The organism is Nostoc sp. (assembly GCF_036917675.1).
GTDB lineage: Bacteria > Cyanobacteriota > Cyanobacteriia > Cyanobacteriales > Nostocaceae > Nostoc.
In genome coordinates, this window is record NZ_JBALCT010000016.1 from 1 (window position 1) to 57671 (window position 57671).

At 41.0% G+C, this 57671-nt stretch carries 50 protein-coding genes and 2 pseudogenes; 24 read left to right on the forward strand and 28 right to left on the reverse strand.

Going from position 1 to position 57671, the window contains the following annotated elements:
- The 6 genes and pseudogenes from V7K31_RS05095 to V7K31_RS05120 all read left to right on the forward strand — a co-directional run.
- Positions 1-123 (forward strand): annotated as a pseudogene (locus V7K31_RS05095) (photosystem II D2 protein (photosystem q(a) protein)); the annotation flags it as partial.
- 785 nt (positions 124-908) lie between these two features.
- Positions 909-1190 carry a 4a-hydroxytetrahydrobiopterin dehydratase gene (locus V7K31_RS05100; RefSeq protein WP_335092967.1) on the forward strand — a complete coding sequence of 94 codons (282 nt, stop codon included), beginning with the start codon at positions 909-911 and terminating at the stop codon, positions 1188-1190.
- Between the two features lie 656 nt (positions 1191-1846).
- Positions 1847-3574 carry an iron uptake porin gene (locus V7K31_RS05105; protein WP_335092968.1) on the forward strand — a complete coding sequence of 576 codons (1728 nt, stop codon included), beginning with the start codon at positions 1847-1849 and terminating at the stop codon, positions 3572-3574.
- 444 nt (positions 3575-4018) lie between these two features.
- Positions 4019-4456 (forward strand): RrF2 family transcriptional regulator, encoded by a 438-nt coding sequence (locus V7K31_RS05110; RefSeq protein ID WP_335092969.1) that lies wholly within the window; start codon positions 4019-4021, stop codon positions 4454-4456.
- A gap of 84 nt (positions 4457-4540) precedes the next feature.
- Positions 4541-5503 carry a cysteine synthase A gene (cysK, locus tag V7K31_RS05115; RefSeq protein WP_335092970.1) on the forward strand — a complete coding sequence of 321 codons (963 nt, stop codon included), beginning with the start codon at positions 4541-4543 and terminating at the stop codon, positions 5501-5503.
- A 15-nt stretch (positions 5504-5518) separates the two neighbouring features.
- The gene (locus tag V7K31_RS05120; RefSeq protein WP_335092971.1) at positions 5519-6220 is read left to right on the forward strand and encodes a J domain-containing protein; all 702 of its coding nucleotides are present in this window, start codon (positions 5519-5521) and stop codon (positions 6218-6220) included.
- Position 6221: 1 nt separating this feature from the next.
- Here V7K31_RS05120 and V7K31_RS05125 read toward each other — a convergent pair whose 3' ends face one another.
- Together V7K31_RS05125 and V7K31_RS05130 are read right to left on the reverse strand one after the other, a co-directional pair.
- Entirely contained in the window at positions 6222-7049 is an 828-nt protein-coding gene (locus V7K31_RS05125) for a hypothetical protein (RefSeq protein WP_335092972.1), read from the reverse strand.
- 3 nt (positions 7050-7052) lie between these two features.
- Positions 7053-7454 (reverse strand): GTPase domain-containing protein, encoded by a 402-nt coding sequence (locus tag V7K31_RS05130; RefSeq protein ID WP_335092973.1) that lies wholly within the window; start codon positions 7452-7454, stop codon positions 7053-7055.
- A gap of 127 nt (positions 7455-7581) precedes the next feature.
- Here V7K31_RS05130 and V7K31_RS05135 point away from each other — a divergent pair, with 127 nt between their 5' ends.
- Positions 7582-8454, forward strand: coding sequence for a 6-carboxytetrahydropterin synthase (locus tag V7K31_RS05135; protein ID WP_335092974.1), 873 nt, complete (start codon positions 7582-7584; stop codon positions 8452-8454).
- 125 nt (positions 8455-8579) lie between these two features.
- Here V7K31_RS05135 and V7K31_RS05140 read toward each other — a convergent pair whose 3' ends face one another.
- From V7K31_RS05140 to V7K31_RS05155, 4 genes are all read right to left on the reverse strand, one after another.
- On the reverse strand, positions 8580-9137 hold the full coding sequence (locus V7K31_RS05140; RefSeq protein ID WP_335092975.1) for a Uma2 family endonuclease: 558 nt from the start codon (positions 9135-9137) through the stop codon (positions 8580-8582).
- 32 nt (positions 9138-9169) lie between these two features.
- Complete coding sequence (locus V7K31_RS05145; RefSeq protein WP_335092977.1) at positions 9170-10138, reverse strand: PrsW family intramembrane metalloprotease; 969 nt, start codon at positions 10136-10138, stop codon at positions 9170-9172.
- Positions 10131-11051 (reverse strand): class I SAM-dependent methyltransferase, encoded by a 921-nt coding sequence (locus tag V7K31_RS05150; protein ID WP_335092979.1) that lies wholly within the window; start codon positions 11049-11051, stop codon positions 10131-10133. The genes V7K31_RS05145 and V7K31_RS05150 overlap by 8 nt, the downstream gene beginning before the upstream one ends.
- Positions 11052-11223: 172 nt before the next feature.
- On the reverse strand, positions 11224-12912 hold the full coding sequence (locus V7K31_RS05155) for a DUF3352 domain-containing protein (RefSeq protein WP_335092980.1): 1689 nt from the start codon (positions 12910-12912) through the stop codon (positions 11224-11226).
- A 543-nt stretch (positions 12913-13455) separates the two neighbouring features.
- Between V7K31_RS05155 and V7K31_RS05160 the strand changes: the two genes are divergently transcribed.
- The 7 genes and pseudogenes from V7K31_RS05160 to V7K31_RS05190 all read left to right on the forward strand — a co-directional run bounded on the left by V7K31_RS05160 (position 13456) and on the right by V7K31_RS05190 (position 22255).
- Complete coding sequence (locus tag V7K31_RS05160; protein WP_335092981.1) at positions 13456-16158, forward strand: M1 family metallopeptidase; 2703 nt, start codon at positions 13456-13458, stop codon at positions 16156-16158.
- Positions 16159-16789: 631 nt separating this feature from the next.
- Complete coding sequence (locus V7K31_RS05165; protein ID WP_335092983.1) at positions 16790-18514, forward strand: ABC1 kinase family protein; 1725 nt, start codon at positions 16790-16792, stop codon at positions 18512-18514.
- A 29-nt stretch (positions 18515-18543) separates the two neighbouring features.
- Positions 18544-18918: a hypothetical protein gene (locus V7K31_RS05170; RefSeq protein ID WP_335092985.1), complete on the forward strand. Its 375-nt coding sequence runs from the start codon at positions 18544-18546 to the stop codon at positions 18916-18918.
- A 511-nt stretch (positions 18919-19429) separates the two neighbouring features.
- Complete coding sequence (locus V7K31_RS05175) at positions 19430-20398, forward strand: glycosyltransferase family 10 domain-containing protein (protein WP_335092986.1); 969 nt, start codon at positions 19430-19432, stop codon at positions 20396-20398.
- Between the two features lie 206 nt (positions 20399-20604).
- Entirely contained in the window at positions 20605-20796 is a 192-nt protein-coding gene (locus V7K31_RS05180) for a hypothetical protein (protein WP_335092987.1), read from the forward strand.
- Positions 20769-21014 (forward strand): annotated as a pseudogene (locus V7K31_RS05185) (hypothetical protein); the annotation flags it as partial. The gene V7K31_RS05180 and the pseudogene V7K31_RS05185, both read left to right, overlap by 28 nt.
- Positions 21015-21370: 356 nt before the next feature.
- On the forward strand, positions 21371-22255 hold the full coding sequence (locus V7K31_RS05190) for a hypothetical protein (protein WP_335092988.1): 885 nt from the start codon (positions 21371-21373) through the stop codon (positions 22253-22255).
- Between the two features lie 265 nt (positions 22256-22520).
- Here V7K31_RS05190 and V7K31_RS05195 read toward each other — a convergent pair whose 3' ends face one another.
- From V7K31_RS05195 to V7K31_RS05235, 9 genes are all read right to left on the reverse strand, one after another.
- Positions 22521-23561 carry an Npun_R2821/Npun_R2822 family protein gene (locus V7K31_RS05195; protein WP_335092989.1) on the reverse strand — a complete coding sequence of 347 codons (1041 nt, stop codon included), beginning with the start codon at positions 23559-23561 and terminating at the stop codon, positions 22521-22523.
- A 16-nt stretch (positions 23562-23577) separates the two neighbouring features.
- Positions 23578-24468: an Npun_R2821/Npun_R2822 family protein gene (locus tag V7K31_RS05200; protein ID WP_335092990.1), complete on the reverse strand. Its 891-nt coding sequence runs from the start codon at positions 24466-24468 to the stop codon at positions 23578-23580.
- A 3-nt stretch (positions 24469-24471) separates the two neighbouring features.
- The gene (locus V7K31_RS05205) at positions 24472-25452 is read right to left on the reverse strand and encodes an Npun_R2821/Npun_R2822 family protein (RefSeq protein ID WP_335092992.1); all 981 of its coding nucleotides are present in this window, start codon (positions 25450-25452) and stop codon (positions 24472-24474) included.
- Between the two features lie 3 nt (positions 25453-25455).
- Positions 25456-26415 (reverse strand): glycosyltransferase family 10 domain-containing protein, encoded by a 960-nt coding sequence (locus tag V7K31_RS05210; protein ID WP_335092993.1) that lies wholly within the window; start codon positions 26413-26415, stop codon positions 25456-25458.
- 45 nt (positions 26416-26460) lie between these two features.
- Entirely contained in the window at positions 26461-27675 is a 1215-nt protein-coding gene (locus tag V7K31_RS05215; protein WP_335092994.1) for a glycosyltransferase family 4 protein, read from the reverse strand.
- A 65-nt stretch (positions 27676-27740) separates the two neighbouring features.
- Positions 27741-29981 carry an ATP-binding cassette domain-containing protein gene (locus V7K31_RS05220; RefSeq protein ID WP_335092995.1) on the reverse strand — a complete coding sequence of 747 codons (2241 nt, stop codon included), beginning with the start codon at positions 29979-29981 and terminating at the stop codon, positions 27741-27743.
- Positions 29982-30152: 171 nt separating this feature from the next.
- Positions 30153-31310, reverse strand: coding sequence for a glycosyltransferase family 4 protein (locus V7K31_RS05225; protein WP_335092996.1), 1158 nt, complete (start codon positions 31308-31310; stop codon positions 30153-30155).
- A gap of 12 nt (positions 31311-31322) precedes the next feature.
- On the reverse strand, positions 31323-32366 hold the full coding sequence (locus V7K31_RS05230; RefSeq protein WP_335092997.1) for a glycosyltransferase family 2 protein: 1044 nt from the start codon (positions 32364-32366) through the stop codon (positions 31323-31325).
- A 75-nt stretch (positions 32367-32441) separates the two neighbouring features.
- On the reverse strand, positions 32442-33449 hold the full coding sequence (locus tag V7K31_RS05235; protein ID WP_335092998.1) for a hypothetical protein: 1008 nt from the start codon (positions 33447-33449) through the stop codon (positions 32442-32444).
- 758 nt (positions 33450-34207) lie between these two features.
- Here V7K31_RS05235 and gloB point away from each other — a divergent pair.
- From gloB to V7K31_RS05250, 3 genes are all read left to right on the forward strand, one after another.
- A complete protein-coding gene (gloB, locus tag V7K31_RS05240) occupies positions 34208-34981 on the forward strand; it encodes a hydroxyacylglutathione hydrolase (protein ID WP_335092999.1) in 774 nt (257 codons plus the stop codon).
- Between the two features lie 260 nt (positions 34982-35241).
- Complete coding sequence (gene rplI, locus V7K31_RS05245) at positions 35242-35700, forward strand: 50S ribosomal protein L9 (protein ID WP_335093000.1); 459 nt, start codon at positions 35242-35244, stop codon at positions 35698-35700.
- Positions 35701-35865: 165 nt separating this feature from the next.
- Complete coding sequence (locus V7K31_RS05250) at positions 35866-37821, forward strand: replicative DNA helicase (RefSeq protein WP_335093001.1); 1956 nt, start codon at positions 35866-35868, stop codon at positions 37819-37821.
- Positions 37822-38118: 297 nt separating this feature from the next.
- Here V7K31_RS05250 and V7K31_RS05255 read toward each other — a convergent pair whose 3' ends face one another.
- The 4 genes from V7K31_RS05255 to V7K31_RS05270 form a co-directional block, all read right to left on the reverse strand.
- Complete coding sequence (locus tag V7K31_RS05255; RefSeq protein WP_335093002.1) at positions 38119-38253, reverse strand: hypothetical protein; 135 nt, start codon at positions 38251-38253, stop codon at positions 38119-38121.
- A gap of 56 nt (positions 38254-38309) precedes the next feature.
- Positions 38310-39449, reverse strand: coding sequence for a DUF4276 family protein (locus V7K31_RS05260; RefSeq protein ID WP_335093003.1), 1140 nt, complete (start codon positions 39447-39449; stop codon positions 38310-38312).
- A 172-nt stretch (positions 39450-39621) separates the two neighbouring features.
- The gene (locus V7K31_RS05265) at positions 39622-40200 is read right to left on the reverse strand and encodes an NADPH-dependent FMN reductase (protein ID WP_335093004.1); all 579 of its coding nucleotides are present in this window, start codon (positions 40198-40200) and stop codon (positions 39622-39624) included.
- A 12-nt stretch (positions 40201-40212) separates the two neighbouring features.
- Positions 40213-41010 carry an SDR family NAD(P)-dependent oxidoreductase gene (locus tag V7K31_RS05270; RefSeq protein ID WP_335093006.1) on the reverse strand — a complete coding sequence of 266 codons (798 nt, stop codon included), beginning with the start codon at positions 41008-41010 and terminating at the stop codon, positions 40213-40215.
- A gap of 361 nt (positions 41011-41371) precedes the next feature.
- Here V7K31_RS05270 and V7K31_RS05275 point away from each other — a divergent pair, with 361 nt between their 5' ends.
- Positions 41372-42649, forward strand: a complete 1278-nt coding sequence (locus V7K31_RS05275) for an ATP-binding protein (protein ID WP_335093008.1) — start codon at positions 41372-41374, stop codon at positions 42647-42649.
- A 277-nt stretch (positions 42650-42926) separates the two neighbouring features.
- Here the strand turns inward: V7K31_RS05275 and V7K31_RS05280 are convergent, their stop codons facing one another.
- The 3 genes from V7K31_RS05280 to V7K31_RS05290 all read right to left on the reverse strand — a co-directional run bounded on the left by V7K31_RS05280 (position 42927) and on the right by V7K31_RS05290 (position 48551).
- The gene (locus tag V7K31_RS05280; RefSeq protein ID WP_335093009.1) at positions 42927-44246 is read right to left on the reverse strand and encodes a 2Fe-2S iron-sulfur cluster-binding protein; all 1320 of its coding nucleotides are present in this window, start codon (positions 44244-44246) and stop codon (positions 42927-42929) included.
- A 482-nt stretch (positions 44247-44728) separates the two neighbouring features.
- Positions 44729-46363 (reverse strand): alpha-D-glucose phosphate-specific phosphoglucomutase, encoded by a 1635-nt coding sequence (locus V7K31_RS05285; protein WP_335093010.1) that lies wholly within the window; start codon positions 46361-46363, stop codon positions 44729-44731.
- 103 nt (positions 46364-46466) lie between these two features.
- Complete coding sequence (locus V7K31_RS05290; protein WP_335093011.1) at positions 46467-48551, reverse strand: tetratricopeptide repeat protein; 2085 nt, start codon at positions 48549-48551, stop codon at positions 46467-46469.
- A 497-nt stretch (positions 48552-49048) separates the two neighbouring features.
- Between V7K31_RS05290 and V7K31_RS05295 the strand changes: the two genes are divergently transcribed.
- Complete coding sequence (locus tag V7K31_RS05295) at positions 49049-49306, forward strand: hypothetical protein (protein WP_335093012.1); 258 nt, start codon at positions 49049-49051, stop codon at positions 49304-49306.
- An 8-nt stretch (positions 49307-49314) separates the two neighbouring features.
- Here the strand turns inward: V7K31_RS05295 and V7K31_RS05300 are convergent, their stop codons facing one another.
- From V7K31_RS05300 to V7K31_RS05315, 4 genes are all read right to left on the reverse strand, one after another.
- Positions 49315-51213, reverse strand: coding sequence for an aspartate kinase (locus tag V7K31_RS05300; protein WP_335093013.1), 1899 nt, complete (start codon positions 51211-51213; stop codon positions 49315-49317).
- Between the two features lie 120 nt (positions 51214-51333).
- Entirely contained in the window at positions 51334-51903 is a 570-nt protein-coding gene (locus V7K31_RS05305) for a Uma2 family endonuclease (protein WP_335093014.1), read from the reverse strand.
- A gap of 82 nt (positions 51904-51985) precedes the next feature.
- On the reverse strand, positions 51986-52150 hold the full coding sequence (locus V7K31_RS05310) for a type II toxin-antitoxin system HicA family toxin (protein ID WP_335093441.1): 165 nt from the start codon (positions 52148-52150) through the stop codon (positions 51986-51988).
- 26 nt (positions 52151-52176) lie between these two features.
- Positions 52177-52470 carry a type II toxin-antitoxin system HicB family antitoxin gene (locus V7K31_RS05315; RefSeq protein ID WP_335093015.1) on the reverse strand — a complete coding sequence of 98 codons (294 nt, stop codon included), beginning with the start codon at positions 52468-52470 and terminating at the stop codon, positions 52177-52179.
- 150 nt (positions 52471-52620) lie between these two features.
- Between V7K31_RS05315 and V7K31_RS05320 the strand changes: the two genes are divergently transcribed.
- The 5 genes from V7K31_RS05320 (at position 52621) to V7K31_RS05340 (ending at position 54180) form a co-directional block, all read left to right on the forward strand.
- The gene (locus V7K31_RS05320) at positions 52621-52950 is read left to right on the forward strand and encodes a DUF433 domain-containing protein (protein WP_335093016.1); all 330 of its coding nucleotides are present in this window, start codon (positions 52621-52623) and stop codon (positions 52948-52950) included.
- A complete protein-coding gene (locus V7K31_RS05325; RefSeq protein WP_335093017.1) occupies positions 52950-53309 on the forward strand; it encodes a DUF5615 family PIN-like protein in 360 nt (119 codons plus the stop codon). The genes V7K31_RS05320 and V7K31_RS05325 overlap by 1 nt, the downstream gene beginning before the upstream one ends.
- 47 nt (positions 53310-53356) lie before the next feature.
- Positions 53357-53548 carry a hypothetical protein gene (locus tag V7K31_RS05330; RefSeq protein WP_335093019.1) on the forward strand — a complete coding sequence of 64 codons (192 nt, stop codon included), beginning with the start codon at positions 53357-53359 and terminating at the stop codon, positions 53546-53548.
- A 123-nt stretch (positions 53549-53671) separates the two neighbouring features.
- Complete coding sequence (locus V7K31_RS05335) at positions 53672-53971, forward strand: type II toxin-antitoxin system HicB family antitoxin (RefSeq protein ID WP_335093020.1); 300 nt, start codon at positions 53672-53674, stop codon at positions 53969-53971.
- A gap of 74 nt (positions 53972-54045) precedes the next feature.
- A complete protein-coding gene (locus tag V7K31_RS05340; protein ID WP_269141653.1) occupies positions 54046-54180 on the forward strand; it encodes a hypothetical protein in 135 nt (44 codons plus the stop codon).
- Positions 54181-54561: 381 nt separating this feature from the next.
- Here the strand turns inward: V7K31_RS05340 and V7K31_RS05345 are convergent, their stop codons facing one another.
- Together V7K31_RS05345 and V7K31_RS05350 are read right to left on the reverse strand one after the other, a co-directional pair.
- Entirely contained in the window at positions 54562-57009 is a 2448-nt protein-coding gene (locus tag V7K31_RS05345) for a tetratricopeptide repeat protein (protein ID WP_335093021.1), read from the reverse strand.
- Positions 57010-57077: 68 nt separating this feature from the next.
- Positions 57078-57458 carry a hypothetical protein gene (locus V7K31_RS05350; RefSeq protein ID WP_335093023.1) on the reverse strand — a complete coding sequence of 127 codons (381 nt, stop codon included), beginning with the start codon at positions 57456-57458 and terminating at the stop codon, positions 57078-57080.
- Positions 57459-57671: the final 213 nt, after the last annotated feature.

Consider the following 57671-nt stretch of genomic DNA (forward strand, 5'->3'; position numbering starts at 1 on the left):
ACCTTCTATACCAAAAACATTTTGCTGAATGAGGGTATCCGCGCTTGGATGGCTCCTCAAGATCAACCCCACGAACAATTTGTATTCCCTGAGGAAGTTCTACCTCGCGGTAACGCTCTCTAACATTAAAATCCGACCATAACCCATGACCGGAATTAAGGTTGTGGTTCTGGAAAATTGACACCACCCAGATAAAATAATCTCCTTGTAATCAGCCAAGAAAGCGTCAATATTCCCCTTTCTCCAGTAATCTCCCATCTTTTTTAAAGTGGGGGATTTTTTTCTGTATATGGTTAATATCTCTAAATTTATGTGTTATATTAGGTGAAGGTTATAAACCCAGAGTAAATACTCTGCCCTTTTAAAACTAAGACCGTTTAGGCAATAAGGAGGTGATGCCCATGATAGAAAGTAGTAAAACCATGGGTCATCAGGTTGCAGTTAGCCGGCTGTGTGCCGGGGCTGTTCTCTAAAGTTAGCCTTAGTCATCTTGAGAGACTAAGTTAGCTCAAGTAGCTAGGCAAGCTCGGAGTTCCTTCCGGCAGTCTGGTTGCAACCTGAAGACCCGCTAGACCGCGCTGGTTGAGATCAACTGATCTTAACCAGCGCGGATAGTTTTTTGTGGGTGACTTTTGTTTTATCAGGGTTTGCTGTTAAAAACTTAAATGGCAATGCCAACGCATTTAAGTTTTCTTAAAAAGAAAAATATTTTGCATCAAACCTTGGAGTCTGACCAGATGTGAGCAATAGCGTCTATCTACCAAGTCTGATTTAAATATACACATATACATTAAACCTTAGTTTCTCCTCTCATATTTTCTGTGTGGAAAATAAAAGGGGTTTGTCTTTGTCAGATGCAAGATGTAACAAATCAAATATTTTAGATAAGTATATAGGAATTTTTTGATATGGCACAACTACTCAGTGAGGCAGAAATTCAAGAACAAGCAAAGGTTCTGTCAGGTTGGACTGTTGAAGACTCGAAGTTGCAAATTACCCGCACATTCAAGGATTTTATCCAAGCAATTAAGTTTGTCAATCAGCTGGTGGAGCCGGCTGAGTCAGCAGGACATCATCCAGATATAGAGATTTCCTACAACAAAGTGAAGATTACACTGACAACACATGATGCAGGCGGGTTGACACAGACAGACTTTGATGTAGCGCAGGTGATTTCCCAAATCAACTAAGTGATTTCTTCTGACATCTTGCACCAGGCGACTGAAAATGACCGCGACACATATAAAACTCCCTATCCTTCTCCTGATGTAGATGTCGCCCATAGCTTGCTTAAGAATAGAGGTAAGGGTTTTCCTTTGGAGTGTGCGGGTTTCAAAAAGCTTGATTCCTGATCTTATGTTTATTCAAACAATACCAGGGGGACTACCCTGCGAGAAGGCTTTGCCTACGTTTGTATATAGCCGACGAGTGTCTTCTAACTGGTGTGGGATTTATACTAGTCCTAAGTGCAAGAAGTGATTTTTCCTGACAAGCTGCTAAATGTCTAAAGCTTTGAGTAATTTAGCCTCCGTAGGGAGCGAATGCCCTAAACGCTACTTCCTGCTTAGATATTGATACAAGTATGTGTGACAGTTACTAAGGCGATCGCTGTGATCTTGCCATCTAGATCAAATGTTTTATAATGTTATGATATAAAGATATGTTTTTGCATAAGTTAATCACATAAGTTTTTAACCCTAAGTTAATCGTTTATTAGCTTTGCAAAAACTAAAATTGTAGTAGTGACGACTATGCCTCATCCACAGGCTTCAATGAGATGTCGCATTTTTGAGATTTAGGTGCAACGAAGCCAATTATCTAAACAAGGTGTGAGGAGTAAAGGAAAATGTCTAATCTCTTATGGAAATCCTTAGTGGTTAGCCCAGCAGTTTTGGGAGCAGCATTGTTAGTTTCGACAACAGCAATTGCGGCTCCAAGTACAACCACTCATGTATCAGCAGCAAAACAACCGGGTGTAACGGAAGTTGCCCAACAGCCAGAAATATTGGCTCAAACAACGATAGATCAAGTTAACCACTACAGCAACGAAGGCAACCAAAATAACTCTCAGTCTCAAGTAACATCGGTTTCCCAATTTTCCGACGTCCAACCCACCGACTGGGCATTCCAAGCATTGCAGTCCTTAGTTGAGCGCTATGGTTGTATTGCAGGTTATCCGAATGCCACTTATCGCGGTAATCGGGCTTTAACTCGGTATGAATTTGCGGCTGGTTTGAATGCCTGTTTAGATCGGGTTAACGAATTGATTGCCACAGCAACAGCTGACTTGGTGACTAAACAAGATTTAGCTACCTTACAACGGTTACAAGAAGAATTTTCCGCAGAATTGGCAACTCTACGCGGTCGTGTAGATTCCTTAGAAGCGCGGACTGCTGAATTGGAAGCTAATCAGTTCTCCACTACCACAAAATTAGTCGGTGAAGCCGTTTTTGCCGTTAGTGATGGGTTTGGAGGTAAGACTGGTGACAACAACAATACTGTCTTCCAAGATCGGGTACGTTTAGACTTGCAAACCAGCTTTACGGGTAGAGACGTTTTACATACTCGTCTTGCAGCAGGTAATTCAACACCCTTTACACAATTTGATAACGCTGGTAATCAGATCGCTAGTGCTGAAGGCACACAAACGTTTCAAGTTGGTGCTGGCGATGGTAACAACAGTGTCAAGATAGACCGCTTGACCTATGAAGTTCCCATAGGCCCAGCCCATGTTTACCTCGCAGCTAGTGGTGGACGACACAGCCATTATGCTTCCGTCAACAACCCTTACTTTTTTGACCAAACCGACGGCGGTAACGGCGCTTTGTCTACCTTGGCTTCTGAAAGTCCCATCTATCGGATTGGTGGAGGTGCAGGTATAGCGCTCAATCTACCTCTTGGTAAAGGTGGTGGCATCCTGGGAAATAGTTCAATCACTGCGGGTTACTTAGCATCGCAAGCTAATAATCCTGGTATTGGTCAAGGTCTGACCAACGGCGACTATGCAGCTCTTGGACAGTTGAACTTTAGTGTTGGCGATCGCATAGCTTTAGCTGCTACCTACGTTCACGGATATAGTGGCGCAGGTGGTTTATTGTTCAACTCAGGTTCCACCTCAGATGGAACTTTTGGAAATGATGTTGCAGTAGGTACTGGACAAGCTAATATTCTGAGTACCACAAATGCATCTTCAAGTAATTCCTATGGTGTGGAGGCTGCGTTTAGACCCAGCGACAAGCTGTCAATTAGTGGCTTTGCCTCTTACCACCAGGTCACCGGCTTTGGTGCAAATGATGATTTTGACGCCTGGAGCTATGGTATTGGAGTAGCCTTACCTGATTTCGGTAAAAAGGGTAACGTTTTAGGTATTTTTGCTGGTGCAGAACCCTATTCCTTTAACCGACCAGGTTTTGTTGGGAATGATGTACCTTATCACTTTGAAGGCTTCTACAAGTATCGTGTCTCGGATAATATCTCAATTACCCCTGGTGTAATCTGGTTGACCTCTCCTGGTCAAAACAGCAATAACGACGATGCAATTATCGGTACGCTCAGAACAACTTTTACCTTCTAGAGTGTTGACTATCCACTGAGAATTTTGAACTCTATTGCTCCCCGCCATCAGGCGGGGCTTTTTGTTTTCAGTAGCAACAACTAATAAACCCCAGAATGTAACCGGAGTATACTAGAAAAGTTAGGAGTTGTGAGTTAGAAGTTATGAGTTATGGCGGGTTTTAGATGAATATAGCAGTACCCTGCCAGAAGCCGCTACGCGTCTATGGATGCAACACATGCTAGGGCAGACCAAGAGTAATATCCTAACGCTGCCGATTTTGAATTTTGGATTTTAGATTGAAGGAAAAAGTGTTCGACTGATTTGTACTGAGCCTTGCGTTACCCTGAGCTTGTCGTAGGGTCGAAGTAGTGTCTTTGCCCTGAGGCTGCCGAAGGGTCACGCCGAAGTCTAAAATCCAAATTGAATGACTCACAACTCCTAACCCCTAACTTATTGCTGCTTATGGAACTATCGTGTAAATCGGAATACGCAATTCTGGCCTTATTAGAAATGGCCGCTCATTACGAAAGTGGCGAACCTCTGCAAATTCGACAAATTGCAGCACAACAAAACATACCCGATCGCTATCTGGAACAGCTACTAGCAACCTTGAGGCGTGGGGGTATAGTCAAGAGTCAGCGCGGATCAAAAGGTGGCTATCTGTTAACGCGAGAACCCCGAAAAATCATCCTTTTTGAGATTTTGGAATGTTTAGAAGGGTTAGAGGTGCGAACTTGTGAAGAAAACGTTAATTCCAAAACGGTAGACAGTTCGGTTATAGATGAAGTTTGGCAAGAAGCAAGTCGCGCGGCAAATTCAGTGTTGCAAAAATATACGCTCCAGGATCTTTGTGAAAAACGAGATTCCCGGCAGCAGTTGGATATCATGTACTACATTTAGTCAAGAGTCATTTGTCATTGGTCATTGGTCATTTATTGATGACAAATGACCAATGACTAATAACTAATAACTAAGGACTAAATTATGCGAATAGCTCGTAACATTACAGAACTGGTTGGTCGTACACCCCTAGTCCAGTTGAACCGCATTCCCCAAACAGAAGGATGTGTTGCTGAAATTGTGGTGAAACTGGAAAGTATGAACCCATCGGCATCAGTCAAAGATCGCATTGGGGTGAGTATGATTAACGGCGCCGAAGAGGAAGGGCTGATTACTCCTCTTAAGACAGTATTGGTAGAACCGACTTCTGGAAACACAGGAATTGCCCTAGCAATGGCAGCAGCAGCTAAGGGTTATCGGTTAATTTTAACCATGCCAGAGACAATGAGTGGGGAGCGTCGGGCAATGTTGCGGGCTTATGGAGCAGAACTGGAACTAACGCCAGGAATGGAAGGCATGAGTGGGGCAATTCGGCGAGCGCAACAAATCGTTAATACGACACCAAATAGCTATATGTTGCAGCAGTTTCGCAATCCAGCCAATGCAAGAGTGCATCGGGAAACTACTGCCCTTGAAATCTGGGAAGATACCGATGGACAAGTAGATATAATTGTCGCAGGGGTGGGTACAGGTGGTACGATCACTGGTGTCGCAGAAGTGATTAAAGCCCGCAAGCCTAGTTCTAAGGCGATCGCTGTTGAACCAGCCAATAGCCCAGTTTTATCTGGTGGACGTCCCGGCCCACACAAAATCCAAGGAATTGGCGCTGGGTTTATTCCCCAAGTTCTCAAAATAAAATTGATTGATGAAGTGATTACTGTCACCGATGAAGAAGCGATCGCCTACAGTCGGCGTTTGGCAAAAGAAGAAGGGCTACTATCTGGCATTTCCAGTGGAGCAGCTTTATGTGCAGCAATTCGCGTTGCTCAACGTCAAGAAAATAAAGGGCGTTTAATTGTGGTGATTCAGCCAAGTTTTGGTGAGAGGTATTTGAGTACGCCGTTGTTCCAAGACCTGGAGGCAAGGTTAGCCGCTAGCGTCAGTTAACGATACATTGAATTAATGGTCAATTCTAAGCACGTTTCTAACCACTACGAAACTCTCAAAGTTAGTCCAAGTGCAAGCCAAGCAGAGATTAAGCAAGCTTATCGCCGCTTGGTTAAGTTGTTTCATCCTGACAGTAATCAGGAAACAGCCGATCACGAGCAGATTATCCGCATCAATGCAGCTTATGAGGTTTTAGGCGACAACCAAAATCGCCGCAATTATGACCAGCAACTGCAAGATGACTCTCAAAAATTAAATAGCGATCGCCAACAGCGTACAGCATCAGCGCAAAAGCATTATCAGACAAGACGAAAAACCGGACGGGATGTTGACGAGCAAGTTGAAGAATGGCTGCGCCAAGTTTACCAACCAGTAAATCGTTTGCTTTGTAACATTCTGTATTCTCTAGAAGAACAAATGGAGCAATTAGCGGCTGATCCCTTTGATGATGAGTTGTTAGATGAATTTCAGGAATATTTAAAAACCTGTAAAGATGACCTCAAGCAGGCACAAATTACTTTTCGCTCCCTGCCAAATCCCCCTAGTCTAGCAAGAACGGCGGCTCACCTCTACTACAGCCTCGATCAAGCAGCAGATGGACTTGAAGAGTTGGCTTATTTTCCTTTGAACTACGATGAGCGTTATTTACACACAGGTCAAGAACTATTCCGCATAGCTACGGGATTACATTGTGAGGCACAAGCGTCTGTAAATTAATTTAAGAGGCTGCATTCTTTGTCTCTGGTAAAGGGAGAAAATATGCGATCGCAGCATCCCCTAAACCTTTTGTAGCGATCGCACCAGCACCAGCTGCCACTAAGCTACCGAAACCAGGTACAAATTTTAAGGCAATATCAGCAATACCGATCATGCCAAGATTTGCTCCAAGACCTACTCCCACATTTATAAAAAAGTCTTTGACAGTTTGATCAGAAAACTCTCGTCCACTGAGCCAGCCAATATACATAACCATAAAAGTTTGGATAGTACCGACTAATGGTATTGCTGCACCTGGAATTGGATTGACAGAAACAAAACCACATAAAACAGTACAAGCTGTAACAACTGTTCTAGCAGTATGGAGTTGAAACTTTTTAATATGCGCCATTCGTGCCAATGAGCCGCGTATCTCGCTTGGCGTATACTGGATCATTTTTTCCACTAATTCAGTAATATTCCATCGACGGTCTTGATCGGGTAGAATCAAACCGTTCCTCCCATCTTCGTATTCAGCGTCTGCAACAGTAGGAACAACTTGTTTTACATGACCGCGTAATCCTTCTCTTTCTCTCAAAAAAGCAAAAAAACTTTGAACTTGTTCCTGAATATTGCGATTTTTCCGTTCATTGTCAGTTGGTAAAGAAACTGTTGAAGGTGCTAATTTATCACACTGTGTCAAAACTCCAATCACAGGTAAATCGCGCTGATACAGCTTCTTGATTTCTCCCACGATTAATTCACACCCATCGAGGTCTTTGTCACTAGCAGCATGAACATCCTCTGCCTTACACAAAACGAGAATGACATCTGGACAATCTTTTTTCACAGCTTACATGATACTTTCATAAGGCGTTTTGGCTGAATCATATTGTCTTGGTGCTTGAGACTCCTGTAAACCTCTTGTGTCTAGGATGTGGAGTAAATCACTACCATCATGGTAGTAATTCTTCCATTCAGCCATACCTGTTTCTGGTGTTGTATCACTGACTTCTGCAACCTTTAAACCACAAATGGCATTAATTAGGGATGATTTACCGCATCTAGTACGACCAATTACCATGACTCGTGGTGGACGTAGCCCTTGAATAACAGAACGTAAATCATTCAATTTTCCCTCAAATTCCTCTTTGAGTGGGAAAAATCCTGGAAGTGAGTTTATAATCTTGAGGAGTTCTGTTGCCAGAAATTCATTACGACTCAGCACTTCATTATTCTCTTGAAAAGTAGTCATATTTCAAACTCCAAGTTTGACCGTCATTAGTTTTATGGTTATTATTCCCTAAGCACTGGCAAAGAAATAGTTTATGCTGGAAACAGAAAAAGATTAAGAAATTTTAAATTCTGCTCTTAGTGTACTCATGCAATGTATTGTTAATCGCCGCGGCCAGTTTTCGGCAAGTCATCGCTATTGGTTGCCAGAACTGAGTGAAGCCGAGAATATTGATAAATTTGGTGCTTGCTCTAAATTTCCGGGACACGGGCATAACTATGTTTTATTTATCTCCCTAGCCGGGGAATTGGATGAATATGGCATGGTGCTGAACTTGTCTGATGTGAAACACGTAATCAAAGGGGAAGTTACCAGTCAATTGGACTTCTCTTATCTCAACGATGTGTGGGCAGAATTTCAACAAACTCTGCCTACCACTGAGAATATTGCACGCATTATTTGGCAGCGACTAGCACCACACTTGCCTTTAGTCCGTGTGCAGTTGTTTGAACATCCTGAACTTTGGGCAGATTATATGGGAAACGCAATGGAAGCCTACCTCACCATCAGTACTCACTTTAGCGCTGCCCATCGGCTAGCTCATCCTAACCTCACTAACGAAGAAAACACTGAGATTTATGGTAAGTGCGCTCGTCCACACGGTCACGGACACAACTACCATCTAGAAGTTACCGTGAAAGGGGAAATTGATCCACGCACTGGCATGATTATTGATTTAGGTGTCCTGAATCAAGTGATAGAAGATTATGTGATAGAGCCATTCGATCACACCTTTTTAAACAAGGATATTCCCTACTTTACCGAAGTTGTGCCGACTGCTGAAAATATCGCACTTTACATTAGTAATTTAGTGCGATCGCCTATTCAGGAATTGGGAGCTAAACTTTACAAAGTAAAATTGATTGAAAGTCCTAATAACTCCTGCGAAATCTACTGCACAGAGTCAGAATCAGATTCAGTCACCGCATCCGCGAATCAGCCATTATTAGCACGGGTTTAGCTATAGGGAATACAGACTGGGGATTGGGGGAGCAAGAATTTTAGATTTTAGATTTTGGATTTTAGATTGAAATTTAATCCAAAATTTAAAATCCCAAATCCAAAATTGAATTGCCCAATGCCCAGCTAGAAAAGTTTACTAACTAAACAGTTAAAACCAGGTAGTAAAGGACTTGTCAACTCATCTTGACTAAATAAAGTAACTGCTAACTTTAATGCAGCTTGTTCACGACGATAAACTTCAACTTTCTTCTGTATAGAATCACAAATCCAATATTCCTGAACCCCTTGCACCGAGTACAGCTTTAGCTTTGTTTCCTTGTCGCGTTTCTCGTTTTTTTCGCCAGGTGACAGAACTTCTACTACTAACTCCGGTGCGCCCGTGAGGTGTCCAGCTTCATCTAGCAAGTGTTTTAAGCGTTCATGACTTGCCCACACCACATCGGGGATCACATTGTCAGAATCTGAGAAAAAAATTCCAGGTGCGATCGCAGCTTGACCTAAACCAGTTTCATCTGACCAATTTTTAAGAACTGTAACAATATTGGCGCAGCTTGTTTGATGATCCCAGTTAGGTGCTTTGGTCACAAATAGTTCTCCATCAATAATCTCATAGCGATTCCTGCGATCGCAAGCAAATAGTTCTAGGTCAGCAGTCGTCCAACGCACTGGAGTTGTTTGCATAGAAACCCCCTAGCATTTTCTTAAATCATATTTTAAAAATACCGACGACGGGCGGAATGTCGCAAATAGCGATAAATGCCCCAAGCTACAACTCCAAAAAAGAGATTTAGCAAAAAGCGACTAAATATAAACCACAAAATATCACTGTCAAGAAGCTTCGATGGACTCAAAGGACTAAGAATTCTGACTAAGAGAAATAGCCCAAAAATAGCATTTCCACCCAGCACAAGGGCAAATAGCACTAAACTCCTCTGCCAGTAACGGCGCTGGAGTGTACGGTCTGAGATCAGGGTAATGGCGGGTTTACCTTGCACTTTTCGCAGTAATTGTTCCAGTCGCCAAAACATCCACAATAGAAACGGAAATAAACCATAACTCAAGAAACGTAGGGGTAATGAGTAACCCCAAGCACTAGATAGGACATTAACTAGGGCATGACAGATTACAGAATTTAGCCAAGCCAAAAAAATTAACTTCCTGTCTCGATTTAACCGAGTATGGGAGGAAATATAAATTCCCAAGGCATATCCCCAAGGTGCAGAGAATATAGCATGGACTGGCGTGCCAAGAGTACGTTCAAAAATTGATGCTGTACCGTGGAAAAGGTAAATCGAGTTCTCTTCGGCAGTGAATCCAAGGGCAACGGCTATGGTGAAGAGGAAAACGGTAGAGGTAAGTAATCGATACCTGCGTTGCAGATAGTAGGTTGGGACAACAACCGCAGCCAACTTACAGCCTTCTTCGATTGGGCTTACTTCCACAAGCTGTCGCAAGGCTATACCAGGAAGCCAACCTTTGATCTGCTGCCAGTCTACAAAAGAATTGGCTACAGTTTCAAAAATCCATTCGAGGCTAAGGGCTAAGATCCCAGATATTGCCCCGATGATAAAGAACATTAGTAACTTTAACACAGGTGGGGCAAATGGTACTCGACAGTAGTAGTAGGCTAGCAGCAGCAATGGTGGTATTGCTGCCCACAGCAGTAGAGAGAAATCAACCACTCACCTGAGCAATCACTGTGCGGTGACGGTGGCTATTGTTAGTGATAGTGGGAGTTTGGAAACCTGCCTCAACAACAGCTTGCTCAATGTCCAAAGCAAAATATTCATCTAAATACGGTTCAGTACTTTTGAGCAACGTCAAAATGTAGGGTGGCATTTTCTGGTAAACTTCAGATTTGGGATTCATGTCCATGATTGTTAAGTAGCCACCGGGACGCAGCACGCGCCGCATTTCAGCAAAAATCTGTCGGGTTGCTGATTGGGGCAATTCATGGCACATCAGAAAAATGGAGACTAAATCAAAAGAGGCATCTGGTAGTCCAGTAGATTCAGCTTGGGCATGAAGCCAATTAATTTTAGCTTGACGTTGTTGGGCGCGGTAATTGGCAACAGCTAAGAAGTAGGGAGATAAGTCCAAGCCTGTGATTTGGGCATGGGGATAAATTTCTTGCATAGCAAAGGTACTCAAACCTACAGCACACGCTAAATCTAGTATGTCTTGCGGTTGATTGGGGATTTGCGCTTTAAGGATATCGTGGTAACTTTGGCGCAGTTTAGCATCTCCTTGCGCTCCAGCATCCTGCCAAATTCCGGCGTGGACGGTACGAGCAGCAACTTCCAATTCAAAAGCCGCTTTCCAACTGAGGTCTCCGCCTTCGTAGGCATGGAATGGTCGCAGGTAGTATTCTGGGTAGGAAAGCTGAGGATTTTCTACTTGAGCTAGATCAGCCTTCCAATCAAGCGCCTGTAGTGTTTCGACTTCTTGCGTCCAAGGCACACCAATTCTCTCGGCACGTTTAATCATCATTTGTCTAGCTTGATGTTTGGCTAGGTTAGCTAAAGGCTTGATTGCCAATATGCCATTCACCAAGCGGGAAGCGAAGCCAAGATTAGTGTTTACAGCAGCCGTCATAAATTAATTCGCATTGAATAGCCTTTTCTACTTATGACATAGTTGCTGGAGGCCAGTCTAGATGCAAATTGAAAAACATTCTGGAGAGTGGGGGATGAGGGGGATGAGGAAGCAGGGAGAGCAGGAGACAGAAGAATTAATAACCAATGCCCAATACCCAATGCCCAATGTCCTATTTCGCACTATTCGGCTTGAGAGCTAACAACATCTCCAATTCACTGGTAGATTTATCGGGGCTAGTGGCGGTAACACCAAAACCACGAATGGAACCCAGGATAGTAATGGTATCGGCGTTAGACGAGATCAAACTATTAATCAAGGGCATAGTTTTAGTTTTGTCCATATCCAGGTAGAAATAACCGCCGTTGGGCTTTTGCAAAGAACCAGTAACGGCTTTGAAGGTGTCGCTATTGGCGAGAGATTGATTTTTGCGATCGCTAACTGCGTCCGCAATTGGGCCACCAAGAGCTACAAATAAAGTGTCTTGATCCAGCCAACCATGCGCCACTAAAGCTCCTTGTTGGGGGATTTGCCATTCAGTTACGTCTTTACCACCAATATTTCTGTTGGCGATGTTGATTTTTTGGGTTTTGGCGAGGGTATCCAATTTTATCAAGGTGGCTTCGGCAGTTTTGCGATCGCTAGTATCAAATACTAAAGCACCTCCAAAACCAAAGCTCGCTAACACCCCTTGATTTGATGGAATCGCACCAAAGGCAAATTCCCCATTCATCCAGCCAAAAATGTCCTTATCCAGGTCAATATTGACAAATTTAAGTTGCGATCGCGCTTGTTCCAAAGCTTGCTTCATTTGGGGATAATCTTTGGACTGTTCTACTAGCGTTTCCCAGCCACGGCTGATGCCACTTCCACTAATCAGAGCAAAGGTATCAATCGGAAATTGCCCGACTATGCTCCCAGGAGTTGATTGATACTGAAATTTATTTAGTTGTGGATCTAAATTCGCGATCGCTTTTACCCGCACTCCCGCATCATCAACACCAACACCCGCCACCACAGATTTTATCTGCTTGAGTTGCGTCAGGGCTTGTGGAGGTAACTGCTTTGCCTGCGGACTTGCAGCTGCTAATTGCTGTACCGTGCCTGGATAATCTGGTACATAAATTTGGGCGAGGCTGTTTTTGACATTCACTCCTTTGCTGAGAATGCTACCGGCACCTTCTTTACTGGCAAAAGAAGACTGTCCCTTAAACGTGTCAATTGCTTTTTCTACAGCTTGCTTTTCGGGGGCTAATACCAAGTGACTATTATTTAAAACTACGCTATATGTCGGCTTGCCATTTTGTGTAGTTTCGATAATTTTTTGACCTTGATAATCAGATTCCTGGAATTTCACCCCTTTTTCTGACTTCAATTTATTAGCAAAATTCAAGGCACTGAGTTTGTCCTTGATTCCCACTACTATCAGGATATTCGGTTTCTGTTGTAAATTTGTTGGTACATTAGATGCCCCAGACGGCACGTTTAACTGTACCGGTTTCACAGGATTTGGTGGCAGTACAGCAATCATCACACTACCAGCCCAAGGCTTTATGTCTTTTTCATAAGAAACGTTACCTTCACTGAACATTTGCTTATTGAAATCTTCCAGATTTTTTGCCACTAACTTTTGTGCTTCTGGAGTGCCAAACTGCTGTAACTTTGCCCAAGCTTCGGGGTCAGTAGTAATATAAGCTGCCATCAATGCTGTTGAAGGTACTACTTTAGCACTGCCTAGAGCATCTGAGCTACCACCTGATGGGGATTTAAAATACGTATAAGCCCCTATACTTCCTGCTACAACTACAACTACAGCAGCACCAACAGCAGGAATGAAAAACTTTGATTTAGTTTCAGCCATTTTGTTATCCTCTTTTGCTCAGATTGTCGCCGAGATTTATCCAAGTGTCATTGTAGAGTTTTCGGATTTATTAATAATTTCCGCTCATTGATCGGTATTTACTGATAAAATTAGTAATCTATTAAGTTAGCGGTCTAAAATTACTCTCAAAAATACTTCCAAGGGATAATGACCGAATCTGCAAATGATCTGCTGTTCATCTCAAACAAAATAGCCTGTTTAGCAACAGCAAGCTATCCTAAGTTATAAGAATAATTAGGAGTATTTGTACTTAATGAGAATCTATCGAGGTGTCAGAGACACTTGACCCGATGACAAAAAAGTGCAAAAAATCAGGGAAAGTAAATGCGGGAGAGGATATGGAAAAAAGTCCAAGGTTCGGCAGCCAACCTTCGGAGATTCGGGTGAGATTAATATCCCAAAAGGGAGTTTTCACCTGCATAATGCCCTGTTGATTTGGGAAATACATTTAGACACCGCTATTTTGCTTAACTACATCCAGCCAAGCCAGACTTTTCAGAATTACAAGGTCAGTAAGGATCAATGTCGAAGTCTTATTTTGATACAGATAATAACGGACACAAGCCTTTTGAGTTACCGGGGGCAAGACCACACTACAACCCCGATCGCCCCGGACAGGTAGAGCATATTTTTCTCAATCTCAGCTTGGATATCCCTAAGCAAAGCTATCAGGGCAGTTGTAGCATTCGCCTCTTGCCAATCCGTAATGGCATTGACCGTTTGACTTTGGATGCTGTCAACCTGAATATCGAGTCTGTGCAGGTGGACGAAGTGCCACAAAATTTTGACTACGACGGGGAACAGCTTTCTATCCAACTTTCGGAAGCAACCCAGATTGGTAAACGCTTGCTGATTGCGATCGCCTACTCGGTGACAAAACCGCAACGCGGTATTTATTTTATTCAACCAGACAAGCACTACCCAAACAAGCCCACCCAAGTTTGGACTCAGGGCGAAGACGAAGACTCTCGCTTTTGGTTCCCCTGCTTTGACTATCCAGGACAACTGTCTACTTCGGAAATTCGCGTGCGTGTTCCTAACCCTCTGGTGGCGATTTCCAACGGGGAATTGATCGACACTACAGAAGATGGTGATTACAAAATCTACCATTGGTCACAGCAACAAGTTCATCCTACATACTTGATGACTTTGGCAGTAGGTGATTTTGCTGAAATTCGGGACGAGTGGCAGGGGAAACCTGTTACCTACTACGTAGAAAAGGGACGGGAGGAAGATGCTAAACGCAGTATGGGCAAAACTCCCCGGATGATCGAATTTTTGAGCCAAAAGTATGGCTATCCTTATGCTTTCCCGAAATACGCCCAGGTTTGCGTCGATGACTTCATCTTTGGCGGGATGGAAAACACCTCCACAACCCTGTTAACAGATAGGTGCTTGCTGGATGAACGCGCCGCTTTAGATAACCGCAATACTGAAAGTTTAGTCGTCCACGAACTCGCGCACCAGTGGTTTGGTGATTTGGTGGTGATTAAGCATTGGTCTCATGCTTGGATTAAGGAAGGGATGGCTTCCTATTCTGAGGTGATGTGGACAGAACAGGAATATAGTCCAGAAGAAGCAGCTTACTATCGTTTATTGCAAGCTAGTCGTTACTTCAGTGAAGATAGCAGCCGCTACCGCCGCCCAATGGTAACACATATTTACCGGGAAGCTATTGAACTTTACGATCGCCACATCTACGAAAAAGGGTCTTGTGTTTATCACATGATTCGAGGTCAATTGGGAGATGAATTGTTTTGGCAAGCAATTCAAACATTTATTCAAGATAATGCCCACAAAACCGTAGAAACAGTAGACTTACTCAGGGCGATTGAAAAGGCTACCGGACGTAATCTTTTGTTCCTCTTTGACCAATACGTTTATCGTGGTGGTCATCCCGATTTTAAACTGGCTTACTCTTGGGATGGGGATGCTAATTTGGCAAAAATTACGGTAACTCAAACCCAAGCTGCTGAAGATAAAAATGGCAGTAAGGATTTGTTTGATCTAAAAATACCTATTGGTTTTGGCTATACCCAACAGGAAGAAGTGAAAAGTGAAGAGTTAGGAGTAGAGACGCGATTAATCGCGTCTGTACAGGAGTTAGGAGTTAAAAATAATTCTCAAATCATCACTTCTAATTCCCAACTAAAAACTTTTTTAGTGAGGGTGAATGAACGTGAACAAAGCTTCTACTTTCCCCTAGAAAATAAACCCCAATTTATCAGTTTTGATATGGGGAATAATTACCTGAAAACAGTAACTTTAGAGTATCCAATACCGGAGTTAAAAGCACAGTTAGAATTTGATCCCGACCCGATTTCGCGTATCTATGCAGCAACAGCTTTGGCGAAAAAAGGCGGGTTAGAAGCTACCATTGCACTGTCTGCGGCGCTCAAAAATGACCCATTCTGGGGTGTGCGTGTGGAAGTGGCAAAACAACTAGCCCAAATTAATTTAGACCAAACCTTTGATGGCTTAGTTCTTGGGTTAAAAGATAAAAATGCTTACGTGCGACGATCTGTAGTGGAAGCGCTTGGCCAAATCAAAACTGCTGAAAGCTATAAAATTGTCAAAGGGCTGTTGCAAAAGGGCGATCCCAGCTACTATGTGGAAGCAACAGCCTCTCGTGCGATCGGGGCAATGTCTGCAACGGGCTTTGCCTACGCATCTACAAACTTAGAAGAAAAACCTAAGGAAGACAAGGTATTAAAGCTGCTAAAATCCGTTTTAGAAAAAAAGGCGGGTTGGAATGAAGTTGTACGGAGTGGTGCGATCGCCGGTTTAGCTGAATTTAAAACCTCGGAAGCTGCTTTAAATGTGCTAATCGAATACACCAAACTTGGTGTACCACAACCCCTACGTTTAGCAACAATTCGCGCTTTAGGAAAGATTTCTGTAGGTCAAAGTCCGGTTAATTTGGAACGTATTTTAGAAAAATTAACAGAACTAGCCAAAGAAACCTTCTTTTTAACGCAAGTGGCGGTAGCAGCAGCGTTAGGACAAATGGAAATACCTAGAGCAGTCGGGGTTTTGCGATCGCTAGCTGAACAAACAGCCGATGGGCGTGTACGTCGCTATGCTGAAGAAGAAATTTCCAAAGTGCAAAAGAATATTGGTTCAGAAAAAACTCTGCGTCAATTGCGTGAAGATTTCGACCAACTCAAACAACAAAACCAGGAATTGAGAAGCCGTTTAGAAAACTTGGAGGCTAAATCTAAATAGCACCAAATAAGTGAGCGTGAATAACTAAAGGTTTATAGTAAGGGCTGAAGCCCTTACTATCAGGGAATTTAAGTAATTTTACACTGCGTAACATAGTTTGGTTTATTGTTACCTACTTATTTATGTGATAATTGGTAATTGCTAATTGTGGCAAAACTACTACCAATTACCAAAGTTGTACTTAACGCTGTAATTTTTATTATAAATTTGCATAATATAATCAATCAAAAAGCTTCTAAATATACACTCTCTGGCAAAAGTTGATTTTTATTTGATAGTTATGTGGACACTACATATAGCTGACAGGAAACATGGTTACTAAGTAATCACATCCTCCTTAAATTTGCATATATAGGTAAATATTTATATTTTTATAAACAATGGTTAAGAAAAGATAAAATCATCGGAAATTTGGATAAGTAGTTGTAGTTTTATAAAGTATAATTAAGAATAAAGATAAATAAATCTAGGCGGTAACATAGGCTAAAATCGCTTGGAACAGTATCCCCAAAGGGTAAAGTTCTAGTTGTTTTAGATCAAAGACTACTGCTATTCTGAACTTGCAACTAACTTGTAGGTCAGGAGACAAACAATCATTGTAAATTTTTCCGTTGAAGAGGCAAATAAAGGCGTGGGTCAGTATCAACCTGCTCAGCTACAACTCTATAATCCAGATGCGATCGCTCGCTACTATAGTTACCGTCCCTGGCTAGCCTGGGGGCGAGTTCTGAAAATTATCTCCTCTTTTGGCGGATTTATATTCAGGCTCAAGTGGGACGAATGGCAAGATCAAGTTGAGCAGAACAAGGGTAAACGAGCTATCCAGTTGCGAGAACTGCTCACCGGCCTCGGCCCGACATTTATTAAAGTTGGTCAAGCCCTCTCCACCAGACCTGACCTGATACGCAAAGATTTTTTAGAAGAACTGATCAAGTTACAAGACCAGTTACCACCCTTCGATAATGCGATCGCTTATAAAATTATCGAAACTGAACTAGACCGCCCAATTCATGAAAGTTTTAGCGAACTTTCACCTAACCCAGTAGCTGCTGCTAGCTTGGGTCAAGTATACCGGGGTCGTCTGGTCAGTGGCGAAGAAGTCGCAGTGAAAGTCCAACGCCCCAACTTACACCCGGTAATCACACGCGACCTATATCTGATGCGTTGGGGAGCAGGTTGGCTAGCTCCTTGGTTGCCTTTAAATCTCGGTAACAACCTAACTTTAATTGTGGACGAGTTTGGCACGAAGTTATTTGAGGAAATTGACTATATTAATGAAGGCCGCAACGCCGAAAAATTTGCTAGCAACTTCCGCAACGACCCGCAAGTAAAAGTTCCAGGCATTTACTGGCGTTACACCAATACCCACGTTTTAACCCTGGAATGGATTAATGGTTTCAAGCTGACAGATACTAAACGCATCCGCGAAGCAGGTTTAGATCCAGAAGCGATCATCGAAATTGGCGTTACTTCAGGATTGCAACAGCTTTTAGAATATGGTTTCTTCCATGCTGACCCCCATCCCGGCAATTTGTTTGCGATACCCGATGGTCGTATGGCTTACATTGACTTCGGCATGATGGATCAGTTGGAGGAAACCACCAAAGAAACGTTGGTGGATGCGCTAGTGCATTTGGTGAATAAAGACTACACCGACTTAGCCGAAGATTTTGTAAAATTGGGATTTCTGACTCCAGACACGGATATTTGCCCGATTATACCAGCATTAGAAGCGGTGCTAGGAAACGCCATAGGCAAAAACGTCGGGGATTTTAACTTTAAAACTATTACCGATGAGTTCTCGGAACTGATGTACGAATATCCTTTCCGAGTCCCGGCGAAGTTTGCTTTGATTATTCGTTCCCTGGTGACTCAGGAAGGTATTGCCCTTAGCCTCAACCCGAATTTCAAAATTGTCGAAGTCGGTTATCCCTATATAGCACAACGGTTGCTGACGGGGGAATCGCCGGAATTACGGCGGCGATTATTGAATGTGTTGTTTAAAAATGGTAAATTCCAATGGCAGCGATTAGAGAATTTGATTGCGATCGCTCGTACCGATAGCAACTTTGATGTATTGCCCACAGCACAGATGGGGTTCCAATATTTAATGTCGGAAGAAGGGAAGTTTCTGCGGCGACAAATGGTGCTTGCTCTCACCGAAGATGACCGCCTGCACACCGAAGATGTCCAACGCCTATGGAACCTAGTTAAAGATGACTTAAAACCGGATCGTTTATTAAATATAGCGATCGGCATTTTAACAGATTTATCCAGACAAGGCGCAGCTGCTATCCTCCCAAAAGCTACATCACTTAGCTCTTTTGCTGAGAACCACTCAACAAATAAAAAGTAAAAAATCTTTAATATAAATCAGGAGTTTTCATGTACTATTTTCCTGTGCAACCGCCTTATTTTCTGTTACTTGTTGGCTTTCTGGCAGCATTAACTTCTGGTTTGGCATTATCTGGTACTTTGAAAGTAATTGTGCAGAAATGGCCAAGCGAGCGCACAGAAAATACTAAACCGCGTTCCTCACTGAAAGAATTACTTGTGCCATTTATCGGCATAACTGGTGGTACTTGTCTATTTCTGTCTTCAGGCTTAGAAATATTTGGCTTTCCCTCCTCTTTAGCTTTAGGAGTCGGTCTACCAATTAGTCTGCTGACTTGTTTACTAGTTTGGTTGCAGCTGGGAAGTATGATGACCTTTATAGAACGCGAAGGTATGCAATCTTTAGATTTAGATTCTATGTCATAGATTTAAAACAATACGGTTAAATTCTGATTAACTGAACTGTATTGATATCTAGGACACTTTACTAATATACAAATCAACCTAAATGCTTACCATCTCTGGTGAGCATTTATACTTTTGGTATGAGTATTTGTCAAGGCTTTGTAGAGATGCCATTAATCACTTCTTCACATCTGTTAGGGCTTGGATGGGATTTAGTAATCGGATAAAAATAGGTATTATTACAGTAGTCAGTACCCGCATTATATATGTAAATATAGTGTTTGATTTAAATCGGAACAAGCTGCATAATTTTGCTGTCTCTAAACGTATTTTTGATGTTAGTTTCAGTCAAATTTTATTTAAAAAATAAAACCTGCACCACATCCGAAAAGTGCTGAAAATTGTACATCTATTTTTTTTGAAACTAAGTTGCAATCTGCTGTATAAATCTGAGGGGCTAACGAAAAACCCTGTAATTAATACGGAGTAAGAGTTTTAAGCGGGTTTACCATAAAATTTTCAGGAGTTAAAAGTGACAATTAAAATATTTAAAGTTCTACCAATGCGATATACTCCCTTTGTTTTAAAAGATGAATTAGAATTTCTTAAAAATAAAGGGATTGAAATGACAGAAGATATAGGTTTAGCCGACATCATATTAGCTTCTAATCTGCCTGTTCTCAGACCTTTAAGAAGAGCTTATAGAAAAAAGAAAAAGTATCTCGTTTGGACAAGTGAACCTAGATTTGATGTTACATTCAAAAAAATAGACCGAGGATTTTTCTTAATGGGCGATGCCCATATCATGAACATTTATACAGGTGACATATTTATAAATAATTTCACTCTTCCATTCTTTGATGATTTTTATAGAGAATATTGGAAAGAATCCTTAAAGCCACTAGATAAATTTAATTTTACTGGATTAGACAATCGCAAAATTGTCATAGTTGCAGGATATAGAAATAATCAGAAAACTACAAGTCTAAAAAGAGCAGATAAAGAGTTGGATCTATTGTATATTAGAACCCAGATAGCATTGGCAGGATATCACCTAGGAAAGGTAGATATTTATGGGCCAAGCTGGCCTGATAATATATCCTTAGAAAGTTCAAGAAAAGGAGACTATATATCCAGAAAAGTTGAGATTTTGAAACCATATAACTTTAATCTATGCTTTGAAAATACAAACTTTGATTATTACTGCACAGAAAAAATTTGGGATAGTATTCGGTGCTATTGTCTGCCAATTTATTTTGGGCAGGGAAATAAAATATATGAAGATTTTCCGAAAAATAGTTTTATAGATTATAGTGAGTTTCCCAGTCCAAAGGATCTCTTTGATTACGTCGATGCTATGACTGAGCAAGAATTCCTCACTCGCATGAATCTATGTATTAATACTTACAACACAGTTCATGAAAAGCTTAAATCTGTTAATAGATATGAAGAATTTCTTTTGAGTACTGTTCGTAGAATAAAACAAATAATGGCATCTTAAAAAGATATTTAACCGATTGATTATTGCAATTATAGTCAAGTAGCTATAGAGTTGAGTGGCGTTGTTGCGTGAATAGGGAAAAATGGTAAATTTTACTTATCCCCATTTCACACCTGCTTTGACTATTGAGCGGCTTATAGTCTGCCAAGACAACTTTGCTGGGTAGCACCTGTTCTTGATAAGCAACTGAAAAATCAGGGAGTAGCATGGTAAAAAAATACATTGTGGATTTAAATGAGAATGAAGTTTCTCAGTTACAAACACTAATTAAAAAAGGTAAGCACAAAGCAAGAACCATCACCCGCGCAAACATTCTCCTGATGGCTTCAGAGGGAGAAACAGATAAAGCGAATAGCCAAGCGAGCGAGCAGAAAATACTAAACCGCGTTCTTCACTGAAACAATTACTTGTGTTATTTATCGGCATAACTGGCGGTACTTGTCTATTTCTGTCTTCAGGCTTAGAGATATTTGGCTTTCCTTCCTCCTTGGCTTTAGGAGTCGGTCTATTAATTAGTCTGTTTACTTGTTTATTAGTTTGGTTGCAACTGGGAAGTATGATGACCTTTATAGAACGCGAAGGTATGCAATCTTTATATCTAGATTCTATTTCATAGATTTAAAACAATATGGTTAAGTTATTATTAACTGAACTCTATTGAGAATTTCCGATACTTCACTAATATATTAATCAACTTAAATGCTCACCAGCACAGTGAGCATTTATACTTTTATAGTAATAATTTATCAAGGCTTTGTAGAGATGCCATTAATCACCCCTTAACATTTTTTAGGGATTGCATGGGATTTGGCAATCAGATAAAAATTAGGTACTATTACAGTAGTCAGTACGCATATTATATATGTAAATATAGTGTTTGATTGAAATCCAAACAAGCTGCATAATTCTGCTGTTTCTAAACGTATTTTTGATGTTAGTTTCAGCCCAATTTTATTTCAAAAATAAAATCTTATGAACGAAGAAAAACTAGACGTTTGTTTTTGTAGTTTAGCTTTGGGTAAAAGATATCGCTCTCATGCTTTCCTATTAGCTCAAGATATTGAAAAACATTCACCAGGAATATACTTAATTCTGTTGACAGATAAGCCACAAGAATTTAAAAAATATCCTAATATCTTAGCATTTAAACATGAACAACAGAGCATTGGTTGTTACCACGATAAAAGGTTTGTAATTGCCAAAGCAATATCACTGTTTAATACTTGTATATTTGTCGATGCAGATATCAGAATATTAAATAAGTTACAACCAGACATGAAATGGCTTCCTGGGATAACAGCAAGAAGTTGTGCCAGTGTTGTAAAACACAATCAAGAATATATTAATTCGGTAAATGATGCTTACAAGGCAAATAGAGCTAGAGATTTGGACATTCTGAGCAAGCTAGCACAAAAGTTAGACCTGGATTTACAAGATACTAATATCCAGTTTGTGATGGAAATGTTATTTGTAGTAACAAGGCAGGATGGGCGTGAAATCGAATTTATCAAGCACTGGGAAACTATTGCACTTTACTGTGAGTTAAATGGTTTTTATGGTGCTGAGGGTTATGCAATAGGATTAGCTGCTGCTAAGGCTGGATTACCAGTTCGATGGGATGCTATGGACGGTATTGTTTATTTCAAGGATTGGGTAGAACGGCAGAAAATCAAAAAGGGACAAGCAAATCCAGATGAAACGCTGATATATTTTCAACAGCACGAAGCGATTGAGTACCGCCAAAATTCAATTTTCCAAAAGCTGGTGCGTAAACTAGATAAATTTATCGGCTATTACTATCGTTCCTTGTGTTTAAGACTGGCAAGTTTGAGTAATTTTAATTTTTATTACCGCTAATCACTAGATGTTTTGTTCAAAAATCAAATAGGATTGCTATATCAGCAAAAGCCATAAGCCCATGTATTATTTAATTCGTGAAGTTGCTAGTAAGATAAATCTAAATTTTATCAGCGTCATCACTTCATTTATGAGCATTTTAGCTGGGATAAATTGCTGTAAAGCTATGTTGAGATGATTCACACGGTAGCTAATTAGACTTATCCGCAAAACGTAAATGCTTACTCTTAATGGGTTTGACGGATTAAGATGGAATAGGCGATCGCTATCTTAGTTGAGTAGTTTTATCCTTAAAATTACGATACTTTAGCTTAATGTTGTTAATTCTTTGCTGAATGAAACTACTAGTAGACTTTTGGAGAAGCATTAACTTGCTTGGGCGCGTAAAGCGTTGAGGACGTTTTTCAGGTGATTTTAAATAGCGATAATATAAGAAAACATCGCGGTAAGGAATCTCAACATCCTCACCCCCACAAAGCCGCACAAAAGCTGAAGAAGATATACTCATATAGTGTAAATATGTCAGCTTCCGCCCTTGGTCGTAAAGGATATTATCTACCACATCAAATTGAGAACTCCAATGGTTGCCAGTTGCCTGTTCGCAGTCATGAAAAGCAAAGTTATAATAGGAAATTCCACTCCGCAATATCATGTAATTAAATAAAGATTGGTCAGGTCCTGCACAAGCCATGACATCAGCTTCACCAGCCTGTAATTTCTCGAGTAGGTTTGCTAATGTAGCTTGAGAAAAAATATATTTTTTAGTTGCAAACCAACCAGCACAAAATGTGTTGCGATTAAGTTTTTCTTGGTCAAAAATTTGTTGTATAAGTTCTGGTGATCCATCAAAAATATATTTCAATTCAGATTTATACTGAAAATCATTTGTTACCCAATCATATTTATCTAATTTTTCATATATATAGTCTATAGGTTTCATAAGGAGCGTATCTGCATCAAAATAAATAAATTTATCAAAGGGACCATCTAAACCACAAAGCTTGCGATGCATTGGTAGACGATAGAGTTCTGGAAATCCCCATTCGCGCCAACTTTTTTGCGCCCTTGAGTAATTTTGCCAGACCTCGGTTGCAAAGTTATCCCAGTAAGCTATGGATACAGAGTCCTCAAATAGCGTCACATTATCTCTAGATGCAATCTCTGCCTTTACTTTGTCTAGCTGCTCATTATATGGAATTATACAAATAGGAATTTCTCTACCTGCATTAGCTTCTATACTATTGAGTAACGCGACTAGTTGGTCATAGACAAGATCATTCGCTAAGATGTAAATGCCATCGCTCATGGGGATACTCCTAATATTAAGTACGGGCAGCAACAAAGGGAAATAAACGGCGAGTCAGTTTGGGGATGAAGGCGAATTTACCCTGATGGAGATAGCGATAGTGTTCCCACAATTGCCAATAGGGACAACCACTTTTCATCCGTGTACCAGCCCAGTGGAGATATTTTAGTCGTTGTCCTCGGTCATAGAGGGCGTATTCTTGTTGTTGGAAATTTTGCGAACCAGCCCAACTACCAGGACCTCCCCCAGGAATTTTGACGAGATTTCCACGTTTGGCAATTAGTTTGAGAACAAGATAATTCAGAATGGGTTGGTCTGTAACTCCTTCGGAAAAATCAAAATATTCTCGATGTGCTGCACACTCACGCAAAGCTTCATCCATTTGTTGTTCGGTAATAACTCCTTTTCTCGAAGCCCAAAAGCCGCTATTGAAAACGTCTTGAAGTTGGGGATCTGAAAAAATTTGCTGCTCTTTCACAAATGGGGAAAAGATATTTCGCAGTTTATCATTGGCGTGATGGTAATCACAACAGAAGAAATCAACTTCTGAAAGTTTGTCTAAATTGTCGGCGATTTTTTCAAAAACGACAATATCAGTATCAATATAAATAAACTCATCTAAAGGACCAAACCACGCTACCAGTTTACGCATTTTGTTGGGTAAAGCGAGGAAATCTCGATCAAAAATTTCTCCGATGCGTTTGGTAAATTTATCAATCAGCTCCAAATCTGGGAAAATTTGGACTTTGTGTAAGGTAGCAAGCTGTTCTGTTACCTTCTGATAATTTTCGTTAAAAGGTATGAGATAAATGGTTACTTCTGGGTCATAGTAACGAATGCTATTGAGTAAAGCGATCGCATTATCAATAACGCGGTCATTGGCAACTATATAAATGCCCTTACTCATAAATTATCCTTGGTTAATTAACTTAAGTTTTCGCAAAGCTCTTGTAAGTAAATTTGGTGTTGGAGCGTCATAATAATTCTTCGGAGGATTTTTAAAGACTGGACGCTTCTCTGGTTCATGTAAGTAACGATAATAGAGAAATAAATCTCGATAGGGAAACTCAATATTTTCTCCAGCACAGACTGCTTGATTGATATTAGGAGCAATCCCAATGTAATGAAGGTAAGTTAGTTGATTACCTTTGTCATAAAGAAGATGTTCTCGTTCCTCGAAATGCTTAGATGTGGCAGAACATCCTGTTGTTTGATTATCTGGCAGTTGGAGAGCAAAGTTATAAATAGAAAGATTAGACCTCATTACCATGTAATTGATCAGTGGTTGTTCGCCAGCACCGCTATACAAAATTTCTGCTTCCCCATTTTGTAAATGGGATATTAGCCAATCTCTTTGTTCTAAGTTAAATATTCCCCGTTTTGCGCCATAGAAGCCTGAGCAAAATATTTCGGAATCAATGCGTTTTTGCTCGAAAACTTCTAGTAATTTGGGAGAATTAGTATTATATATTTTACTAACATCCTTAAATTGGAAATCGTAGACAATAAAATCATAACTATCTAGCTTTTCAAACACTGTGGCTAGTGAGTTCATCACCAAAGTGTCTGCATCTAAATAGATAAACTTATCGAATGGCCCATCAAAAGCGCAAAAACGACGGTGAGCGCCATACAAACGGAATTTACTGCGATTCAATCGTTCTGGTGCTGCTGTCAGCATAAATTGATCCCAGAGGTTGATTGATTCTTGATTATCGTAAAGAAATACATTAGGGCGTTTAGCTATTTCATCAGCAATTCGCTGTGTCTGATCATCGAAAGGATAGATACAAACAGGAGTTTCTGAACCCAAGATAACATCAATACTGTTGAGCAAAGCCACCAGTTGATCGAAAACATAATCATTGCCAAGGGTACAAATACCATTCATAATTTATGAGTGTTGAGCAACAAAGTTTGACAACCAGTTAAGCAGGTTTAATTTGCGTAAAATGATTTGACGTGCTTCTGCGATCGCATCTTTAGCAGCATACCAAGCATCAGGTGTAGCTGTCACTTCTTGGATGTAAGCAATGCCTTTTTCATCTAAACTTGGCAATCTTAAAAAACTACCCGGTGGTAATAATTTATCAGCAGCTGGTCCACCATAATAAATTGGCAGACACCAGGCCAGCAAAGAATCCCACAATTTTTCACTCACATACCAACTATTTTCTGCATAGTTTTCAATTGCCAGATTGTAGTAGTATGGCGCCATTCCATGCCATTTGTGGCCAAGTTCTCCTTTTGTTGGCGACCATGCAGGTAAGTCTCGCCCATACAAATCAAACTTAGTGTCGCTGTCTTGCAATGATTTCAAAAAGTCTAAGCGCTGGCGATGATTAGCTGTCCGGTTAATTCCCGAAGTAATCCAACTACATGGAGCAATTTTTTGCGGTATTGGCATTTCATTTAAATCCTCAAATGATTTGGCATGATACCAAATAGCAGGCATATAATCGGGATTGGGCGCAAAGTCATCGGGGCCTGAAACATGGCCACAATACTTTTGAGCTTCCTGATAATTCCGCTTACTTATTTCTACAATCTCATTTAAAGGCGGTTCGCGGAGAAAATAAATAATCCGCTCTTTCGGTACACCAGATAATAGAGATTCTATATTTATTTCTGGTTCTTGTTGTCGTTTACGAACAATATCTAACCAAGATGGTTGTGGAGATGGTTGGGGAAAATCAAACTGATATAGCAACATAAAGTCTGGTTTTTCCGCTATTTTCAACATTTGGATGTTGTCCCAAACACCAAAAGAGTGCGGGGTTTGTTGCCATAACCAATCTCTGGTTTTAGCAAGACCTGAATAGCTGCTAATCATGCCAACAGTTTTAATAGTCATAAATCGTATTTATTCGTAGTTAGTTTTCTGTTAATTTTTGTACCGTTACCCCAGAATTGGTGGACGCTGATCTTCTTCTAGGTAGCTTAATATTTTGGTAATTCTATTCTCCCAAGAAAATTGCTGGGCAAAATCTATACTAGCTGCATAACCTTCTATTTTTCTGGGATAGACTTCTAAAGTATGTTGAATAGATTGGGCAAGTTTATGCGGGTTATCTGGTGTACACCAACTGGCAATTAAAGGTGATGTTTTGAATTCCATTAAAGGTGGAATTTCAGTTGCAACTATAGGAGTCCCAGCAGCCATGTACTGAAAAAACTTAACTGGATTCGTGAAATCTGCTGATTTTCCAGAGGAGTGAGGATGAATTAAAATATCAGCTGCTTGAAACAAGCTGACTAATCGTTCTCGTGGAAGTATCCAGCCTAAGAATTTAACGTTTTCTACATTTTTATCTCTAGCTAGTTGTTGGTATGCTTCTACTTGTGCTTCTGTACCTCCTGTGATGACAAACTGAATTTCTGGCAATTCTTTAGCAGAATCAATTAAGAGATCAACTCCTTTGAAAGGATACAAAGCGCCTGAATAGATAACTAAATGCTTATGTCGCTTTCTGAGCAATTCTTGACGCCATGTTTCGGCTTCTTGGGGCTGTCTGACTAAAAATGATTGATTGAATCCGTTATGTAGCCAAACGACTTTTTCCGGTGGCATTCCATATTCTATTAAGCTTTGCCGGATGGGTTCCGACTGAGTTATGGCTATTTTAAAATAGGGACTGTGGACAATTTCTGGCTCAAATTTTTGGTCTTGAAAGTAGTGACGTTCATAGATAGTAGGAATTTTATTTTGGACTGCGGCTTTGACAAAGTTCCAATCCCGCGTGTGGACAACTTTAGCATTAGGGCGGATATGAATCGGTAAATAATATTTGGTTACTACTGTACTGGAGTTAGTATATTTACCACCTATTTTATCAATAGGCCAAGGCATTGGCAATGGGACAATTTTGAGCTTTTCTTGAACATCGTAAAATTCTATAAATTCTCTGTCAGGTCTTTTGGGTTGATAAGGAGAAATTAACGATAGTAGATTAACAGAATGTTTTTTATCTGGATAGACTAAAACTGAGTAATAGCCTAAGTTAGCTGCTGCATTGGCACAAAGAACATCATGAATTTCGTGTGCTGTGTCCGGTTGGAGTGATGGCTCTCCGGTGTAAAAAATATATTGATTTTTTTTTGAATAATTTATCATTATTTTGGATGATAGGTTTTTCAAGATTCTGGTAAAAATACTTTTGTTAATTGTATTAACTACAATTAAACTCTATTCTCAAAAAGCTTTAATGTATCTAGTAGGTAAATAGCAGAGTGATAAGACTCTACAATTAATCGATTTTCTTTTTGGGGTTCAGATTCTAATTTATCGACTAGCAAATGTAGAGAAATAAGGAGGGGATAGAGACGTGCGTGAAACTCATTCGAGATATAACTAAAGTTTTGATACTGGTTATTTCCATTTTGATTTTGGTCTATATCTGACGAAAACTGCTGATTAATTTTCAGGTTAACCACATCGTCGAAGACATCAATAGCGTTGAGAACTTTTAAGGCTGAATTGTATGATTCCTCAATTAATTCCTGCCGCTCTTCGGAATTGTCTACTAGATCATCAACTAATAGTCCGAGGAAACCAATCATTGAGTTAAGTCTTGTCCGCAGTTCGTGAGAAATTTGGTTAAAGCTGAGATTAGTTCTGGTGGAAATTTCCGGCTGATCAGTAAATTGCATTGAGTAGAGGCGTGAGTAGTAACTACCTTTTTGTAAAAGTTCTTCATGGGTGCCGATTTCTACTACACTTCCTTGGTCTAAGACGGCGATTTGATCGGCTTTTTGGACTGTGGAAAGGCGGTGAGCGATTACTAGGGTGGTGCGATCGCGACTTAGGTTATCAAGTGCAGCTTGTACTAAGCGTTCGGAAACGGTATCTAAAGCGCTGGTGGCTTCATCTAAAATCAGAATTTCGGGATTTTGCAGCAGGGCGCGAGCGATCGCTAATCTTTGCCTTTGTCCACCAGATAGCATTACGCCGCGATCGCCAATCTGCGTATCAAATCCTTGGGGTAATTTGCTAATAAACTCATAGGCGTTTGCTCGCTTTGCGGCTGCGAGAATTTGATCATCACTAGCCTCTGGTCGTCCATAAGCAATATTGTTCCGCACCGAATCATTAAAGAGAAACGTATCTTGACTGACAATTCCCATCGCCTTCCGCACCGATTTCAAATCGAAATCTCGCAAATCTATTCCGTCTAGTGTAATACAGCCAGATGTGGGGTCATAAAATCTCGGTAAGAGGTCTGCCATTGTTGATTTACCAGCACCAGAACTACCCACTAAAGCCAGAGTAGTACCGCGTGGTAAATATAAATTTATGTCTTGAAGTACTATATTTTGATGATTAGGGTAGGAAAAACATAGATGCTTAAAATGCACTCCCTCTCTTAATTTTTCATAAGGAATCATACCGCTACTCATGAACGGCTTATTATCTTCTCGTAAAAAATCAGCGACAATATCGACGCTAGAAGCAGTATTGGCAAAGCTACTCCGAAGAGTATTTAACTGAGAAATAAACGGTAGCAGTCGCAATAGCAACAACAAATATGTAATCAAAACGGCTGAGACTGAACTAATCTGATCCGCAAATAAGCTGCGACCCAAAAAGACAATCACTATTAAGGCTATAATTCCCGTCACCTCGCTAACTGGTGTAATAGCCTCAGAATTAACCTGAGACTGAAAATCTGCTTTTTCTCGGTCACGAATTAGCTTTTGAATGTGTTTATATTCTCTCTCTTCATTTCCCGTTGCCTTTACTAGGCGAATTCCATTTAGCATTTCTAACACAGAAATCGAATAGGCTTTAGACATTTCCGAAAACTGGGCACCAAAATCTCTTGAGCGGTAAATAGCATACTGATTTACGAACGTCACCAAAGTTAGCAACATTGTAGTGGCAATGGTCAACTGCCAAGAAATTGACAGTAACAAAGCCACAAAAACTAAAATTGTAATTGCCAGTATGATTAACTTAATGACACCGCCTATAGCACTAGCAGCACGGCCAATTTCTCCCCCAAGGCTGTTGATTATATCACCAACTTTCATCTTGCTGTAATAATCTATGTCAATATCTAGTAATAACTTCAAGCCTGCTTCTCGCATATCTGATGTCAATGTCCGCGTTAAAGAACTCGACACCAAACTACCGATATAGCCAGCCAAATTTTTTAAAACAATTGTAAATATAATTGAGCCAGCCATCACCGCTAGGCGGTAACTTTCGGGAACCTTATCAAAGGGAGAGACAATAGCTTTAATAATTGGCGGCGCACCTGTTAAATCCACAGGTTGACCCACTATTTGAAGAATTACTGGCACAATCAGTGTCGTACCCACACCGTTAAATAAAGCGCTAGAAAATCCGAACAAGATTGTAAAAAATATCCTAGCTGGATAAGGTTTAGCAAATTTTACTAGCAGTTTGTTGTTAGACATTGGGCATTGAGATTATAAATTTATAATTTGATCGCGGCAATAAAAAATGTTATACATACAAATTCTATCAATCCAGAGCTATTTTTGCATGATAGATATACTATGCCTATTACGATATTTTAAATTGAGTTAAATCTAGATGAATCATAGATTTATAACTATGCACTATCCTCACAAGCGGGCAATTAACTCAGATAAGGTAGATGCCATAGCTTCTAAACTGTACTTTTCTAAACATCTTTCTCTAGCCTTTCTACCTCGCTCTTTTGCTTGTTCTACATCGGCAAATATCAGTTGAATTTGTGCAGCAATTTGTTGGGGACAACTAGGATCAACTAAATAACCAGTTTCTGCTAAAATTTCGGGAATATCTCCCACTCGTGTGGATAACACAGGTTTAGCCATTGCCATCCCATCTGTTAACTTCAGAGGGAATTGGGCACGAGCAATTACGCTATCTCGCTGGGGAACAACTACAACGTGAGCAGCTGCTACAACCTCAGGCATAACCTCTACAGGACATTTTGGCAACTTGATAATCCAGCGGCCCCATTTTTGAATCAGTTGCTCATCATAATCATCATAAGGATTGCCTCCGACAATTACTAATTTTAAATCTTGCTGATTCAACTGATCTAACGCTATTAAGACATCTTCAACTCCCTTATGAGGTCTTGGCGCACCAGGAAACATGAGAACTCGGTACTTTGTCAAACCATAACGCTCTCTGCTGACTTCTGGGTTATATTTCTCAGGGTCAAACATGGCGGTATCTTTGCCATTAGGCAAATATACACCCCCAAAGCGGTCTTGAAGAAACTGAGTATCTATCGTAATCCCATTGGCACGAGATACTAAACTTTCCATCCACTGGAGATAAAGTGGATGATCGGGAAATCTCAATGCACCATTTTTTTTTAAAATGTCCCTGGCAAATTGCTTAAGACTGGGGCGATACTTCCATTCAAAACCTCCATGCCAGCTAAGTTCCCAATCATCCATATCTAAAAGCAAAGGACGACGACTAGCTAATTTATGCAGTAGAGACACACCAAAACTTGTAGGTTTAGGTTTGACTGCATAAATAATGTCGCCATCTAGTTTTTGCCAAAGTTTTTCAGCTGAAGTAAAAAACTCAGGATAGTTTTTACCATCAATAGCAACTACTGGTATCCCTACTGGAGGAATAGCATATAATTCTTTACCAAATAAAAATCCGACAATCTCAACTTGATAGTCGATTTTTTTTAGAACTTGAGCTAGTAAAAACGCTCGAACTGAGCCTCCTCCAGACAAGTCACTCACAACTAACGAAACTTTTCCTTTCATATATTAGTTGCTTTACTCAGTATTGGCATAAGTGCTTTTTGGCTTTTTGAACAAGTTGATAAACTGGGAAAAAATCGAGATGATTTTTTGCGATCGCGGTCCTCTATATTTTTCATATAATACAAAACTAGGAATAATTAGCCGAGTTTGATAAATTAGCTTGACTAAATAGCTATGATTAACTTTAATTTTTTTATTTAATAAGTACAAAGGAGGGGAAAACATTTTAATTAGCCGAGCAAAATTATCTTGCTCTTTTTCTCTAATTGCTTCTTTAAGCAAAAAATCTATACCTACTTGGCACAAAGGGATTAATTCATGATGCTTACTACAGACTGTCTCGTATAACAAAATGTAATAACCTTTCATATAAGACCAGTTATTAGTTCTATTAGACTGATGTTTTGTATAATATGCTCCGATCATCGGTGTGTAGACAAAATTAATATTAGCAATTAAAAGGTCTATTGTAAAATCTCTATCTTGCAGAGCTTTTAGGCGCTCATCAAATATTTTTTTGTCCTGCACATCTCTACTCATCAATAGACATTGTTGAAGTAAGGGAAATGGAGAATCAGCTAGAAAATCAGGGATGAGTAATCGCTCAATCAATTGCTCTCTTGATAAATAGCCAACTAGATTTTCCTCACTGTTGATAATTTGTTGTTCTCTGTCTATAAATACCCGTTCATAATCTGTATAAAAAACAGTATTTTCTTGAACATCCAAGGCACTTAAATGAGCTAATTGAAACTTAATTTTATCTTCGTGAATCCAATCATCTCCATCTAGAAACTGAATCCACTTACCTTGTGCCTGTTTAAAGCCAAAATTCCGACTTGAGGATACTCCGCCATTTTCTTTATAGAAGTAGCTAACTCTTGAATCTAGACTGATCAATTGTTGAGCAACTTCTTGTGTATTATCAGTAGAGCCATCATTTACCATAATACATTCAATGTCAGTAAATGTTTGTAATAGTACGCTTTTAACTGAGCGTTCTAGGTAGCTAGCTTGATTAAAACAGGTAACAATGATTGAAACAAGTGGAGTCATTGATTAAACACTCTTCTTGTTGAAAAGGTATAGTTCAAAATTCACGCCGGAGAAAATTAAATAGTGGGAAATAAACTAAGTTGGTATTTGGATTGAGATGTTGGCACGCTGCAAGTAATATTTGAGGAGTGCTGTATAGATGCGATCCATTGATGGCAATGCATACTTTTTCTCAGGTTCAGCGTCATGTGAACCCCAGATTACTGGGAAAGGATTTGGTTCCCAGACAATGAGGTTTCTCTGTTCGTCATAGCTGTAATCAAAAGCCATAAAATCAAAACCTAATGCTTTGCGTGCCTGCTGCAAAAGATGATGATTGGGGTCTTCTCCACTTAAATAAACAATCTCCTCTGCTATTATTGATTCATTAGTTACGCGATTATCGTTGTCGCGTACTTCCCAAGATTTGGAAACCATTAAAGGGCCAGGGATACCTTCATCTCCCACAGCGAAGTAGCGATACTTACGATACAAACCATCTTCTTCCCTAACATCCAGAAATTCTACTGCAATGGGGGCAAGCATCTTTTCAAAAGGGATGTTTTCCAAGTCATCGAGATTTCGGACGAAAAAGATTTGGCAGCCATGCACCCAGTCTTCACGGATAAAGAAGGGAGTTGACAATCCTCCTTGTGTCTTTTTGAAAGTTTCTACATCAGTAATCGGCACTGTTTTAGCGGTGCGAATGCCCTCTACGCTACCAATCTTCTGTGCTGCCAATGATTTAATTGAATTTGAGAGGTTATCAATGGAATTAACAATGGGAATGTTGCGTTTTTTACATTCTGCTTCTATTGGCTGGGCATATTGATAAATATGCGGAAATCTTTCTTTAAGGGGATCTTGTAGCCAAGGTATAAATAGTGCATACCGATCCCAGTCATTTATCTCACAAGGGAGATAATGGAGTTCAAACAGATGTGCTGCCTCAGGTACATTTTGACTAACCCAATAAAGAAAGTAGTCATTGTATGTAGACTGGTGATCTGCCTGTCGCACAACAAGGATGCGCTGAGGATATCGGACGTTGTTCACGGCGTCCCGGATTGCTGAAATTACCTGTTGCCGAAATTCTTTGTACATAGAGGGTTTGTGACGTTAATATAGTCCTGGATGAAATTTTGATCAGATGTGGGATATTCGGCGCTAAAAATCTTAGTTGATTTTTGTTGAGAAAACTTGATCAGTGTTATTACTCAGCAATTAAGGTTTTATAGAGTAGGAAATGGTTTTAATATAGGCTATCTCTTACTTTTTAAGTTTTTTAGGGTAACGATGAATCAGCCTTCAATTTGCCATCAATTATGGTTAGGACTTACGCATCAAGTACGAAATGTAGGGGCAATTCATGAATTGCCCCTACGGTAAATCAAGGCTTTCACTGCCTGTTTGCGTAAGTCCTGATGGTAAAGAGTATATTTTTAGTTAACCCTAGATATCAAGTTTCAATAAAAGCCTAAATAAAGTTAACGCCATATTAGCTAGTTCGTCTACCGAAATTTCACATATAAATGATATTTTTTGATACTAAATATCTACTCATAAGAGAGGCAAAGGTATAGCGGTTCTCAGTTCAGTGAGGTACAAGAACCCCACCCCTAACCCCCTGGCTACGGTGTACACATAAGTCTTTGGTGACGGAATTTACGGTTTCTTATAGCCACTAAGAGACCTCACCCTGGTTTTACGTAGTAAAACCTGTCCCTCTCCTTATTAAGGAGAGGGATTAAAGATAGGACAGGGTGAGGTTTTGGTTTTGGGTAATCGGATAACTTGTGTGTACACCGTAGGCTCTTCGAGAGGAGGCTATGATGTACTTCATGTGATTAGGAAACGCTATAATGCAGGTAATCCGTCTTGAGGCACTCTCAGACAACTATATATTTTTGCTGTACGATCGCAGACAAAATATTGCTGCTGTTGTCGATCCAGCGGAGGCTCAACCAGTATTAAATAAACTGGCAGAATTGAAAGCTGAGTTGGTAGCAATTTTTAACACGCACCACCATAACGATCATGTGGGTGGTAATAAGCAGTTAATAGAAGAATTTCCCCAACTGATAGTTTACGGGGGAACCGAGGATCGTGGTAGAATTCCCGGACAGCAAGTATTTTTGCAAGAAGGCGATCGCGTCCAGTTTGCAGACGGCATAGCTGAAGTTATCTTCGTTCCCGGACATACCCGCGCTCACATCGTTTACTACTTTCCCCCCGAAAAAGTTGGTGAGACAGGCGATTTATTTTGCGGCGATACCTTATTTTCTGGCGGTTGCGGTCGCTTGTTTGAAGGAACACCGACCCAGATGGTTGATTCTTTAAGCAAATTGCGATCGCTACCCGATGAGACACGCGTCTGGTGCGCCCACGAATACACCTTAAAAAATCTGCAATTTGCCCTAACTGTAGATGGTGACAACGCCGACTTACAAAGGCGCTTCAATGAAGTTAAGGCTTACCGTAGTCGAGGAGAAGCTACCATACCCTCACTGCTAGGAGTAGAGAAGCGCACCAATCCCTTTTTACGTTGGGATCAGCCATCATTACAATTAACTGTTAACAGTGGCGATGCAGTCCAAACCTTTACGCGGATACGGGAAATGAGAAATAACTTTTAAGGCATTGGGCATAGGGCATAGGGCATGGGGCAAAACAGTTTCTATTTTCCGAGTTAAGAGTTCTGAGTAAAGAAGTGAGATTCCCCACTCAGCACTCCCCGCATTCCTTCAATTTTCTAGCGCTAATAGTTGCGATCGCACCCTTCCTTTCGCTACGATCTATAAGCTTTAGGGTATAGGCAAAGAAGCTTGGAATACAGCAGTGACATTGTGAGCTATCCTAGCCAAACCCAAATTAATCAGAATTTACAGGAAAAACGATGGCGAAACGCGTACAGTTAGTTTTAAATCAGGATATTAGCAAGCTGGGAAAATCTGGCGACTTAGTGGAAGTAGCTCCTGGCTATGCTCGTAATTATCTGATTCCCCAGAAATTGGCAACCAATGCCACTCCTGGGATTCTCAAGCAAGTAGAACGCCGTCGTGAGCAAGAGCGTCAACGGCAATTAGAACTCAGACAACAAGCTCTTGAGCAAAAAGAATCTTTAGAAAAAATTGGTAGCTTGACAATTGCCAAGCCAGTTGGTGAAAACGAAGCAATTTTTGGTACTATCACCACCCAAGATGTTGCAGATGCAATTAAGGCAGCCACCGGACAAGAAGTGGATCGGCGTGGTATTACCATCCCCGATATTAACCATCTTGGCACTTATCAAGCCGAAATTAAGCTGCATTCTGAAGTAGCGGCGCAAGTAGATTTTCAAGTAGTCGCTAGCTAACTCAGCAGGGGGACGCGGGGACGCAAAGATAAGGGGGATGAGGAAGTAAGGGAAGTAAAGGTGAATAATAACTCCTGTACAGACGCGATTAATCGCGTCTCCTAACTCCTGTACAGACGCGATTAATCGCGTCTCTCTAGCAAAATCTCAAGACTAAAATCGTTTATGGCTGAAGAACTGAGTTTTAAAGGCGATGGCAGCGATCGCCTCCCACCACAAAATATTGAGGCCGAAGAAGCGATTTTGGGTGGTATCTTACTAGATCCAGAAGCCATTAGTCGAGTTAGCGATCGCCTACTTCCAGAAGCTTTTTACATTAGCGCTCACAAAGATATTTATCAAGCAGCTGTGAGGCTTCATACTCAAGGTAAAGCCACAGACTTGCTCTCAGTCACAAGTTGGCTGACTGACCATGATCAGCTTGCCCGCATTGGTGGCAGAAATAAGTTAGCAACACTAGTAGACCGCACAGTGTCAGCCGTGAACATCGACGCCTTAGCAGGGTTAGTCATGGACAAATACCTGCGGCGGCGCTTAATAAAAGCTGGCAATGAAATTGTACATCTTGGTTACGAGACAGAAACCGAATTACCAATTGTTTTAGATCAGGCAGAACAGAAAGTATTCGCCGTTACTCAAGAGCGTCCGCAATCGGGTTTAGTTCACATTTCTGATACTCTAATTAATAATTTCCAGGATATTGAAGATCGAAATCAAGGCATCGCCTTACCTGGGATTCCCTGCGGATTTTACGATTTAGATGCCATGACTAGCGGCTTTCAGCGTTCTGATTTGATTATTGTCGCTGGCAGGCCATCAATGGGAAAAACGGCCTTTTGCTTGAACCTGGCTCATAACATCGCCGCTTCTTATAAATTACCCGTTGCTATTTTCAGCTTGGAAATGTCCAAAGAACAACTGACGCAACGATTATTAGCTAGCGAAGCGCAAATTGAAAGTAGTTATCTGCGGACTGGACGGCTCAGTCAAACACAATGGGAACCTTTAAGTCGTGCTATTGATATCCTCTCTGAGATGCCGATTTATATTGACGATACGCCGAATATTACAGTTACACAAATTCGTAGTCAGGCGCGGCGACTGCAAGCAGAACAGGGCACAGAACTGGGTTTGATTGTAATAGATTATTTGCAATTGATGGAAGGAGCAGGCGATAATCGCGTACAAGAATTATCAAAAATTACGCGTCAACTCAAAGGTTTAGCGCGTGAATTATCCGTACCAGTTATTGCTTTATCTCAGTTGAGTCGAGGGGTGGAAGCACGCACTAACAAGCGTCCGATGTTGTCAGATTTGAGAGAGTCGGGTTGTTTAGCAGGGAATAGTCTGGTGACATTAGCTCCGGGCGGACTGCAAGTACCAATTAGAGAATTAGTAGGTAAATCTGGTTTTGCAGTTTGGGCGTTGAACGAAGCTACAATGCAGCTAGAAAAGGCAATTGTTAGTAATGCTTTTTCCACAGGTATAAAGCCTCTGTTTACTTTAACAACTCGATTAGGTCGAAAAATTCGTGCTACAGGTAATCACAACTTTTTAACAATTAATGGCTGGAAAAGACTTGATGAATTAACTCCTAAACAACATCTATGTTTACCAAGACATCTCCCCAGTCCTGTTAAACAAACGATGACTTATGCCGAGGTTGCATTATTAGGGCATTTTATTAGCGACGGTTGTAAATTGCCGCGTCATGCCATACAGTACACTACCAGAGAGATAGATTTGGCTGAGAATGTTGCTTTTTTAGCAACAGAAGTTTTTGGAGATTCAATCGTTCCGAGAATTTCATCTGAACGTACCAATAGCGATGTTTATTGGGATGAAATCGTTTCAATTGAAAGTAGCAAAGAGGAAGAAGTGTTTGACCTCACCGTTCCTGGTTTGAATAACTTTGTTGCCAATAATATTATTGTTCACAATTCGATTGAACAAGACGCGGATTTAGTAATAATGTTGTACCGCGATGAATATTACTCTCCCGATACTCCCGATCGCGGGATTGCAGAAGTGATTATAGCTAAACACCGCAACGGACCTACAGGTACTGCGAAACTTTTGTTCAATCCACAATTTACAAAGTTTCAAAATTTAAAAATTTAGCCAGATAAAATAATTATTGGACTTACGCATTGACAAGAAGTACCAAATATGAGTTATGTGAAAAACCACATCTTTCGTAAGGGTTTAACATTGCTAAACCCCTACAGCATGGTCTATTTACGATCAAAGGATAATTAAGAAAAGCCTGAAACAACCTATTTTTGTGAATGCACATCAGGATGAATTTGTACAGTGCGTAAGCTATAAATTATTTAAATCAATACCTTCGCCAAAAATACAGGTATCTAGCTTTTGCCGAAATAGCTCAACATAAGACCGTACAATACTGCGAAGACCCTATATTGGTAATAGTCGGCGGGTAAGCGAGAGTCCTTTCCTTTGAGAGGCTGCGCGAACGGACACCCTACGCGATCGCAATCCTTTTCTATTGAGAGGAAAAGTGCGATCGCCATACACGAAGGTTTCATCCATTTTTTAAATGCAGTCAGCAGTTAGATAAGAATTTCTTTAGCTCCATATCTTGTGAATTAAGGGATTATTTCATTTTCATCACAAAGAGAGACGATCTGATTTACAAAAGCTTTTAGTTCTGGACAGGACTGGATAGCAATCATAAGATCATTGTCCTTCAAAATCTTTGTCCCATGAATAGGCTTATCATAGTCTTGGCGTCCTCCTGATTTGAAAATTTCCTTGATCCAGTATGAAGGAGGTTTTTGGTGATTCACAGTTTCGGGAGAACCACTAGGAGCAGAGCGATTATGTTTTGCTAAGGATTGGATAGTTTTCCAGTATGGAAGAAGCCATGCTTCAAAGTGATGTAGTGCTGTGTGTGGATAAAATCTGGGGTTATTACCAACCCACTCCATCATTTGGGCTTTAGCATCAGCCGCATCTTGAAAATCGTTAGTTCCTGTATAAACGTCTGTGAGCGCAATTACTGCATCATAAGCACTATTGCCAGTTAGTAAATATTCAACTACACGCCTGAGTTTTTCTTCTTTATCTCTATCAGTTTCCCGAAGATCATAAAGACAGGAAACTAAATCTTCACCGCTTGCACCAGGTAGCTTCGCAGGACGCATTTGTTGAGGTAAGCGAATTGGACTTTTCTCCGAAACATCAAGTGCCCCGTAATAAGTACAAGAAGCAAGGCTTTTTCTCAAGTTTTCAGGCTCACGATACATCTTAGGAACTTGGGAAAGCGATGTTTCAGGATAATTATGTTCCCAGTTTGGTCTTAAAAGTCCGCTACCTTCCTGAAAATATTTAATGTCTAAGCTATGCGATTCAATGTACTTAAATGGCTCAGGTTTACTTGGATTCCTCTGCTGCGTTAAAGTTTCATTTCTAATTTCATAAGACAAACCTTTAGGAGACAATGTTAAACTATATTTTAAAGATTTTTCTTCTGGCACTTTCATTGAAACTGAGATTTCAAGTTCCTGCGCTTTGCCTCTAGTCAAAATTTCGTTTAAACCACCTTTAAACTGCAATGTCTCTTGTAACTTGCCATTGGCTGAAGCGGCTAGTGTTGAAAGAATATCTAAGAAAGAGGTTTTTCCTGCCCCATTCGCACCAATCATCACAATCAGATCCCTCATCTCAAGTTCGACTTGGCAAAGACGGCGAAAACCTCTTACCGATATGTTTTCAAATCTATCCATACAGCTAACCACTATAATTGACAATAGTTAAACTTGCTTAATAACTAATATTCAAGTAATCCCCAGTATATCTCCGAAGAGCTTGAGCAAACCATATAAATGAAGAAACGGCTCTATGTAGTTCAGGTTGAGGCGCTTTCGCCATACTAATTATCGGTTAATTCCCACACCATTATTTTTTATTCTCCAAGCTGACTTCTTGCCGCCCATATTTCAGGACAGTTGACATCCAAACTAACTCGTCCATAAACCTTTCCATGCGGCGAATATAGGTTGGTTTGTCAATCAAATTGCCCGACTGATCAAATAGTTTCTGAACGTTGCTAAAGTTGAGGTCATAGAAAATAGTCACTAGCCCCAACTCCCGCATCACAGGTAAAAGGTTTTGGATTACCCTTGTACCACCAAAGGAGCCTGCGGAAACGCCACACAGACCAACAGCTTTATGAATGTATTCTTTAAGACAAGTGTCCAGTACGTGCTTGAGCAAACCCGGATAACCGTGGTTATACTCTGGTGTAACAATAATTAATCCATCTGCTCGTTCAATGGTTGCAGAAAACTGAGGGTCTTTGAGGGATTCCCCTGCATCGTTTGTAGCGATCGCCATATCTCTAATATCGATGAGTTCGGTTTCTAGGCGATCGCGTGCTGCAACCTGCTCAACAATAAATTTAGCAACGTATTCACTTTGGCGACCTTGACGGGGAGTACCAAGGATAACTGGAATAAATAGAGATGAATTTGGCATAGTTTTTTCTCCCTACTGTTCTTGATAGTTCCAAAGTAGACCACCATCCACAAAGAAAGTGCTACCTGTAATGTAGTCAGCATCATCAGAACCTAAAAATGCCACTAAAGAAGCAACATCTTGTGGTTGACCCAAGCGACCCAGAGGAATATTTTTTAATAGCGCACCCAACTTCTCTGGGTCATTTAACAGCTTAGTATTAATCGGAGTTTCTATTGCTCCGGGCGCAACGTTATTAATCGTGATCCCCAAAGCACCCAATTCCACAGCTAAGTTACGGGTGAGCATTTTTATCCCGCCTTTGCTAGCACAGTAAGATGTGAAATTGGGAAATGGTAGTTCTTCATGCACCGAACTAATGTTGATAATTTTTCCAGTTCGTTTAGTTTCAATCAGGTGTTGTACAAAGGCTTGAGTGGCAAAGAATACACCTTTTAAATTGACATTCATCACAGCGTCATAATCTGCTTCTGTAACATCCCAAAATGGCGCGTGTTTTTCAATGCCAGCATTATTTACCAAAATATCTAGCTTGCCAAAATGGTTAATACTTTCTGCAATCAGTTGACGCACCTCATCAACACTGCCCAAATCTGCTTGAAGTGTGTAACCATGTGATTTTGGACACTGAGCCATATGACAATTACCACCAATCGCCTCCACCTTTGCTAAAGTATCCTCTGCTCCTTTTGGGTGAGAGCGATAGTTAATCACCACATTTGCCCCTGCTTGAGCCAGACGCAAAACAATTGCCTGTCCAATACCTTGACTACTCCCAGTCACTAGAGCAACTTTACCATCTAATTTCATAAATTTTCTCCTTGTGAATTGTAGTTAGTTTCTGATTAATTTTAACTGCTCAAGTTAGCAGCGCCAAAAGTAGCATTAAACTTGCGATACCAGATAGGGACAGAACTCTTGGCTGGAACTTTAAACTGATTGTTGCTTAAATAATTAATCTAAGAATTATGGATATATAAAGATTGATATCTAGAAAGCTGATATTTTGTTTATAAAGTTCTTCCAGATTTCTCAGCAAAATTTAATTTTTTCGGTTATGAGTGATTCAGTGTAAATAAAGATACAGCAGTTTGTCAGATATGCTTTTTCAACTTATTTTGCTAAACTTTGATTTTTTAACTTATTTTGCTAAACCATGCAATAAGCATCCATGAGCAAAGCCAATGATCAAGAAATCTTCTTCCAACAACCTTGGCAGCGTGAGCGGCAAATAATAGCACGTTTGTCATCTTTGAACTATCGCACTGGCTCTCTAGGTAGCTATTTGTATAACATTGCCTGCGGAGTCAGCGAACTGATTGGAGTTGATTGGACGGTTGTTACCTTTTGCCAAGAGGGGTTTGAAACTGTTCTAGCGAGTAGTCTAGAAATGGCTGAAGATGCACCCCGTGTTTATGCATTACATGGCCGATTGATTGCTACAGTTATGCAAATTGGGCGCACATTAGCAGTTGAAGATGCTGTAGCTAATCCAGAGTACGGTAAACCTGCGCCAGGTTATCGAGCATATTTGGGAATACCTTTGCAAACTACTGAAGGTCAAGTATTCGGGACTGTTTGCTCTTTTCATCGGCAAGCAAGGGAATTTACAAAAGAAGAAATCCAAATCGTGGAATTGTTTGCAGAACGTGCAGCTACTGCGATCGACCATTATCATCTTTACCAGCAGCAGTGCCAATTTAATCATATCCTGGAGGTTGAGGTAGAAAAACGCACCGCAGAACTACGAGCAGCGCAAGCCAAGCTTTTAGAACAAGAACGGCTGGCGGCTATTGGTGAATTTGCGGCCATAATTGTGCATGAAATTCGTAATCCCCTGACTACAATGATTATGGGATTGAAGTATTTCAAGAAAACCATTCTGACTGAAGCGGCTCTTGAGCGATTATCGCTGGCACTTGGCGAAGCCAGTCGTTTAGAAAATCTGCTGAGTGAAATTTTGCTTTATGCCAAGCCCCAGGTGTTGCAACTATCTGAATTGGATGTGAATGAATTCATTTGTGAATTACTTGTGCCAATGTGCGAGATGCCAGAAGCGCTCTCACGGCAAATCGAATTTATTCCGGCGTTACCTACAGTCAAAATCTTAGGAGATAAAGATAAGCTAAAACAAGTGTTTATTAATATTGTCCGCAATGCTTGTGAGGCAGTCTCAGCAGGAGATGTGATTAAATGGGAAGTGGATAGTTCATCTTCAGATCAAATCTGCATTAATGTCTGCAATGGTGGTGAACTAATTTCCCCAGAAGTTTTGTCAAAGCTAACGCAGCCGTTTTTTTCCACAAAACCTAGTGGTACTGGGTTGGGGCTTGCCATTACCAAACGCATCGTCAATGCTCATGGAGGGGAATTGTCCATTGAGTCTGACACAGTGACAGGTACTAAAGTGAGTGTTCAATTACCTGTGCTTGCTCTTGGGAGCCTTTAAACAGAAGGCATTTTTAACGGCAATCAATCGGTTATTGACCCCTGATATCATGTCCGCTTGATTGCTCATTAAATCTGAAGAACCTCACCTCGCCAAAGCTGTAAGACTCAATATTTGAGTAGTGAGTTCTGAAAATTTCATAATGGTGATGCTGGCAAAATATACAGGTCTAGGGACTTGTAATCAACGCCCAATCAATGGGAAAGCAATGGTATGAGTTGTGGGGAGTGCGATTGCCCTTTATAATATCTGCGCTTTCACACACGTTACCCTTTTATTAAATTTCCAATACCAATTTTGAAGTTCTAGGTTGAGAAATACAAATCAACACCGAACCCTGATCAATTGTCGCAGTTGCTTCTTCTTGGTAAGCAACTTCACCTTCGCTAATTTTACACATACAAGTACCGCAAACACCTATACGACAACTAAAAGGAGGATTAATATCATTGGCTTCGGCAAATTCTAGGATAGTGCCATCACTAGGTCGCCATGTCAAAGTTTTGTCGGATTTTGTAAAGACAATTTCTGCAAATTCTTCACCTGTAGTTGCGGTAGGAGTTTGTTTTTCAGAGTCACTTTTCATCGGTTTACCAAAAGATTCAAAGAAGACTCTATTCTCAGGTACTCCCGATTCCTTGAGTCCGTCCCTAATAGACTGTATAAATGGTGGAGAACCACACAGAAAATATTCAGCTTCTTGTCCAAATAATTCTTTAATTAAAGCAGCATCAACATAGCCAACACTGTGGTATTTACCTGTATCTTCAGGTCTGGGACGGCTATAGCGAAAATGTACATTTAGGTTAGGATTTTGTTGAGAAATTTCCATCACCTCATCCCGAAAAGCGTGGAATCTGCCGTCTCTAGCACCATGTACAAACCAAATAGGACGATTACGATTGAGACGGGTAGAAGCTTTCGCCATACTAATCATCGGCGTAATTCCTACACCATTGCTAATCAACACTGCGGGGATAGACTTCTGCACATCCAAAACAAATTTACCGTTTGGTGGTTTTGCTAGAATTACTGAACCTTCCTGAATGCGATCGTGCATAAAATTAGATGCTATACCAGGCATGACATCTAATGCATTCGGTGCAAGTTCCCGCTTAATTGAGAGACGATAGTCTTCACAAGCTTCAGCATAATCAGAAAGCGAGTAAGTACGAATTACAGGTTTATCCTGTCCAGGAATATCAAGTTTGATTGTTAAAAATTGACCCGGTTGAAAGTTAGGGATTTCGCCTTGATCTTCAGGTTGCAAATAAAAAGAGGTAATTTCTTCGCTCTCTTTCACCTTACGAACAACCACAAAATTTCGCCAATCTTTCCAAACATAACTATCTGATGCGTTGATATCTGGAGTGGATTTGTTTCCACTGGCTTTGCTTGGATAAACTAAGCCAAAGAGTGCACCACCAACTGTCCCAAATAGTGACGAATAAACACCAAGCTGATAAGCAGATTTGTCTTTAGCATTAGTTACACCAATTATAACAGCAGTAGATAAGGTGACTACTGAGCAAACTGTAGCTGCTACTGCCACACTTCTGACTAATGGATTCTTAATTCTTCCCAGACTTTCTAGCATTGTTGTTTTTTGTCTAATACTTTTAGTTACGTTAAGCTATACCTATTAAGATGATGAAGAGATACTTCTCCGACACAGCTAACTATGACAAGAGAAGAAAAACTTAGAAGTAATAAATATCTGATTGTCATGAGTTAAATCCTTCAATGCATCAACCAGCGATATAGCTTTTGGCTTGAACTTTAAACTTATTTTTACTTGATTAATTAGTCTAAGAATTATAGATATCTAAGGATTAATAGCTAGAAAGATGATATTTGGTTGAGATAGTTCTTATAGAGTTCTCAGCAAATTTTAAAGTTTTTGTTTATGAGTAATTAAGTATAAATAAAATATAGCGGTTTACTCCTGAAGAATCGCTACATAATTTTGTTTGTAGTTGGCGCTTTAGCACTAAAGCGCCAACGGGGATTGGGGAGATGAGGGAGACAAGAGAGAAATAACTCTTAACTCCTGTACAGACGCGATTAATCGCGTCTGTACTAGGTGATTACAGTTGGCTGTTCTCGTCCAGTGAATTTACGGATTTGAGCTATTTCTTCAGCAAGAGTGATTAAAGAAGCAAGTGCTTGCTGTGATTCAAGATCATGTTTGGCGGGATCTGGCTCGTAGCTTTCTATATAAACTCTTAGGGTTGCACCTTGAGTACCAGTACCAGAAAGTCGCACCACAATGCGGGAGCCATCGGTAAAGCCAATGCGAACACCTTGTTGATCGCTAACGCTACCATCAACAGGGTCGGTATAACTAAAGTCATCACTGTATTCAACTTGATAGTTACCAAACTGCTTGCCTTTGAGGGTTGGCAATAAGGAACGCAGTCTTTCTATTAAGGTGTTTGCTGGCTCTATCTCTATCCCTTCATAGTCATGGCGGGAGTAATAATTGCGTCCATAGGTCTGCCAGTGTTCCCGGATAATTTGCTCAACAGATTGCTGCCGGACTGCCAGGATATTCAGCCAGAACAGCACAGCCCATAGCCCATCTTTTTCGCGGATGTGGTTAGAGCTGGTACCAAAGCTTTCTTCACCGCAGAGAGTCGCTTTACCCGCGTCTAAGAGATTGCCGAAGAACTTCCAACCAGTGGGCGTTTCATAAGATTCAATCCCAATTTGAGCGGCAACTCGATCTACTGCTTGACTAGTAGGCATCGATCGCGCTACCCCGGCTAAACCCGAACTATAACCAGGGACTAGCTTGGCGTTTGCGGCTAAGACTGCGAGGCTATCGCTAGGTGTGACAAAGAACTTACGCCCTAAGATCATATTGCGATCGCCATCTCCATCAAAAGCTGCCCCAAAGTCTGGCGCATTCTCTCCGTACAAAATATCTACCAATTCATGGGCATAAACCAGATTTGGATCAGGGTGTCCGCCTCCAAAGTCTTCTAAGGGTGTACCATTACGCACCGTTCCTACTGGTGCGCCCAAACGTTGCTCGAAAATCGCATGGGCATAGGGGCCAGCCACCGCATGTAAGGCATCAATGCTGATCCGAAAATTTCCTCTTGTCAACAATTGGCGAATCCGTTCAAAATCAAACAGGGACTCCATTAACTCTTCATAATCCTGTACGGAGTCAATTACCTCAACTACCGTCTCTCCCAAATGTGACTCACCCAAGGTTTCTAAATCTACATCTGGTGCTTCCAGAATTTGGTAGCTATCAATCACTTTACTGCGATCGTAGATCGCCTCTGTCACCTTTTCCGGCGCTGGTCCACCGTTGCTAATGTTATATTTCACACCAAAGTCACCATTTGGCCCGCCCGGATTATGACTAGCAGACAAGATGATGCCGCCAATAGCCTGGTACTTACGAATAATCGCGGAAGTCGCAGGAGTAGACAAAATCCCCCGTTGACCAACTTTAATCCGCCCAATGCCGTTGGCCGCAGCCATTTTTAAAATGATTTGAATGGCTGGGCGATTGTAATAACGACCATCACCACCGAGGACTAAGGTTTGTCCCCGCAAGTCCCCTACAGAATCGAAGATGGATTGGGTAAAATTTTCCAGGTAGTGGGGCTGCACAAAAGCCTTAACAGCTTTCCGCAGCCCAGAAGTGCCGGGCTTTTGGTCAGAGAAAGGAGTAGTAGAGATTTTACGGATGTTCATAGATAATCTTTAAAAAGGCATTTTTCTCTTACAGCTTTGCATAAGTTCGTGACAAAAAAAATTGCCCCGCAGTCAGACCAATAGAACTACGGAGTCCTGAAGGCTATTCCCGATGAATTGGAAAGCCGCGTCTATGTATAGGTTGGGGTAGTTGATCTCCAGTAGTTGGCGCTGGTGCTGAATTGTTTTGCAGAATTGCAATTTCCCTCTGTGCATCTTGATAACTATCTTGTTCTCCTTGCTGTTGAAATAGTGTTGCAGCTTTTTTGAAATCCGCGATCGCATCCTGGTTATTTTTCTGTTTGGTGCGAATCACACCCCGGTTATAGTAGGCTGAAGCATTGTTAGGATTAATTGCGATCGCTCGTGAATAATCCTGATTTGCAGCTTTTTTATTTCCGAGTTCGAGGTAGGCGTTACCACGGTTGTTGTAAGCTGCTACATTATTAGGATCAAGTTTCAGTGCTGCGGTATAATCTTCAATAGCGCCTTGATAATCTCCGAAAGAAAAGCGGTGAATCCCTCTATGAGTATAAGCTGCAATAAATTTAGGATCAATCTGTAAAATAGTGTTGTAATCTTCAGTAGCTTCGAGTTTCTCTCCCAAATCACTGTAAACATCACCACGATTAAGATAGGCTTCTATGTATTTGGGATTGATGCTAATTGCGTCCGTATAATCTTTAAGTGCTATATATTTTTGTTTATTAATAGATTCAGTTAAACCCCTTTGATAATAAGCTTTGGCATCACTAGGATTAATCTTAATTACTCTATCAAAATCTTGGATTGCTGCTTGTGTAAGTTTAAGGCGACGGTGGAGAATCCCTCGCTGCAAGTAAGCTTCAGTATACTGGGGTTTGAGAGCGATCGCTTTGCTAAAATCTACCATTGCTCCTTTATTATCCTTGAGTTTAGCCCTTGCTAAACCCCGGCCATAGTAAGCATAAGCATTCTTAGGATTTAACTTAATCGCTTGGGTATAGTCAGCGATCGCTTCTTTATACTTGCCTAATTCTGAAAAAGCAAATCCTCGATCAAAATAGGCGTTAGCATTTTGAGGATTGAGCAAAATGGCTTGGCTAGAGTCTGCTTGTGCTTGCTCGTAGTCTCCTAATCGATAATAAGCATTGCCTCGCTTATTATAAGCCCAAGCGTTTTGCGGATCTAATTTAATAGCCTGATTGAAATCTTCAACTGCTCCTTCATAGTTTCCTGCGTCATATTTATTTACTCCCTCTTGATATAATTTCTGTTCAGCATCACTTACAGGTTTTGGCGACATCAATTGCCATGCTCCAATACCAAGTGCGATACAGCCAGCTAGCCCCATCAGAATTAGTAATAATTTTTTATGATGCTGTTTTGGTTGATCGTCCTCAACATTTGTTAACTTTTTTAGATCGTCTAAAACTTCAGTTGCATACTGATAGCGTTTACGATAGTCCAAACGCACCATTTTATTAATAATCTTTGCCAATTTTCTGTTAACTTTTATATTTTTATCGCGCCAAAGGATTTCACCTGTTAACTTATTTTTCTGACTTCGCAAATTAGATATTTCGTTTGCTGGTAAACCTTTAAGTGCCGCGATCGCAACGATACCTAAAGCATATATATCACTGTTATATTTCCGGTTGCCGTTAACTTGTTCTATCGGCATATATTCGAGATTGTCAACGGCATTAGTGATGGCTTCATTAAAAGTAGCAAAATTAACCAAAACTAACTTTTTATCTGACTCCCGGCGAATAATATTTGCTGGTTTAATATCCCGATGAATCACCCCATAGCTATGTACAAGTACCAAAATTTCTAAGATATCTGATAAAAGACTAACTACTTGTTCTTCTCTCAGAGGTTGTCCCAGGATAATTTCGTCAGTTAAAGGATTCCCAGGGATGAATTCTTGGACTATATAGAATTCTTCCTTTTCTTCAAAACAAGCAATTAGCTTTGGAATTTTGTCGTCTTCCTGTCCGAGTTTTTCTAAAGTTGCTGCCTTACTGGTAAACAAACGGCGTAGGATTGTTAAACTTTGAGGATTGCTACTAGGATGACATAACTGCTTTACTCTAAATTGGCTGCCAGGAAAATTAATATCTTCAACTAGATACGTTTTCCCCTTTTCACCATCATTGAGAGCTTTTAGTATTCGATAGTGTCCATCTAGCAAATGACTATTCATTAATATAAATATAGTCTTATAAATTGTTCGATTATAGCTTAAGTATTATTAATTAGGACTTACCTCACCCTCAATCCCTCTCCGATATATTGGAGAGGGAAGCTTGAGACAAGATGAAGTTTTGTATTTTATTTAATCCACGTTCCTTACCAGAACAACGTGAGTTGACGAACCTCTCCCATCTAACCTGCTTTTACAAAACTGCGGTGTACACACAAGTCATCGAAATTACCCAAAACAAAAGAAAAACTTCACCCTGTCAAGAAAGGACATCCCTCTCCTTAGTAAGGAGAGGGACAGGTTTTGCATAGCAAAACCTGGGTGAGGTATCTAAGGGACTGCGCGATAAATCTTAAATGGCCTCACCAAAGACTTGTTCTACACCGTAGCCTAGAAAGAGAGGGAGAAACAGAAAAAATAAACTTTTTAAGCCTCTCCCCGCTTTGGGGATAGGTTTGGAGAGGGGTCAGGCCAAATCTATCAAACTAACGTTAACATTGCAGGTCGATGTTATGCCATTGCAGGTCAATGTTATGCCATTGCAGGTCGATGTTATGCCATTGCAGGTCGATATTATGCCATTGCAGGTCGATATTATGCCATTGCAGGTCGATATTATGCCATTGCAGGTCGATATTATGCCATTGCAGGTCGATGTTATGCCATTGCAAGTCGATGTTATGCCATTGCAGGTCGATGCATTAGCAATGCAAGAAGAAAATAGTCTCCGTATCCACAACAAAGAGGGGATTTGAGTCAGGTTTTAGGCTGGCACGACAAATTTCTCGTTACCAGCTAGTTCAAAGGCTGCATGAATGGCTTGCAAAGCTTTAACACCTTGCTCTTGTGCCACGACACAACTAATTTTTATTTCTGAGGTGGCAATCATTTGAATATTAATTTGTTGTTGAGCTAAAGCTTCAAACATTTTAGCGGCAACACCTGGTTGTCCCAGCATACCTGCACCGACAATACTCACCTTAGCGATCGCACTATCTAAAACAACTTCACCCCATCCTAATTCTGCTGCTACTTGGGTAAGCATTTCTTTTGCATTTTCCCCGTCTATCCGCGAGACTGTAAAGGCAATATCTCGTCTGGGAACACCATCAATCACCCGACAGCGCTGAGATTGGATAATCATATCAACGCTGATATTATGTTGTGCTAATAATCCAAACAACTTCGCCGCCATCCCCGGACGATCTGGCAATTGGCGAATAGCAAGACGCGCTTGGTTCAAATCGAGGGCGACACCGCGAACGGGAGGAGTGGGGGAGGAGTGAGGAGAGACGCGATTAATCACGTCTGTACAAGAGTTAGGAGAGACGCGATTAATCGCGTCTGTACAAGAATTAGGAGTTAGGAGTTCTCCCCTGCTCCCAGCTAAGAGCTCCCCTGCTTCTATTTCAAAGGCGTTGCGGAGTGCGGCGACAGCGCGATCGCATTCGGCTGCATCTACTACACAACTTACTTTCACTTCACTGGTGGAAATCATCTGGATGTTCACACCAGCTTCGGCTAAGGTGGCGAACATTTTTGCCGCTACACCGGGACGGCCAATCATTCCCGCGCCGGCGATGCTGACTTTGGCAATGTTATGTTCTATCATTACCTCCGCTTCGTCAAATTTGGGGTTAGATTGACTCCTCAGTGCTGGAGCGATCGCTGCTGTTACTGCTTCTGCCCGTTTTAATATTGGTGTGGTTACAGTAAAGGCAATGTCATTACTATTACCTTCATGAACTGACTGAATAATCAAATCTACGTCTACTTTTTGCCGAGAAATTTCACCAAATAACCTTGCTGCTACGCCTGGTTTGTCGGGTACGCGCAACAAAGCTACCTTTGCTTGGTTAGTGTCAAATTCTACAGCATCCACTGGACGGGCAATTTCTAGATTGATCAGCGATCGCCCTTGGGGTTTGGCTGATGTTACCCAAGTACCTGGGGCATCTGTCCAGCTAGACCTGACTACCAGGGGAACACCATAGTTACGAGCGATTTCCACAGCCCGGGGATGCAACACTTTTGCGCCCAAGCTAGCTAGTTCTAACATTTCATTGCAGGTGATGGCATCGATCAATTGGGCTTCGGCAACTAAGCGGGGATCTGTAGTTAGAATTCCTGGAACGTCTGTATAAATTTCACAAAAATTTGCTCCTAATGCGGCTGCGATCGCCACTGCTGACGTGTCGGAACCACCACGCCCCAAAGTCGTAATTTCCATCTCTTTGGCGCTGGAAGTGCCTTGAAAGCCAGCTACTACAACTACTTTTCCTTCATTTATGTGGCGAGTTAGGCGAGTAGTTTCAATATGCAAAATCCGAGCGCGGCTGTGTTCAGCTTCGGTAACAATTCCTACCTGAGCGCCAGTCATCGAGATTGCTGGTTGTCCGAGTTCCTGCAATGCCATACTGAGTAAGGCGATCGTTACTTGTTCGCCAGTGGAAAGCAGCATATCCATTTCCCGGCGGTTAGGATTTGGAGAAATTTCATTAGCTAGTTTGACGAGTCCATCGGTGGTTTTGCCCATTGCCGAAACCACTACTACCAGAGAGTTTCCAGCTTTAACCGTTTTATAAACACGCTGGGCAACAGCTTGAATACGTTCGACTGAACCGACAGATGTACCACCGTATTTCTGAACTATGAGCGCCATAACTTTTAGTCAATCAATTGTGTCTGTTTTGCTCAATGCCCCCGCCGGGTCAGGAAGCTTTGAAGGCTTATCAGTTATATAGTTTACTAAATATCGTGTAGCATACCCAATCATAATTGATTATTCAAAAACTACATCTTCATAGAGTGCTGCCATTGTTTCCTCAAAATCCACGCTGTTGAGTCGAAAGGATTTATCTTCTGCTGTGTAGGATTGTAAAACCCAGAGCCTCTGCTCATTGCGTCGAAAACACTCGACTCGCTGACGTTTTGTATTAATTAAAACATACTCTTGCAGAGTTTCCAGCGTTTGATAATCGGCAAATTTGTCGCCCCGGTCAAAGGCTTCAGTAGAATTAGATAAAACTTCGACAATTAAACAGGGAAATCTTTTATAAGCTGGCGTTTCTTGATCTCGTTGGTCGCAAGTAACCATCACATCGGGATAATAAAAGCGATTCAGAGATTCAATTTGGGCTTTCATGTCAGCGATGTAAACGCGCCTTCCAGAGCCGCGCACATGATTACGGAGGAGAGCGAACAGGTTTCCAGCAATGGTAACGTGTGGATCTAGCGCTCCAGCCATTGCGTAGATATAGCCGTCGATGTATTCATGTTTAACAGGGTTTTGTTCCTCCATTTGGAGGTACTCTTCAGGAGTAAAGTAGTCTTGTTGGGGCGAGGCTATCATAGTTGAAACTTCAATGTTTGAGCATTACTGATTTCTAGGGTAGCGTTTGCTGTTAGTGCTTCACTAGGAACTAACAGAGCAATTAAAAATTAGGTAATAAACCTGCTTGTTTGCAAATTTCATTCGCCGTAATTCGATCAATGGTACGATGCCGTTTTACCGGAAGAGTTTTGATATCATTAGTATATATAGAATGATTTCCTCCTTCTCTTAATAAATAAAAGCCATTTGCTTCTAAATATTTAATTAGCTATTTTGGTTTGACTGACACACTCAAACCTCTATAGGAATTTGTTCAAGCAAAGAATTACCTGTGGGAATTTCTTTATTTTGTTGACGATAGGCAACAACCATTTCTTTCGTTGCATCTTGTAACATAGCTCTGCATTCTTCTATGGTTTCTCCTTCTGTGATGACTTCTTGCCATTCAATGAGTTGTCCCATATATCCGCTATTAGTTTTTGTATATTTTGCAGTGTAGGTAATTAACATTTCTGTGTTTGTGAAGATAATTATATGATTTATCGTAGCTGATTTTTTGTTGTGGGGGCGATCGCTCTCCATCATTCACAACCGCATAGGTGCGACGCCGAATAGCCCGTCGTAGACATCGCCTGTAGATTTACACTCTAAAATAGAGCGATCGCGCTTACAACACGATCATTCAAGGCTTTGAGGCGAGATAATATAGCTATAAACTCCATTGGGGGTAGACTAATGCAACTAGAAGATTATTTTGACTTTTTATCAGCCGATGATATTCGCTTAAAAGGACACCGCATCGGCATCGACAATGTACTTGATTATTATTTGGAAGGATATACACCGGAAGAAATTGCTGCTAATCTACCTAGTTTGAGTTTGGAGCAAATTCACGCTACTATTACTTACTATCTCCATAATCGCGTTGATGTCGAAGCTTATCTGTCACGTCTGGTAACATGGCGTAAGCAGCGTTACCAAGAATCGGTTGTAAATCTTTCACCTTTGGTACAGCGCCTCAGAATCTTAAAAGATCAAAGAAATGAACGTCAGGTAAATTCTTAGTGAAAGTTCGTTTTTTGCTCGATGAAAATTTGTCACCGCGTTTGAAAGTAGCTGTTCTTCGTCTTAACCCGGCGATAGATATTTTGCGTGTGGGTGAAAGTAATGCACCAACATTGGGAACTTTAGACCCTGATGTGTTGAGTTATCTACAATTATCTCAACGGCTCTTCGTGACAGATAACCGCGCTAGTATGCCGGCTCATTTAGAAGTACATTGGGCAGAAGGTGGACATATTTGGGGCTTATTCTGGTTGCGTCCGAGAATACCAATAGGACAATTAGCACAAGAACTATTGCTGGTTTGGGAGACTACTGAGGCACAAGAATGGATAGATCAGTTGGAATGGATTCCTTTTTAAGCGATCGCTTTTTGGATTAGTCATAAATTAGTAACACCATAGATTTGATGCTGCAATGTTCTGTATTTGAGTTAGAAAATCGCTCTGTAGTTTATCAAGCATTACAGCGATTTCAGCAGGGAAGTGCAGATTTTTCTGATTATTTAATTGGTGTAATTACTCAAAATTATGGTTGTAGTTCAACAGCAACTTTTGACAAAAAGTTGAGAAGCGAAAAGGGATTTGATTTATTTGAGTAATATTCATCTCTAAACTAGGCGATCGCTTGTAGATTTACACTTCTTTTGTAGAGCTTAGACGCTGCATCGGCGAAACACCATCATTCAACGTAAGATTAAACTGATAGCACAACGCGAGATTTAATGGCGATAAGGTTTATTCTGAGCGATTATGTTGACCGAGCGATGTCTGACGACAAGGCGCTCTGCGTCTACGCTCAGGCAATTTATGACAAGTTAGAAGATGGTACATTTGCAGGTAGGATTCCTGTTTGCAAAGGAGTGATAGCCTTTGCATCAACCTTGCGCGAGTGTGAGGATGAATTACGCTCAACGCTAGAAGACTGGATTTTGCTTGGGTTAAAGCTGGGACATTCTCTACCAGTAATTGATAATATTGACCTCAACAAGGAGCCGACTCTTGAGCCGATGGATACCCTGTAAGCGTCGGGATTTTGTGAAAAAATTACGATGGTTTGGCTTTGATGGCCCTTTTTCTGGAATCAAGACATCAATTTATGGTTTACGGTGAATATCGCCTAACTATTCCCTCTAATGATGAGTATTCTGTACCGCAATTGCGGATGATGATTAGGGAAGTTGAGGTTATTTTGGAGCGAGAAATCACGTTAGAAGAATGGAATAGCCTTTAAGATTTGCCGAGAAGCGATGTCTACGACGGGCTACGCCTACGCTTTTCTTTCGGCTCAATGATATACCAAAATGAATGCGTGAATTACTCAAATGAGAAACCAAAAGCTGCTTTTGAGTAAGTCAAAGCTGCTTTTGCTTGCGGAAAACACTAAAATGAGAAACCAAAAGCTGCTTTTGAGTAAGTAAAAGCTTCTTTTGCTTGCGGAAAACACTAAAATGAGAAAGCAAAAGCTCCTTTTGAGTAAGTAAAAGCTCCTTTTGAGTAAGTCAAATGCCATTTTGAGTAAGTAATCAGGCATTTTTACTTAGTTAAATATGAATTTTAGTCTAGGCGATCGCAAATCTAACTTTTAACATGGTACGCTTTGCACAAAACTCGCTTATTCTGGATTTGAGGCAGGGCGATCGCGAAGATTTGCCAGATTTTCACGACATTTAACAGTCCAAGGATGGTTCACCCTTAATTGTTGCTCATAAATCTCTAATGCTTGCAGATACAATGGTTCAGCTTCGGTATAACGTCCTTGTAAGTGGTAAATTTTTGCCAAATTGTTAAGACTAAGGGCAAAAAATGAATGTTCTTCTCCCAGCAGTCTGCGCCTAAGTTCCAAACCTTGGATGCAAAAGCGTTCGGCTTCGTTGTATCTACCTTGATCACGGTAGAGTGTCGCTAGGCTGTTGAGGCTAGTGGCGACATCTGGATGTTCATTTCCTAGCAGCTTGCGCCTGAGTGCTAAAGCTTGGATGTAAAAGGGTTCGGCATCGCTGTCTCTGCCTTGGGAACGGTAGAGTCCCGCTAGGTTGTTGAGGCTACTGGCGACAGATGGATGTTCATTTCCGAGCAGCTTGCGCCTGAGTGCTAAAGCTTGGATGTGAAGGGGTTCGGCTTCGCTGTATCTGCTTTGGTAATCGTAGAGTACAGCTAGGTTGTTGAGGCTTTGGGCGACATCTAGATGTTCTTCCCCCAGCAGCTTACGTGTGAGTGCCAAAGCTTGGATGTAAAGGGGTTCAGCTTCGCTGTATCTGCCTTGGGAATCGTAGAGTACAGCTAGGTTGTTGAGGCTACTGGCGACATCTGGATGTTCATTTCCGAGCAGTTGACGCCTGAGTGCCAAAGCTTGGATGTGAAGGGGTTCGGCTTCGCTGTATCTGCCTTGGCAACAGTAAAGTTCTGCTAGGTTGTTGACGCTAGTGGCGACATCTGGATGTTCATTTCCGAGCAGTTGACACCTAAGTTCCAAAGTTTGGATGTGAAGGGGTTCGGCTTCGCTGTATCTGCCTTGGGAACGGTAAAGTTCTGCTAGGTTGTTGAGGCTTTGGGCGACATCTAGATGTTCATTTCCGAGCAGATGACGCCTGAGTTCCAAAGCTTGGATGTGAAGGGGTTCGGCTTCGCTGTATCTGCCTTGGGAATGGTAGAGTAACGCTAGGTTGTTGAGGCTAGCGGCGACATCTGGATGTTCATCTCCCAAGCGCTTTTTAGTGACTTCTAGACATTGTTCATACCAGGGTAAAGCTTGGTTATATAAACCTTGACCATAATAAAATTTAGCGTTGCCGACGAAAGGCAAAGGTAAATCATCATTGCTGAGGTATTGAATGAGATGATTCGCTACTTCAGTTATATGAGGTATATCGGGGGAGACATCGGTGATTTGCTTAAGGGTGGGGTCTTGAGGAATATCTTTGGCAACTGCTACCATTACCCGACAAAGCGATCGCTTAAATTCCTCTACCTGTTCTAAACTTGTACACTTATATTGGAAAAACTCCCGCAGCAGTGGATGTAATTGATAAATTCCCTCACCTTTGCGCTGAAGTAAATGCAAATTCAACAACTTATCATCTCTAATTTCCTCTATTTCTTCCTCGTCTTCCTCTGGTAAACACTGTTCTACCAACTTCCAAGATATAGGTGCGGAGGCAAATAAACTCAATAAACAGCCTAACTGCTTGTCATCGTTGTTTAATTCTTGCCAACTCAACTCAAAGGCAGCTAACACACCCCGTTGTGCTGTCATGTCGCCTTCTGCTTTATCAAAGGCGGGTTGTTCTAGTCGCTTTTTCTCCAACCGTCGCAACATTTCTGTTAAAGAAAGGTCTTTTTTTCGCGCCAGATACCGTCCGACTAATTCCAAACCCAAAGGCAAATATCCCAACCACTCACACAACTGATTTGCAACAACCAATTCTTGCTCAATTCGCTGTGGTGTTTCTTTAAAAAATGACTTTAATAACTCTAGCGCTGCTTCTGGTTGCAATACATCTAGAGATAATTGCTTAATAGATGCTCCTAAGTGTTGGCGGGTGGTAATCAACACTTTAAATCGGGAAGATGACGAGGGTAAGTAAGACTTAACCTGCTGATATTCGCCAACATCGTCTAACACTAGCAGCACATCACCCTCATGCCAATGACGAAAGCAGTATTGCACTTGTGTGAGGACATCCAAACCTTCTGGTGGGTTTAAGTCAAGCTGCGTTCTGGCAAACAGCACAATTTGAATACCCACATCTTCAGCCTTTGCCAGCAACCAGCAAATTCCACCCTTGTAGATTTCACGGTGAGCCTTTGCGTATTGTAAGGCCAGTTCTGTTTTACCCAGTCCACCCATGCCAGCGATCGCTGCGATCGCTACTTGTTTATTATCCTGCAAAAGTTGGTGCAGGTTTTGTAATTCTTCCTCACGCCCGACAAATTCCACCACCCCACTTAAAGGTAGATTTTCAGGAATACCTATCAATATAGGTGTTTCGCCAGATGAACCAACAATGAGTGTTCCAATGTTAGTTTTACCGTAGTTAACAACCCCAATTTTTTCTGCCATTTTCCAGAATCTTGTATAGGTTACTTAATGACTAATCAAAATTGAATTTACAGGGGATTACAACCTAGTTAAAGACTCAACTTTTCAATATTCACCGTACCACCCTGTACAACAATGCCAATTTTTTCTGCTAGCTTGCTGAAATTCTGGATGAGAGAGGCTTGAGATTTAACAGTATCCGCCAAAGCCTCAACAGCTTGAGCAATTTCAGGGTCTTTCTTTGCCGCTTGTTCTACCTGCTCAACCAAAGAAGCTTGACCATAATCTAGCGGTTGTGTTTGAGCCAGTTCAATACCACTCGCCGTAATAGGTTCTTTCCGCTTCAGTAGTGATAATAATTTCCCGCCTTGCTCTAAAGCCTTTGTGCCTAGAATTTCACCAGTTTTTTCAAAGGCTTTGGTGACGACTAAGGTTGCGATCGCAGCTGCTGTAAGTGATACTGGCTCCATAAGTTTGCCAAAATACACGAGATTTTACTTATGGTTCTCAGTCTACAGTTTCTAAATAGTTAATGGAGAGCAAATAGTAAAAAAAATTATAAAGAATACAGCCTCACAATTCAGGTCATGTGGAAAAATCCACGAAAAACCTAACCCCCTAACCCCCTTCTCGCAACGGGAAGGGAAAAATTCAAAGTCTCTCTCCTAAAAGGAGAGAGATTT

Bases quoted from the DNA above. Each gene is read 5' to 3' on its own strand.
- cysK (WP_335092970.1), top strand. From the start codon at position 4,541: ATGCGAATAGCTCGTAACATTACAGAACTGGTTGGTCGTACACCCCTA.
- V7K31_RS05195 (WP_335092989.1), bottom strand. From the start codon at position 23,561: ATGAGCGATGGCATTTACATCTTAGCGAATGATCTTGTCTATGACCAA.
- V7K31_RS05130 (WP_335092973.1), bottom strand. From the start codon at position 7,454: ATGACTACTTTTCAAGAGAATAATGAAGTGCTGAGTCGTAATGAATTT.
- V7K31_RS05135 (WP_335092974.1), top strand. From the start codon at position 7,582: ATGCAATGTATTGTTAATCGCCGCGGCCAGTTTTCGGCAAGTCATCGC.
- V7K31_RS05200 (WP_335092990.1), bottom strand. From the start codon at position 24,468: ATGAGTAAGGGCATTTATATAGTTGCCAATGACCGCGTTATTGATAAT.
- V7K31_RS05280 (WP_335093009.1), bottom strand. From the start codon at position 44,246: ATGCTAGAAAGTCTGGGAAGAATTAAGAATCCATTAGTCAGAAGTGTG.
- V7K31_RS05220 (WP_335092995.1), bottom strand. From the start codon at position 29,981: ATGTCTAACAACAAACTGCTAGTAAAATTTGCTAAACCTTATCCAGCT.
- V7K31_RS05265 (WP_335093004.1), bottom strand. From the start codon at position 40,200: ATGCCAAATTCATCTCTATTTATTCCAGTTATCCTTGGTACTCCCCGT.
- V7K31_RS05260 (WP_335093003.1), bottom strand. From the start codon at position 39,449: ATGGATAGATTTGAAAACATATCGGTAAGAGGTTTTCGCCGTCTTTGC.
- V7K31_RS05235 (WP_335092998.1), bottom strand. From the start codon at position 33,449: ATGTACAAAGAATTTCGGCAACAGGTAATTTCAGCAATCCGGGACGCC.
- V7K31_RS05180 (WP_335092987.1), top strand. From the start codon at position 20,605: ATGGTAAAAAAATACATTGTGGATTTAAATGAGAATGAAGTTTCTCAG.
- V7K31_RS05345 (WP_335093021.1), bottom strand. From the start codon at position 57,009: ATGGCAGAAAAAATTGGGGTTGTTAACTACGGTAAAACTAACATTGGA.
- V7K31_RS05275 (WP_335093008.1), top strand. From the start codon at position 41,372: ATGAGCAAAGCCAATGATCAAGAAATCTTCTTCCAACAACCTTGGCAG.
- V7K31_RS05140 (WP_335092975.1), bottom strand. From the start codon at position 9,137: ATGCAAACAACTCCAGTGCGTTGGACGACTGCTGACCTAGAACTATTT.
- V7K31_RS05290 (WP_335093011.1), bottom strand. From the start codon at position 48,551: ATGAATAGTCATTTGCTAGATGGACACTATCGAATACTAAAAGCTCTC.
- V7K31_RS05110 (WP_335092969.1), top strand. From the start codon at position 4,019: ATGGAACTATCGTGTAAATCGGAATACGCAATTCTGGCCTTATTAGAA.
- V7K31_RS05155 (WP_335092980.1), bottom strand. From the start codon at position 12,912: ATGGCTGAAACTAAATCAAAGTTTTTCATTCCTGCTGTTGGTGCTGCT.
- V7K31_RS05210 (WP_335092993.1), bottom strand. From the start codon at position 26,415: ATGACTATTAAAACTGTTGGCATGATTAGCAGCTATTCAGGTCTTGCT.
- V7K31_RS05105 (WP_335092968.1), top strand. From the start codon at position 1,847: ATGTCTAATCTCTTATGGAAATCCTTAGTGGTTAGCCCAGCAGTTTTG.
- V7K31_RS05225 (WP_335092996.1), bottom strand. From the start codon at position 31,310: ATGAAAGGAAAAGTTTCGTTAGTTGTGAGTGACTTGTCTGGAGGAGGC.
- V7K31_RS05330 (WP_335093019.1), top strand. From the start codon at position 53,357: ATGCTGCAATGTTCTGTATTTGAGTTAGAAAATCGCTCTGTAGTTTAT.
- V7K31_RS05160 (WP_335092981.1), top strand. From the start codon at position 13,456: ATGTCGAAGTCTTATTTTGATACAGATAATAACGGACACAAGCCTTTT.
- V7K31_RS05215 (WP_335092994.1), bottom strand. From the start codon at position 27,675: ATGATAAATTATTCAAAAAAAAATCAATATATTTTTTACACCGGAGAG.
- V7K31_RS05320 (WP_335093016.1), top strand. From the start codon at position 52,621: ATGCAACTAGAAGATTATTTTGACTTTTTATCAGCCGATGATATTCGC.
- V7K31_RS05190 (WP_335092988.1), top strand. From the start codon at position 21,371: ATGAACGAAGAAAAACTAGACGTTTGTTTTTGTAGTTTAGCTTTGGGT.
- V7K31_RS05270 (WP_335093006.1), bottom strand. From the start codon at position 41,010: ATGAAATTAGATGGTAAAGTTGCTCTAGTGACTGGGAGTAGTCAAGGT.
- rplI (WP_335093000.1), top strand. From the start codon at position 35,242: ATGGCGAAACGCGTACAGTTAGTTTTAAATCAGGATATTAGCAAGCTG.
- V7K31_RS05150 (WP_335092979.1), bottom strand. From the start codon at position 11,051: ATGACGGCTGCTGTAAACACTAATCTTGGCTTCGCTTCCCGCTTGGTG.
- gloB (WP_335092999.1), top strand. From the start codon at position 34,208: ATGCAGGTAATCCGTCTTGAGGCACTCTCAGACAACTATATATTTTTG.
- V7K31_RS05205 (WP_335092992.1), bottom strand. From the start codon at position 25,452: ATGAATGGTATTTGTACCCTTGGCAATGATTATGTTTTCGATCAACTG.
- V7K31_RS05255 (WP_335093002.1), bottom strand. From the start codon at position 38,253: ATGGATGAAACCTTCGTGTATGGCGATCGCACTTTTCCTCTCAATAGA.
- V7K31_RS05285 (WP_335093010.1), bottom strand. From the start codon at position 46,363: ATGAACATCCGTAAAATCTCTACTACTCCTTTCTCTGACCAAAAGCCC.
- V7K31_RS05335 (WP_335093020.1), top strand. From the start codon at position 53,672: ATGGCGATAAGGTTTATTCTGAGCGATTATGTTGACCGAGCGATGTCT.
- V7K31_RS05300 (WP_335093013.1), bottom strand. From the start codon at position 51,213: ATGGCGCTCATAGTTCAGAAATACGGTGGTACATCTGTCGGTTCAGTC.
- V7K31_RS05315 (WP_335093015.1), bottom strand. From the start codon at position 52,470: ATGATGGAGAGCGATCGCCCCCACAACAAAAAATCAGCTACGATAAAT.
- V7K31_RS05250 (WP_335093001.1), top strand. From the start codon at position 35,866: ATGGCTGAAGAACTGAGTTTTAAAGGCGATGGCAGCGATCGCCTCCCA.
- V7K31_RS05100 (WP_335092967.1), top strand. From the start codon at position 909: ATGGCACAACTACTCAGTGAGGCAGAAATTCAAGAACAAGCAAAGGTT.
- V7K31_RS05120 (WP_335092971.1), top strand. From the start codon at position 5,519: ATGGTCAATTCTAAGCACGTTTCTAACCACTACGAAACTCTCAAAGTT.
- V7K31_RS05350 (WP_335093023.1), bottom strand. From the start codon at position 57,458: ATGGAGCCAGTATCACTTACAGCAGCTGCGATCGCAACCTTAGTCGTC.
- V7K31_RS05170 (WP_335092985.1), top strand. From the start codon at position 18,544: ATGTACTATTTTCCTGTGCAACCGCCTTATTTTCTGTTACTTGTTGGC.
- V7K31_RS05305 (WP_335093014.1), bottom strand. From the start codon at position 51,903: ATGATAGCCTCGCCCCAACAAGACTACTTTACTCCTGAAGAGTACCTC.
- V7K31_RS05230 (WP_335092997.1), bottom strand. From the start codon at position 32,366: ATGACTCCACTTGTTTCAATCATTGTTACCTGTTTTAATCAAGCTAGC.
- V7K31_RS05340 (WP_269141653.1), top strand. From the start codon at position 54,046: ATGGTTTACGGTGAATATCGCCTAACTATTCCCTCTAATGATGAGTAT.